This window comes from Paramicrobacterium agarici, assembly GCF_002563955.1.
In the GTDB taxonomy this organism is placed as follows: Bacteria; Actinomycetota; Actinomycetes; order Actinomycetales; family Microbacteriaceae; genus Paramicrobacterium; species Paramicrobacterium agarici.
The window spans coordinates 1,411,872-1,468,272 of the sequence record NZ_PDJE01000001.1; the positions used below are offsets into that span (position 1 = coordinate 1,411,872).

54 protein-coding genes and 1 tRNA gene (2 of these 55 only partly in view) are annotated in these 56,401 nt (G+C 65.0%); 35 read left to right on the plus strand and 20 right to left on the minus strand.

Going from position 1 to position 56,401, the window contains the following annotated elements:
• The 16 genes from folE to ATJ78_RS06980 all read left to right on the plus strand — a co-directional run.
• Window positions 1-334, plus strand: the 3' portion of a protein-coding gene (gene folE / locus ATJ78_RS06910; protein WP_098406923.1) for a GTP cyclohydrolase I FolE. It extends 248 nt beyond the left edge of the window; only the last 334 of its 582 coding nucleotides appear in the window; its start codon lies beyond the left edge, outside the window; its stop codon occupies window positions 332-334.
• The gene (gene folP, locus ATJ78_RS06915; protein ID WP_098406924.1) at window positions 331-1,140 is read left to right on the plus strand and encodes a dihydropteroate synthase; all 810 of its coding nucleotides are present in this window, start codon (window positions 331-333) and stop codon (window positions 1,138-1,140) included. Before folE ends, folP begins: the two co-directional genes overlap by 4 nt.
• A 106-nt stretch (window positions 1,141-1,246) precedes the next feature.
• Complete coding sequence (locus ATJ78_RS06920; protein WP_245836237.1) at window positions 1,247-1,840, plus strand: biotin transporter BioY; 594 nt, start codon at window positions 1,247-1,249, stop codon at window positions 1,838-1,840.
• Between the two features lie 4 nt (window positions 1,841-1,844).
• Window positions 1,845-2,564, plus strand: coding sequence for an energy-coupling factor ABC transporter ATP-binding protein (locus tag ATJ78_RS06925; RefSeq protein ID WP_211288442.1), 720 nt, complete (start codon window positions 1,845-1,847; stop codon window positions 2,562-2,564).
• Between the two features lie 2 nt (window positions 2,565-2,566).
• Entirely contained in the window at window positions 2,567-3,163 is a 597-nt protein-coding gene (locus ATJ78_RS06930; RefSeq protein WP_098406925.1) for an energy-coupling factor transporter transmembrane component T family protein, read from the plus strand.
• Between the two features lie 28 nt (window positions 3,164-3,191).
• Window positions 3,192-3,572, plus strand: a complete 381-nt coding sequence (folB, locus tag ATJ78_RS06935; RefSeq protein ID WP_245836238.1) for a dihydroneopterin aldolase — start codon at window positions 3,192-3,194, stop codon at window positions 3,570-3,572.
• Window positions 3,569-4,078: a 2-amino-4-hydroxy-6-hydroxymethyldihydropteridine diphosphokinase gene (folK, locus tag ATJ78_RS06940; protein WP_098406927.1), complete on the plus strand. Its 510-nt coding sequence runs from the start codon at window positions 3,569-3,571 to the stop codon at window positions 4,076-4,078. The genes folB and folK overlap by 4 nt, the downstream gene beginning before the upstream one ends.
• Window positions 4,075-4,545, plus strand: coding sequence for a DUF3180 domain-containing protein (locus ATJ78_RS06945; protein WP_098406928.1), 471 nt, complete (start codon window positions 4,075-4,077; stop codon window positions 4,543-4,545). The genes folK and ATJ78_RS06945 overlap by 4 nt, the downstream gene beginning before the upstream one ends.
• Window positions 4,517-5,071: a PH domain-containing protein gene (locus ATJ78_RS06950; protein WP_098406929.1), complete on the plus strand. Its 555-nt coding sequence runs from the start codon at window positions 4,517-4,519 to the stop codon at window positions 5,069-5,071. Before ATJ78_RS06945 ends, ATJ78_RS06950 begins: the two co-directional genes overlap by 29 nt.
• Window positions 5,068-6,729: a PH domain-containing protein gene (locus ATJ78_RS06955; RefSeq protein WP_098406930.1), complete on the plus strand. Its 1,662-nt coding sequence runs from the start codon at window positions 5,068-5,070 to the stop codon at window positions 6,727-6,729. Before ATJ78_RS06950 ends, ATJ78_RS06955 begins: the two co-directional genes overlap by 4 nt.
• A complete protein-coding gene (locus tag ATJ78_RS06960; protein ID WP_098406931.1) occupies window positions 6,726-7,412 on the plus strand; it encodes a Rossmann-like and DUF2520 domain-containing protein in 687 nt (228 codons plus the stop codon). The genes ATJ78_RS06955 and ATJ78_RS06960 overlap by 4 nt, the downstream gene beginning before the upstream one ends.
• A 186-nt stretch (window positions 7,413-7,598) precedes the next feature.
• A complete protein-coding gene (gene lysS / locus ATJ78_RS06965; protein ID WP_098406932.1) occupies window positions 7,599-9,107 on the plus strand; it encodes a lysine--tRNA ligase in 1,509 nt (502 codons plus the stop codon).
• A 5-nt stretch (window positions 9,108-9,112) separates the two neighbouring features.
• On the plus strand, window positions 9,113-9,256 hold the full coding sequence (locus tag ATJ78_RS15870) for a hypothetical protein (protein ID WP_156088588.1): 144 nt from the start codon (window positions 9,113-9,115) through the stop codon (window positions 9,254-9,256).
• Between the two features lie 48 nt (window positions 9,257-9,304).
• Window positions 9,305-9,499, plus strand: coding sequence for a hypothetical protein (locus ATJ78_RS06970; RefSeq protein WP_098406933.1), 195 nt, complete (start codon window positions 9,305-9,307; stop codon window positions 9,497-9,499).
• A gap of 89 nt (window positions 9,500-9,588) precedes the next feature.
• Window positions 9,589-11,085 carry a cardiolipin synthase gene (cls, locus tag ATJ78_RS06975; protein WP_098406934.1) on the plus strand — a complete coding sequence of 499 codons (1,497 nt, stop codon included), beginning with the start codon at window positions 9,589-9,591 and terminating at the stop codon, window positions 11,083-11,085.
• A 44-nt stretch (window positions 11,086-11,129) separates the two neighbouring features.
• Window positions 11,130-11,858 carry a ZIP family metal transporter gene (locus ATJ78_RS06980; protein ID WP_098406935.1) on the plus strand — a complete coding sequence of 243 codons (729 nt, stop codon included), beginning with the start codon at window positions 11,130-11,132 and terminating at the stop codon, window positions 11,856-11,858.
• Between the two features lie 11 nt (window positions 11,859-11,869).
• Here ATJ78_RS06980 and ATJ78_RS06985 read toward each other — a convergent pair whose 3' ends face one another.
• Entirely contained in the window at window positions 11,870-12,100 is a 231-nt protein-coding gene (locus ATJ78_RS06985) for a helix-turn-helix domain-containing protein (protein WP_098406936.1), read from the minus strand.
• Window positions 12,100-12,762 carry a hypothetical protein gene (locus ATJ78_RS06990; protein WP_098406937.1) on the minus strand — a complete coding sequence of 221 codons (663 nt, stop codon included), beginning with the start codon at window positions 12,760-12,762 and terminating at the stop codon, window positions 12,100-12,102. Before ATJ78_RS06990 ends, ATJ78_RS06985 begins: the two co-directional genes overlap by 1 nt.
• A gap of 213 nt (window positions 12,763-12,975) precedes the next feature.
• Here ATJ78_RS06990 and ATJ78_RS06995 point away from each other — a divergent pair, with 213 nt between their 5' ends.
• The 3 genes from ATJ78_RS06995 (at window position 12,976) to ATJ78_RS07005 (ending at window position 16,813) form a co-directional block, all read left to right on the plus strand.
• Complete coding sequence (locus tag ATJ78_RS06995) at window positions 12,976-15,513, plus strand: ATP-dependent Clp protease ATP-binding subunit (RefSeq protein ID WP_098409259.1); 2,538 nt, start codon at window positions 12,976-12,978, stop codon at window positions 15,511-15,513.
• A gap of 132 nt (window positions 15,514-15,645) precedes the next feature.
• A complete protein-coding gene (locus ATJ78_RS07000; protein ID WP_098406938.1) occupies window positions 15,646-16,260 on the plus strand; it encodes a VOC family protein in 615 nt (204 codons plus the stop codon).
• 97 nt (window positions 16,261-16,357) lie between these two features.
• Window positions 16,358-16,813 carry an iron chaperone gene (locus tag ATJ78_RS07005; RefSeq protein WP_098406939.1) on the plus strand — a complete coding sequence of 152 codons (456 nt, stop codon included), beginning with the start codon at window positions 16,358-16,360 and terminating at the stop codon, window positions 16,811-16,813.
• 60 nt (window positions 16,814-16,873) lie between these two features.
• Here the strand turns inward: ATJ78_RS07005 and ATJ78_RS07010 are convergent, their stop codons facing one another.
• On the minus strand, window positions 16,874-17,614 hold the full coding sequence (locus tag ATJ78_RS07010) for a PDDEXK family nuclease (protein ID WP_143741388.1): 741 nt from the start codon (window positions 17,612-17,614) through the stop codon (window positions 16,874-16,876).
• A gap of 360 nt (window positions 17,615-17,974) precedes the next feature.
• Window positions 17,975-18,901: a Ppx/GppA family phosphatase gene (locus ATJ78_RS07015; RefSeq protein ID WP_098406941.1), complete on the minus strand. Its 927-nt coding sequence runs from the start codon at window positions 18,899-18,901 to the stop codon at window positions 17,975-17,977.
• Window positions 18,902-19,018: 117 nt separating this feature from the next.
• Here ATJ78_RS07015 and ATJ78_RS07020 point away from each other — a divergent pair, with 117 nt between their 5' ends.
• The 5 genes from ATJ78_RS07020 (at window position 19,019) to ATJ78_RS07040 (ending at window position 26,666) form a co-directional block, all read left to right on the plus strand.
• Entirely contained in the window at window positions 19,019-19,522 is a 504-nt protein-coding gene (locus ATJ78_RS07020) for an amino-acid N-acetyltransferase (RefSeq protein WP_098406942.1), read from the plus strand.
• A gap of 331 nt (window positions 19,523-19,853) precedes the next feature.
• Window positions 19,854-22,895 carry an ExeM/NucH family extracellular endonuclease gene (locus ATJ78_RS07025; protein WP_098406943.1) on the plus strand — a complete coding sequence of 1,014 codons (3,042 nt, stop codon included), beginning with the start codon at window positions 19,854-19,856 and terminating at the stop codon, window positions 22,893-22,895.
• A 72-nt stretch (window positions 22,896-22,967) separates the two neighbouring features.
• On the plus strand, window positions 22,968-25,442 hold the full coding sequence (locus ATJ78_RS07030; protein WP_098406944.1) for a bifunctional metallophosphatase/5'-nucleotidase: 2,475 nt from the start codon (window positions 22,968-22,970) through the stop codon (window positions 25,440-25,442).
• 134 nt (window positions 25,443-25,576) lie between these two features.
• Window positions 25,577-26,215 (plus strand): hypothetical protein, encoded by a 639-nt coding sequence (locus ATJ78_RS07035; protein WP_098406945.1) that lies wholly within the window; start codon window positions 25,577-25,579, stop codon window positions 26,213-26,215.
• Between the two features lie 40 nt (window positions 26,216-26,255).
• A complete protein-coding gene (locus tag ATJ78_RS07040; RefSeq protein WP_098406946.1) occupies window positions 26,256-26,666 on the plus strand; it encodes an SseB family protein in 411 nt (136 codons plus the stop codon).
• 2 nt (window positions 26,667-26,668) lie between these two features.
• Here the strand turns inward: ATJ78_RS07040 and radA are convergent, their stop codons facing one another.
• Window positions 26,669-28,027, minus strand: coding sequence for a DNA repair protein RadA (radA, locus tag ATJ78_RS07045; RefSeq protein WP_098406947.1), 1,359 nt, complete (start codon window positions 28,025-28,027; stop codon window positions 26,669-26,671).
• Between the two features lie 126 nt (window positions 28,028-28,153).
• On the opposite strand from radA, the gene ATJ78_RS07050 reads away from it, so the two are divergent.
• The 4 genes from ATJ78_RS07050 (at window position 28,154) to ATJ78_RS07065 (ending at window position 32,281) form a co-directional block, all read left to right on the plus strand.
• A complete protein-coding gene (locus ATJ78_RS07050; protein WP_098406948.1) occupies window positions 28,154-29,401 on the plus strand; it encodes an aspartate aminotransferase family protein in 1,248 nt (415 codons plus the stop codon).
• 87 nt (window positions 29,402-29,488) lie between these two features.
• Window positions 29,489-30,739, plus strand: coding sequence for an ectoine hydrolase (doeA, locus tag ATJ78_RS07055; protein WP_098406949.1), 1,251 nt, complete (start codon window positions 29,489-29,491; stop codon window positions 30,737-30,739).
• Between the two features lie 11 nt (window positions 30,740-30,750).
• The gene (locus ATJ78_RS07060; protein WP_098406950.1) at window positions 30,751-32,121 is read left to right on the plus strand and encodes an NAD-dependent succinate-semialdehyde dehydrogenase; all 1,371 of its coding nucleotides are present in this window, start codon (window positions 30,751-30,753) and stop codon (window positions 32,119-32,121) included.
• A 69-nt stretch (window positions 32,122-32,190) separates the two neighbouring features.
• Window positions 32,191-32,281: transfer RNA gene (locus tag ATJ78_RS07065), tRNA-Ser, on the plus strand.
• A gap of 126 nt (window positions 32,282-32,407) precedes the next feature.
• Here ATJ78_RS07065 and ATJ78_RS07070 read toward each other — a convergent pair.
• Both ATJ78_RS07070 and ATJ78_RS07075 read right to left on the minus strand, forming a co-directional pair.
• Window positions 32,408-33,337 carry a DUF2510 domain-containing protein gene (locus tag ATJ78_RS07070; protein ID WP_098406951.1) on the minus strand — a complete coding sequence of 310 codons (930 nt, stop codon included), beginning with the start codon at window positions 33,335-33,337 and terminating at the stop codon, window positions 32,408-32,410.
• A 146-nt stretch (window positions 33,338-33,483) separates the two neighbouring features.
• On the minus strand, window positions 33,484-33,840 hold the full coding sequence (locus tag ATJ78_RS07075) for a MerR family transcriptional regulator (protein ID WP_098409260.1): 357 nt from the start codon (window positions 33,838-33,840) through the stop codon (window positions 33,484-33,486).
• Window positions 33,841-34,008: 168 nt separating this feature from the next.
• Here ATJ78_RS07075 and ATJ78_RS07080 point away from each other — a divergent pair, with 168 nt between their 5' ends.
• On the plus strand, window positions 34,009-35,529 hold the full coding sequence (locus ATJ78_RS07080; protein WP_098406952.1) for a SulP family inorganic anion transporter: 1,521 nt from the start codon (window positions 34,009-34,011) through the stop codon (window positions 35,527-35,529).
• A 253-nt stretch (window positions 35,530-35,782) separates the two neighbouring features.
• Here the strand turns inward: ATJ78_RS07080 and ATJ78_RS07085 are convergent, their stop codons facing one another.
• From ATJ78_RS07085 to ATJ78_RS07100, 4 genes are all read right to left on the minus strand, one after another.
• Complete coding sequence (locus tag ATJ78_RS07085) at window positions 35,783-36,226, minus strand: GIY-YIG nuclease family protein (protein WP_245836239.1); 444 nt, start codon at window positions 36,224-36,226, stop codon at window positions 35,783-35,785.
• 70 nt (window positions 36,227-36,296) lie between these two features.
• Window positions 36,297-36,815 (minus strand): hypothetical protein, encoded by a 519-nt coding sequence (locus ATJ78_RS07090; RefSeq protein WP_098406954.1) that lies wholly within the window; start codon window positions 36,813-36,815, stop codon window positions 36,297-36,299.
• Window positions 36,812-37,120, minus strand: coding sequence for a DUF2249 domain-containing protein (locus tag ATJ78_RS07095; RefSeq protein ID WP_098406955.1), 309 nt, complete (start codon window positions 37,118-37,120; stop codon window positions 36,812-36,814). Before ATJ78_RS07095 ends, ATJ78_RS07090 begins: the two co-directional genes overlap by 4 nt.
• Window positions 37,121-37,192: 72 nt before the next feature.
• A complete protein-coding gene (locus tag ATJ78_RS07100; RefSeq protein ID WP_098406956.1) occupies window positions 37,193-37,618 on the minus strand; it encodes a DUF1801 domain-containing protein in 426 nt (141 codons plus the stop codon).
• Between the two features lie 36 nt (window positions 37,619-37,654).
• Between ATJ78_RS07100 and ATJ78_RS07105 the strand changes: the two genes are divergently transcribed.
• Both ATJ78_RS07105 and ATJ78_RS07110 read left to right on the plus strand, forming a co-directional pair.
• A complete protein-coding gene (locus ATJ78_RS07105; protein ID WP_245836240.1) occupies window positions 37,655-38,602 on the plus strand; it encodes a hypothetical protein in 948 nt (315 codons plus the stop codon).
• A 159-nt stretch (window positions 38,603-38,761) separates the two neighbouring features.
• Window positions 38,762-39,634, plus strand: a complete 873-nt coding sequence (locus ATJ78_RS07110; RefSeq protein ID WP_098409262.1) for an alpha/beta fold hydrolase — start codon at window positions 38,762-38,764, stop codon at window positions 39,632-39,634.
• 16 nt (window positions 39,635-39,650) lie between these two features.
• On the opposite strand, the gene ATJ78_RS07115 is transcribed toward ATJ78_RS07110, so the two are convergent.
• Together ATJ78_RS07115 and ATJ78_RS07120 are read right to left on the minus strand one after the other, a co-directional pair.
• Complete coding sequence (locus ATJ78_RS07115) at window positions 39,651-40,619, minus strand: nucleoside hydrolase (protein ID WP_211288443.1); 969 nt, start codon at window positions 40,617-40,619, stop codon at window positions 39,651-39,653.
• A gap of 36 nt (window positions 40,620-40,655) precedes the next feature.
• Complete coding sequence (locus ATJ78_RS07120; RefSeq protein ID WP_098406958.1) at window positions 40,656-41,864, minus strand: MFS transporter; 1,209 nt, start codon at window positions 41,862-41,864, stop codon at window positions 40,656-40,658.
• A gap of 79 nt (window positions 41,865-41,943) precedes the next feature.
• Between ATJ78_RS07120 and ATJ78_RS07125 the strand changes: the two genes are divergently transcribed.
• Window positions 41,944-42,249: an ArsR/SmtB family transcription factor gene (locus ATJ78_RS07125; protein ID WP_098406959.1), complete on the plus strand. Its 306-nt coding sequence runs from the start codon at window positions 41,944-41,946 to the stop codon at window positions 42,247-42,249.
• 81 nt (window positions 42,250-42,330) lie between these two features.
• Window positions 42,331-43,017, plus strand: a complete 687-nt coding sequence (locus tag ATJ78_RS07130; protein ID WP_098406960.1) for a siderophore-interacting protein — start codon at window positions 42,331-42,333, stop codon at window positions 43,015-43,017.
• 13 nt (window positions 43,018-43,030) lie between these two features.
• On the opposite strand, the gene ATJ78_RS07135 is transcribed toward ATJ78_RS07130, so the two are convergent.
• The 4 genes from ATJ78_RS07135 to ATJ78_RS07150 form a co-directional block, all read right to left on the minus strand.
• On the minus strand, window positions 43,031-43,807 hold the full coding sequence (locus tag ATJ78_RS07135; RefSeq protein ID WP_098406961.1) for a DNA-formamidopyrimidine glycosylase family protein: 777 nt from the start codon (window positions 43,805-43,807) through the stop codon (window positions 43,031-43,033).
• A complete protein-coding gene (locus ATJ78_RS07140; protein WP_098406962.1) occupies window positions 43,800-48,578 on the minus strand; it encodes an ATP-dependent helicase in 4,779 nt (1,592 codons plus the stop codon). Before ATJ78_RS07140 ends, ATJ78_RS07135 begins: the two co-directional genes overlap by 8 nt.
• 160 nt (window positions 48,579-48,738) lie before the next feature.
• Window positions 48,739-49,146, minus strand: coding sequence for an arsenate reductase ArsC (locus ATJ78_RS07145; protein WP_098409263.1), 408 nt, complete (start codon window positions 49,144-49,146; stop codon window positions 48,739-48,741).
• A 31-nt stretch (window positions 49,147-49,177) separates the two neighbouring features.
• A complete protein-coding gene (locus tag ATJ78_RS07150) occupies window positions 49,178-49,831 on the minus strand; it encodes an alpha/beta hydrolase (protein ID WP_098406963.1) in 654 nt (217 codons plus the stop codon).
• A gap of 87 nt (window positions 49,832-49,918) precedes the next feature.
• On the opposite strand from ATJ78_RS07150, the gene ATJ78_RS07155 reads away from it, so the two are divergent.
• Both ATJ78_RS07155 and ATJ78_RS07160 read left to right on the plus strand, forming a co-directional pair.
• Window positions 49,919-50,497, plus strand: coding sequence for an NUDIX hydrolase family protein (locus tag ATJ78_RS07155; protein WP_098406964.1), 579 nt, complete (start codon window positions 49,919-49,921; stop codon window positions 50,495-50,497).
• Window positions 50,498-50,533: 36 nt separating this feature from the next.
• Window positions 50,534-51,922, plus strand: a complete 1,389-nt coding sequence (locus ATJ78_RS07160; protein WP_143741389.1) for a hypothetical protein — start codon at window positions 50,534-50,536, stop codon at window positions 51,920-51,922.
• Between the two features lie 60 nt (window positions 51,923-51,982).
• On the opposite strand, the gene ATJ78_RS07165 is transcribed toward ATJ78_RS07160, so the two are convergent.
• From ATJ78_RS07165 to ATJ78_RS07175, 3 genes are all read right to left on the minus strand, one after another.
• Window positions 51,983-54,973: an alpha-mannosidase gene (locus ATJ78_RS07165; RefSeq protein ID WP_098406966.1), complete on the minus strand. Its 2,991-nt coding sequence runs from the start codon at window positions 54,971-54,973 to the stop codon at window positions 51,983-51,985.
• 18 nt (window positions 54,974-54,991) lie between these two features.
• Entirely contained in the window at window positions 54,992-55,507 is a 516-nt protein-coding gene (locus ATJ78_RS07170; protein ID WP_098409264.1) for a GNAT family N-acetyltransferase, read from the minus strand.
• A 163-nt stretch (window positions 55,508-55,670) separates the two neighbouring features.
• Window positions 55,671-56,401, minus strand: the final stretch of a protein-coding gene (locus ATJ78_RS07175; protein WP_098406967.1) for a DEAD/DEAH box helicase. 805 nt of this gene lie beyond the right edge of the window; 731 of the gene's 1,536 nt are visible here — the last part of the coding sequence; its start codon lies beyond the right edge, outside the window; it ends in the stop codon at window positions 55,671-55,673.

The following is a 56,401-nucleotide window of genomic DNA, read 5'->3' on the forward strand; positions in this document are numbered from 1 at the left end:
TCACCTTCTGCCGTTCCTCGGCACGGCGCACGTTGCCTACGCTCCCCACGAGCGAGTCGTCGGCCTCGGCCGCATCCCTCGAGTCGTCGACGTCCTGGCGGCGCGCCCCCAAGTGCAGGAACGCCTCGGTGAGCAGATCGCCGACGCGATCAGCACGGGGCTCGACGCCGCAGGCGTGCTCGTGATCATCGACGCGGCGCACTCCTGCGTCACCGCGCGAGGCACACAGCAAGCGCGATCGACGACCGTGACGCTGGCCAGCAGAGGAACGTTCTCCGATCCGATCCAGCGGGCGGAGGTCGTCGCCCTCATCTCGCGGGGAGACGCGTCATGACGCTCATCATGGGCGTCGTCAACGTGACGCCGGATTCGTTCAGCGACGGTGGCCGCTTCTTCAGCCACGACGACGCGATCGAGCACGCGCTCACGCTGAAGAGTGCCGGTGCCGATCTCATCGACGTCGGTGGCGAATCCACGCGCCCCGGCGCCGAACTCGTCGACCCAGTCGAGGAGCAGAGGCGCGTGATCCCGGTGATTTCGGCACTCGCCGACGAGGGTATTCGCGTGAGCGTCGACACTATGCACGCGTCGACAGCGGCGGCGGCCGTCGAGGCGGGAGCGCAGATCATCAACGACGTGTCCGGTGGTCTGGTCGACGACGACATGCCGCGTGTCGCCGCAGAGAGTGGCCGGGACTTCGTGGCGATGCACTGGCGCGGCTACCTCACAGACCCGCACGAGCGCGTTCACTACGATGACGTGCTCGCTGACGTGCACCGCGAACTCGGGCAGCGGATCGACGCGCTGACGACCGCGGGGGTCGATGCCGAGCGCCTCATCGTCGATCCCGGTCTGGGATTCTCGAAGAACCCCGAGCACAACTGGGCGATTCTCGCTCACCTCGAGCGGTTCGGCACCCTGTCGGACCGCATGCTCATCGGCGCCAGCCGCAAGCGGTTTCTCTCGACCGTCTCGCCGGTGGGCGCCCAGCCTGCGGAGCGTGACCCCGCGACCGCCGCCATCAGCATGCTCTGTGCTCAGGCGCGCATCTGGGCCGTTCGCGTGCACAATGTGTCGGGAACCAGGACGGCGCTGAATGTTCTCGACGCCGTCGATGCGCAGCGCGATGACCACCCATGATCCGCGCGCTCCCGCTGTCGTTGGCGATGTGAGACAACAACCTGCCCGAATCCATGTGCGATATTTCACAATGACAGTGACACGTAGCCTGAGACGCTAGGTAATCGTGAAGACAACACTCAACGACATCACGCGCATCGCGACCTTCGCGGCGATCATCGCCGTGCTCGGCATCCCGGGAGCCGTCAACCCGTTCGGCATGGCGGTGCCCATCACGCTGCAAACGCTCGGCGTCATGCTCGCGGGAGCGATCCTCGGGTGGTGGCGCGGCGCAGCATCCGTCATTGTTCTTCTCGTGCTCACCGCAGCAGGTCTTCCGCTGCTCTCCGGCGGCCGAGGCGGCATCGGCGTCTTCTTCGCGCCATCGTCGGGCTACCTGGTCGGCTGGGTGCTGGGCGCCGCCGTTGTGGGGGCCATCGTGCACATCGGCGCGACGCGTCCGGTCTGGTGGCGGGTCACACTCGGCGTGGTCGTCGGCGGCATGCTCGCGATCTACGCGGTCGGCATCCCGGTCATGGCGGCAACGCTCGGCCTGTCGCTCGGCGAGGCCGCCCTCGCGAACCTCGCCTTCGTTCCCGGCGACGCCATCAAGGCAGGACTCACCGTCGCTTTGACGATGGCCGTCTGGAAGGCCTACCCGCGGGCGTTCGCGATGCCACGGCGTGCTGCCGTTGAGGCGACGCCCGTCGCGGTTCGATAAGCGGATGCTGCCAGAGCACGCCGACAGCGAGATCGCGCTCTCGCACGTCACCGTGCGGCACCCCACGGCATCGGGCGAGGTGACCGCACTCCACGATGTGTCGCTCATGACCCGGGCGCACAACATCGCTGTGATCGGGCTCAACGGGTCGGGCAAGTCGACGTTCGCGCGGCTGCTCAACGGGCTTCGCACGCCGACGAACGGCGTTGCGACGGTCGCGGGGCTCGACACGGTGAAAGAGGCGCGTGCCGTGCGCAAGCACGTTGGATTCGTGTTCACGAACCCGGACGCGCAGATCGTCATGCCAACGGTCGCCGAAGACCTCGCGTTCTCGCTACGAGGGCGCGGACTGAGCAAGGGCCAGATCGCCGAGCGAGTCACGGCTGTGCTTGCCGAGAACGGTCTCGCCGCGCACGCGGATCTGCCCGCCCACGACCTGTCGGGCGGGCAGAAGCAGATGCTCGCGATTCAAGCCGTGCTCGTCGCCGAGCCGTCCATGATCGTCGCCGATGAGCCGACGACGCTGCTCGACGCGCGCAATGCGCGGCGCATTGCGGACCTGCTGCTGAATCTGCCGCAGCAGTGCGTGATCGTGACGCACGATCTTGAACTCGCGGCGCGCTGCGACGACGCACTGCTGTTCGACGAGGCTCGATTGGTGGCGCATGGGGTACCGAGCGCCGTGATCGAGCGCTACCTGAGTGAGATCGTGGCTCGACCGTGACGATGCTCGGGCAGTACCGCGCGCGCGACAGCATCCTGCACCGGCTTCCCGCCGGCGCGAAGCTCGTCGGGCTCATTGTCGTGGTGCTCATCGTCGCCGTTCCACCGCCGTCGCTGTGGAACCTCGGCGGCGGGGCCGCTCTCGTTGTCGCGTGCTTTGTGGGTGCCCGGCTCGGGCTCGGCGAGCTGTGGCGTCAGATTCTGGGCATCCGCTGGCTTATCGTCGTGATCGTCGCGGTCCCGATGCTCTTTCTTCCGATCCCGACAGTGCTGGCCACCGCAGCGCGAGTCGTGATCGTGCTGCTGCTTGCCGCGGGCGTGACCCTCACGACCCGCACAACGGAGATCCTCGACGCCGTGCAGCGGGCACTTCAGCCGCTGCGCCGCTTCGGTGTCAACCCCGATCGCATCGGGCTCATGCTCGCGCTGACGATTCGCACCGTCCCCGTCATCGCGGGCCTGGCCGGCGAACTCCGAGACGCGCAGCGCGCACGTGCGGGCCGGCTGAGCGTTCGAGCGTTCGTCGTGCCGCTTCTTGTGCAGTCCCTTCGGCACGCCGATGACACGGCAGACGCACTCGCCGCCCGCGGGGTCGAGTGACAGCATCCGGCGTGGCAGAGTGGTAGTCGTGAATGACAGCGAATTTGACGCGATCACGGTGACCGGAATTCGCGTGCACGCCCACCACGGTGTCTTCGATGACGAGCGTGAGAACGGGCAGGAGTTCGTCGTCGACATCACCGTCTTCACCGACGTGAGCACCGCTGGCGAGAACGATGACCTTGCGCACACCGTGCACTATGGCGAGCTCGCTGAGGCGGTCGCTGAGGCAGTGTCGACCTCGCCCGTCGACCTCATCGAGACCGTTGCAGAGCGCGTCGCACGCACGGCACTGCGCTTTGCTCGTGTGCAGAAGACGCGGGTGACGCTGCACAAGCCGCACGCGCCGATCTCAGTGCCATTCGATGACGTCTCGGTGACGATCACGCGGCCGGAGCCAGGCGCATGATCGTGCGCGACCCGACCCGGCCGCTGCGCTCGACGAACGTCGTACTTGCCCTCGGCGCGAATCTGGGGGACCGTCGCGCGACTCTCGAAGCCGCCGTCGACGATCTGCGAGTCACTCCCGGCGTCATTGTGGATGCTGTCTCGACGCTGATCGAATCGGTGGCCGTGACGCTCGACGGTGCCGACGAATCCGCGCCCGCGTACCTCAACGGCGTCGTCCTCGCGCGAACCGTGCTCGGGCCGCGTGAGCTTCTCGCCGCGACCAGCCGCATCGAGGACGCCCACGGGCGCATTCGCGCAGAGCGCTGGGGCAGCAGGACGCTCGACATCGACATCATCACGTTCGGAGAGCTGCGCCAGAGCGACCCGCAGCTGACGCTTCCGCATCCGCGTGCCGCCGAACGGCCCTTCGTTCTCGATCCGTGGCTTGAGCTCGACCCCGACGCGGTGCTTCCCGGCCTCGGCAGCGTCGCCGCGCTGCGACGCGAGCGAGCGAGCGACGAATGAAGCGCACAACGGCGACGCCGCTGATCAGCCTCGGAGCCCTCGGCATCGTCGCCGGGTTTCTCATTGAGATGGCGCTCTCGACGAGCGGGAATGCCGTTTTCGTTCCGCCGATCTCACTGCCGCTCACGCTCGTGACCGTCGGCGCGATCGTCGTGGGTTTCGCCATTCCGATCCGGCGAGCGGTCACCGGCGCATCGAAGCGGCGCCTCGATCCGTTTCAGGCCATGCGCGTCGTCTCTCTCGCGAGAGCCTCGAGCTGGTCGGGATCGCTGTTCTTCGGGCTGGCGATCGGCGCCGTCACATTCATGATCACGCGCACGGTCTGGCCCGGGGTAGCATCGGTGTGGCTCACCGCCGCCATGGCTCTGGGCTCGGCTCTGCTCGTGACAGCGGGACTGATCGCCGAGCACCTGTGCCGACTGCCGAAAGACGAGGACGATGACCGAGACTCCGCCGACGAATCCTGACTCTCCGCTGAACCCGCACGACTCCAACCTCGTTGAGCCGCGGGGGAATGGACGCGTGCAGCTCGAGATCAGCGAGTGGAGGCGCGTCTCGCCCAAGTACGTGACCGTGCAGATCGTCGGAACCGTGATCACGTTCGTCGTGCTGCTCGGCGTGTTCGGCTGGCTCGCGTTCACGGGACAGACCTGGGCGTGGATTCCGTTCGGCATCGGCGTGATCGTCGCCATCGTCGACCTCGCAATCACGCCGCGGCAGGCGAAGGCCATCGGCTACCAGCTGCGAGAGGACGACCTCGTGTTTCGCCGCGGCATTATGTGGCAGCGCATCGTCGCGGTGCCGTACGGTCGCATGCAACTCGTCGACATCACCAGGGGACCGCTCGCGCGCTGGCTCGGCCTCGCCGAGGTCAAGCTCGTCACGGCCGCCGCCGCGACAGGCGTCTCGATTCCCGGCATCCCGAATGACGAGGCCGAGCGGCTTCGCGACCACCTCGTGGAGGTTGCCGAGACGCGCAGGGCCGGAATATGAGCGACCAGCACCCGGCACCGCACGACGCGCCGGGGCACGGCGAGCGCCAGGAGCAGGGACCGGCAGGCGCAGGGACCAGCGCAGGCGCGTCGGCTGAACAGCATCCGGATGCCTCGGTGGAAGCCGCGGCCAAGACGCTCACGAGCGACACTCTCGCGGACGGAGAGTGGCACCGTCTGCACCCGGCCACGCCGCTGCTGAGAGGCGGCCTCATTCTCATCGCGGTGCTCGGGTACGTCATCGCCAACATGCGCGAGCGCCTTATCACGCTGTTCGTGGGCAACGACGAGCTGCGCGAGTACGAGGGCGACCCCATCGACTGGATTCTGCGCGAGAACCTCGTGGGCTGGGCGCTCATCGGGCTCGCGGTTCTGCTCGTGCTGCTCGTTGTCGGGTTCTACCTCTCGTGGCGCATGCACACGTTCCGCGTGACGCACGAAGCCGTGGAGGTGCGCAGCGGCATTCTGTTCCGCCGCCATCGAAGGGCGGCGCTCGACCGCATCCAGGGAATCAACATCACGCGATCGTTCATTCCGAGACTCGTCGGTGCCGCAAAGCTCCAGGTCTCGGTGGCGGGCCAGGGCGCGAGCGTCGAGCTGTCATACCTCGGATCGGTGCGCACCGACGACCTGCGGCGCGACATCCTGCGCCTTGCATCGGGTGCGAAGGGCGAAACTCCCGTCTCAGCCCCGCGGCAGACGGGCGTCGACGGCTTCGTCACGGAGCGGGTCAACGAGTTTCTCGCGCCAGAGCTCGACCCTGAGCTCGCTGAGCCCGAATCGGTCGTGCGCATTCCGCCGCTGCGCATCGCCGGCAGCGTCGTCATCAGCGACACGACGGTGTTTCTCATCCTGCTCGTCATCGGGCTGGTCATCGGAGCGATCGTCGGAACGCCGTGGGTGCTGTTCAGCATCATTCCCGCGTTCATCGGTTTTCTCACGTACTACTGGTCGCGCATCACGAAGTCGATGCGGTACTCGATTGCTGCCACGAGGCACGGCATTCGCGTGGGATACGGTCTGCTGTCAACATCGAACGAGACGATTCCGCCCGGGCGCATCCACGGCATCGAGGTGCGGCAGCCGCTGCTGTGGCGGCCTTTCGGATGGTGGGAGATTCGCATCAACACGGCCGTGCAGGACTCACCTGCCTCCAATCAGAGTCAGGCGCAGCAGCGTGCAACGCTCATGCCCGTCGGCACTATCGACGATGTCGAGCGCGTGCTGGCGCTCGTGCTTCCGGGCATCTCACCCGAGGAATCGGCGGACCTTGTCGCGCGAGGGCTGCTCGGGACCGGGCCTGACCGGGACTTCGTGACCGCGCCGAAGGCCTCGTGGATCTTCAACCCGCTCACCTGGCGCCGTGTCGGTTACGCGCTGCTCGGCGACGTGCTCATCACCCGTCAGGGATTCGCGCACAGGCGACTCGTGGTCATTCCGCTCGCGCGCATTCAGTCGGTGAAGATCACGCAGGGACCATGGCAACGTCGCCGCGGACTTGCCTCGAGCCAGGCGCACACGGTTGCCGGTCCGGTCAACGCCTCGGTCGGCCAGCTGTCACGCAACGACGCCCTCGGCTTCTTCTCGAGGGTGAACGACGCAGCGACATACGCGGCGAACGCCGACACGACCCAGCGCTGGGCGGCGACGCCGGAATGAGCGACACACGCGCGGGAAGACTCGGGGTCGGCGTCATCGGAGCCGGACGCGTCGGCACCGTGCTCGCGTCTGCGCTCGCAGGGGCAGGGCATGCTCTTGTCGGCGTCACTGCGGTGTCTGACGAGAGCCGCGAGCGCGCCGAAGCTCTGCTGCCCGGTGTTCCCGTTCTCACGATTCCCGAGGTCGTCGAGCGCAGCGAGCTCGTGCTGATCGCGATTCCGGATGCTGAGCTTCCCGACCTCGTCTCGGGGCTCGCCGCGACCGGAACGTGGCGCCCAGGCCAGATCGTCGCGCACACGGCACCGGGCTACGGCATCGCCGTGCTCGAGCCGGCGCAGCGCGCGGGCAGCATCCCTCTCGCGATTCACCCGGCCATGTCGTTCACCGGAACCTCCCTCGACCTGACACGACTTGCCGAGACCTACTTCGCCGTCACAGCGCCAGCGCCCGTGCTGCCGATCGGTCAGGCCCTCGTCGTCGAGATGGGCGGCGAACCGGTCGTGATCGACGAGGCGGACCGCGCGGCGTATGCGGAGGCCATCGACACGGCGCGCTCATTCTCGCGCTCCATCGTCGAGCAGGCATCCGGCATTCTGCACGGCATCGGCGTCGACCAGCCGGGCGCCTATCTGTCGTCTCTTGTGCGCAGCGCCGTCGACGACGCTCTCTCGGCCGAGCGCTGATTTCTCGCCAGTCCTTCCCCGCTCGCGCGCCACGAACTGATGGGAGCTCCAGACAAGGCTGTGGCGAGAAGCAGACTGTGCCGCGCAGCATCCGGTCAGGGATGCCGCCAAGCATCCAGCATCCCCCGGGTAAACTTGACTCGGCCGATAGCCGCAGCGAAATCCCCGATCCGTAAAGGTTGATGCATGACCGAGAACCGCACCGACGAGCCCACCGCCGAGGAGATCTCCCAGCAGAAGCAGGTGCGACTGGCCAAGCGAGAGCGGCTTATCGCTGAGGCGGCGGATGCTGGAAAGGGCGCGTACCCCGTGGGCGTCCCCGTCACGCACACGATCCCTCAGGTTCGCGAGCAGTGGGGCAATATCGAGACGGACTCCACCACGGGCGTCACCGTCGGCGTCGCGGGACGCATCGTTCACCTGCGCAACACGGGCAAACTGTGTTTCGCGAGTCTGCAGTCCGGCGACGGGTCGCGTCTGCAGGCGATGGTCAGCCTCGCGTCTGTGGGTGACGAGAGCCTCGCGCAGTGGAAGGAACTCGTCGATCTCGGCGACCACGTGTTCGTCTCGGGAGAGGTCATTTCGAGCCGGCGCGGAGAGCTGTCGATCATGGTCGACGCGTGGGAGATCGCGTCGAAGGCCGTGCTTCCGCTGCCGAACCTGCACAACGAGCTGAATGAAGAGACCCGGGTTCGCAGCCGTTACCTCGACCTCATCGTGCGCGAGCAAGCGCGAACGAACGTCGTCATGCGTGCGAAGACCGTCGCGAGCCTACGGCGCACGTTCGACGACGACGGCTTCATCGAGATCGAGACTCCCATGCTGCAGGTGATGCACGGCGGCGCCTCTGCTCGCCCGTTCGTCACGCATTCAAACGCGTTCGACACCGAGCTCTTCCTGCGTATCGCGCCCGAGCTCTACCTCAAGCGCGCCGTCGTCGGCGGCATCGACCACGTGTTCGAGATCAACCGCAACTTCCGCAACGAGGGAGCCGACTCGACGCACAGCCCCGAGTTCGCGATGCTCGAGGCGTACCAGGCGTACGGCGACTACGCCTCGATCGCCGACCTCACCCAGAAGCTCATTCAGAACGCCGCCCGCGACGTCGCGGGATCACACGTTGTCATGTGGGCAGACGGAACGGAGTACGACCTCGGCGGTGAGTGGGACCGCATCTCGATGTTCGAGAGCCTCTCGGATGCCGCGGGACGCTCGATCACGCCCGAGACGCCGATCGCCGAGCTCAAGAAGCTCGCGGATGCTGAGGGAATCGAGGTTCCGCACCCGATCCACGGCAAGTACGTCGAAGAGCTGTGGGAGCACTTCGTCAAGGGCGGTCTCGAGCGTCCGACGTTCGTCATGGACTTTCCCGTCGATACGAGCCCGCTCGTGCGCCACCACCGCTCTCGCGAGGGTGTCGTCGAGAAGTGGGATCTCTACGTGCGCGGATTCGAACTGGCGACAGGCTACTCCGAGCTCGTCGACCCAGTCATTCAGCGCGAGCGCTTCGTCGAGCAGGCAAAGCTCGCCGCGGGCGGAGACCTCGAGGCGATGCAGCTCGACGAGGAGTTCTTGCGCGCGCTTGAATTCGGGATGCCGCCGACGGGCGGTATGGGCATGGGCATCGATCGTCTGCTCATGGCCCTCACCGGCCTCGGCATCCGAGAGACCATCCTCTTCCCGCTGGTCAAGTAGGCGCCGTGAACGACTTCCTGCCGAAGGACGAGCTCGACCCCGAGCGCAAGGACCAGCCCTCGCGCAATCGCGTGGCGCTGTGGATCATCGGCGCGGGGCTCGGCATCTACCTGATCGGCACGGGCGTGTGGGGCATCATCACGGGGTGAGAACAACCGGTGATCCGTCGTCGTGTGGCGCGGTACGATAGAGGCATCATGATTGAGAACTTCTGGCTGAACGCAGTGTGGTCGATCACGCCGACGCTGCTGCTGTTCGGGTTGTTCTACTTCGTTCTGCGCTCGATCTTCCGCGCCGACCGCAACGAACGCCGGGTGTACGCCGACATCGAGTCAGAAGAGCGACTTCGCCGCGGTCTGCCGCCCAAGCCCGAGACGCCCTCGAATCACTGATGGCACGCCGCCGACACGGACGCCTGGCTGACCAGTAGTATCGCCGTTATGGTTGAGCGCTGGCGAGCGCGGGGCACACGGGCCGCGTGATGAACGAGCCGCTCTTCGAGATTTTCGGCGTTGGCGTCGGCTTGTGGGCGATCGTCGTTTTCACGATCGACCTCATCGTGCGCGTGCTCGCCGTCATCTACGTTCCGCGCAACCGGCTGCCGACTGCGGGAATGGCGTGGCTTCTTGCCATCTTTTTCATTCCCTTCCTCGGCGTCCTGCTGTTTCTCATCATCGGAAACCCGAAGCTGCCGAGGCAGCGCCGTAAGCGTCAAGAAGACATCAACTCGTACATCGCCACGGTCGTCGCCGAGCTTCCTCACGATGAGAGCCTTGTCGCGACGCCCGCGTGGCTGCCCTCGCTCGCGTACCTCAACCAGAATCTCGGCGGTTTTCCGATGCTCGGCGGAAACACGGCCGAACTCGACCACGGGTACATGTCGAGCCTGCAGAGCATGATCGACGACATCGAGGCGGCAACTTCGTGGGTGCACGTCGAGTTCTACATTCTGTGCCTCGACGACACGACCCGACCGTTCTTCGATGCGCTCGATCGGGCGGTGAAGCGCGGTGTCCCCGTGCGTGTGCTCTTCGACCACGTCGCATCGCTGCGCATTCCGGGCTATCACGCTATGACGCGGCGGCTGACCGCGATGGGCGCCGACTGGCACCGGATGCTGCCGCTCGACCCCCTGAAATGGAAGTGGCAGCGGCCCGACCTGCGCAACCACCGCAAGCTGCTCGTCGTCGACGGCAGCGTGGCGTGGATCGGCTCGCAGAACATCATCGACCGCAGTTACAACAAGCGCAGGAACATCGAGCGCGGCCTGCAATGGCAAGAGCTTCAGGCGCGCGTGCGCGGCCCCGTCGTGGGGGCGATCAATGCGATCTTCCTCACGGACTGGTACAGCGAGACCGACGATCTGCTCTCAGACAGCACCGACGTCGACGGCGAGACCGACGTGACGCAAGATGAGCGCCCGGGCTCGCTCGCCTGCCAGGTCGTACCCTCGGGCCCCGGCTTTGCGGGCGAGAACAATCTGCGCCTGTTTCTCGGCCTGCTCTGGGCAGCGCAGAAGCGCATTGTCATCACGAGCCCGTACTTCGTGCCAGACGAGTCGCTCCTCTTCGCAGTGACGACCGCCGTTCAGCGGGGTGTGCCTGTCGATCTCTTCGTCTCAGAGATCGGAGACCAGGCTCTCGTGTACCACGCGCAGCGCTCGTACTACGAGGCACTCCTGCGCGCAGGCGTGCGCATCTTCCTGTACCCCAAGCCGTACATTCTGCATGCCAAGCACTTCACGATCGACGATGAGGTCGCCGTTCTGGGATCCAGCAACATGGATATGCGCTCGTTCGGTCTCAACCTCGAGGTTTCGCTTTTGGTGCGGGGCGAGCCCTTCGTGAAAGACATGCGAGCGATCGAAGACCACTACCGTCGAATCAGTCGCGAGCTCACGCTCGATGAGTGGCTCAAGCAGCCTCTCCGCTCGACGATTCTCGATAATCTCGCGCGCCTGACGTCGGCGCTTCAGTGACACGTTTCTGAGCCGCAGAAGCCAGTGCGCGTTATCGTGGGCACATGGATTGGGTGCTGGCGCTGTTCGCGGGTTTCATCTCGGGCATTGCGCTCGTCGTCGGCGCAGCGGTCGCGTGGTTCGTGTCGGTGCCGAAGCACGTGGTCGCGGCCGTCATGGCGTTCGGCTCGGGTGTGCTCATCTCTGCGCTCGCGTTTGATCTCGTCGACGAGGCGGCGGACAACGGCGGCTTCTGGCCGACCATGTTCGGATTTCTCGCGGGGGCGATCGTGTACGTCGGCATCAACATCACGTTGGACTGGCGCAACGCCCGCAATCGCAACAGCAGATCGTCGTCAAAGGGCACCGGAACGGGCATCGTCGTCGGCGCGCTGCTCGACGGCATCCCCGAGACGGCTGTGCTCGGCCTCAGTCTCGTCGGCGGCGGGCAGCTCAGCATCCCGATTCTCGCCGCCGTCGTGATTTCGAACCTCCCCGAAGGCCTGTCGGCGACCGCCGACCTCAAACGAGAGGGCCGATCTCCCGCATACGTCTTCGGCTTATGGGGGATCACGACTGCCGCGTGCGCGTTGTCAGCGCTCGGCGGCTTCGCGCTGCTGCAGGGCGCCCCGGTGCAGGCGACGTCGTTCGTGAGCGCGATCGCCGCGGGCGCGATCCTCGCGATGATCTGCGACACGATGATTCCCGAGGCGTTTGACGACGCGAAGTCGTTCACTGGGCTGGTCGCCGTGATCGGGTTCTTTGCGGCATTCGGCATCCATCAGCTGGGCTAGTGCGCGGGGCCTCAGCCCCGCACGAGTAGGTCGCCGGGGGAGCACCTCAGGGCATCGCAGATGGCGACGAGCGTCGAAAACCGGATCGCCTTCGCCCTGTCGTTCTTGAGCACCGAGAGGTTGACGATGCTCACGCCGACGATGTCGCTCAGTTGCGTGAGTGTCATGTCGCGCTCGGCGAGCAGCTCGTCAAGACGACAGTGGATGCCGCTCGGCTCGGCGTCGGGCTCGCGCGGCGCCATCAGACGAGTCCTTCCGTGTCGCGCTGCATGCGGCGGCCGATCTCAAACGCTGCCGCGATGACCGCAAGGGCAATTGCCCAAACCAGCGGCGACATTGAGATATCCAACGACAGGCTGAAGACGTCGTTCGCCGAGATTCCGGATGCTGCCGAGCCATCGAGATACGAGGCGACTTCGCCGTGCGCGATGGCCTGAAGAACGCCGTGACCCCAGTCGCCGACGAGTGCGAGCGCCGCAAAGGCGACGAGCCCCACGAGCGTCATCGAGCCGAATGGGCGGCCGCGCAGCACGCCGACGACGAAGACGATGATCACCGCAGCGACACCGAGCCCGGTGAGAACGGGCAGGGCATCGGCGGCGACGAGCCACCAGCGCGCTGCCAACGGCAGCCCGGAGACGGTGACGTTGGCGGTGGTGGATGCTGCACCGGTCACGGCCGCGAAGTCAGCAACCAGGTCGGGGCGATCCGTTGCCGCAAACATTCCGTCGACCTGAATCGCGGGGGAGGTGAGCATGTAGATCGCCCGCGAGACGGCGGCCCAGACATTGATGATGCTGAACATCACGGCGCCCGTGGCGATCACCTGAAGAAGGTAGCGCTCGATGCGCTCCGTGCGAGAGCGCGTTGGGCGAGAAGCGCGCTGCGTGTCAGCATCCGTCATTGTCGGTCCTTATCGAAGATCGTTATTAGCGATAAACGATAAGTTATCGATAGTCGTTATCTCTGTCAACCTCACGGTGGCGAAGACGATCGGCACCCGGATCGAGAGGTTTCGCCGTCACGCCGTGGGCGAACAGGGGCTGAGAGGAGCCAAATGCTCGTTACGCTGTCAGTATCGACGCCACTTAAGCCCGAGGTGTCGAAAGGAGTGAAGATGTTCGAGAGATTCACCGACCGCGCCCGCCGCGTCGTCGTCTTGGCCCAAGAAGAGGCCAAGCTGCTGAACCACAACTACATCGGAACCGAGCACATTCTGCTCGGTCTCATCCACGAGGGCGAGGGCGTCGCCGCAAAGGCGCTTGAGTCTATGGGAATCTCGCTCGACGCCGTGCGCGAGCAGGTGACCGACATCATCGGAACCGGCCAGCAGCCGCCGACGGGGCACATCCCGTTCACGCCGCGTGCCAAGAAGGTTCTCGAGCTGAGCCTGCGCGAAGCGCTGCAGCTCGGCCACAACTACATCGGAACCGAGCACATTCTGCTTGGCCTCATTCGCGAGGGCGAGGGAGTCGCTGCACAGGTGCTCGTGAAGCTCGGTGCCGACCTCAATCGCGTCCGCCAGCAGGTCATCCAGCTGCTCTCGGGCTACCAGGGGAAAGAAGCGGCGTCTGTCGGCGCAGGCGCGAACGAGTCGGCCCCGCAAGGCGGCTCGCAGGTGCTCGACCAGTTCGGTCGCAACCTGACTCAGGCGGCTCGCGACAACAAGCTCGACCCCGTGATCGGGCGCGAGAAGGAGATCGAGCGGGTCATGCAGATTCTGTCTCGCCGCTCCAAGAACAACCCCGTACTGATCGGTGAGCCTGGTGTCGGCAAGACGGCCGTCGTCGAGGGACTCGCGCAGTCGATCGTCAAGGGCGAAGTGCCCGAGACGCTCAAAGACAAGCAGGTCTACTCGCTCGACCTCGGGTCGCTCATTGCTGGCAGCCGCTACCGCGGTGACTTCGAAGAGCGCCTCAAGAAGGTGACGAAGGAGATCCGCACGCGCGGCGACATCATCGTCTTCATCGACGAGATCCACACGCTTGTCGGTGCGGGTGCCGCTGAGGGCGCGATTGACGCCGCCAGCATCCTGAAGCCCCTTCTCGCTCGCGGCGAGCTGCAGACCATCGGTGCGACGACCGTCGACGAGTACCGCAAGCACTTCGAGAAGGATGCTGCGCTCGAACGACGCTTCCAGCCGATTCAGGTCGACCAGCCGTCGCTGCCGCACACGATCAACATTCTGAAGGGTCTGCGCGACCGCTACGAAGCGCACCACAAGGTGTCCATCACCGATGGCGCGCTCGTGGCCGCGGCGAACCTCTCGGACCGCTACGTTGCCGACCGCTTCCTTCCGGACAAGGCCATTGACCTGATCGACGAGGCCGGCGCGCGTCTGCGCCTGTCGATTCTGTCGAGCCCGCCCGAGCTGCGCGAGTTCGACGAGAAGATCTCGGGCGTTCGCCACAACAAGGAAGCCGCGATCGAAGACCAGGACTTCGAGAAGGCAGCGAGCCTGCGCGACGAAGAGAAGAACCTGCTCGCCGAGCGTCTGCGCCTCGAGAAGCAGTGGCGAGCCGGAGAGGTCAAGGCGACGGCAACGGTGGATGAGGGACTCATCGCCGAGGTGCTCGCTCAGGCCACCGGCATCCCGGTCTTCAAGCTCACCGAGGAGGAGTCCAGCCGACTCGTCTTCATGGAGAAGGCGCTGCACGAACGTGTCATCGGGCAGGACGAGGCAATTTCGGCACTCGCCCGCACGATCCGCCGCACGCGCGCCGGCCTCAAGGACCCGAAGCGGCCCAGCGGTTCGTTCATCTTCGCCGGCCCGACCGGCGTCGGAAAGACCGAGCTGGCCAAGGCGCTCGCGGAGTTCTTGTTCGACGACGAAGACGCCCTGATCTCGCTCGACATGAGTGAGTACGGCGAGAAGCACACCGTCTCGCGGCTGTTCGGTGCCCCTCCCGGGTTCGTCGGCTTCGAAGAGGGCGGCCAGCTCACCGAGAAGGTGCGTCGCAAGCCGTTCAGCGTTGTACTGTTCGACGAGATCGAGAAGGCTCACCCCGACATCTTCAACTCGCTGCTCCAGGTGCTGGAGGAGGGACGTCTGACCGATGGTCAGGGGCGCATCGTCGACTTCAAGAACACAGTCATCATCATGACGACCAACCTCGGTTCGAAGGGCATCGCGGGCGGACCGGTCGGCTTCCAGGTGGAGGGCGACACGGCGACCAACTACGAGACCATGAAGGCCAAGGTCAACGAAGAGCTCAAGAAGCACTTCAAGCCCGAGTTCCTCAACCGTGTCGACGACACGATCGTGTTCCCGCAGCTGTCGAAGTCGGAGCTTCTGCAGATCGTCGATCTGTTCACGAAGCGCCTGGGCGAGCGGATGTTGGATCGCGACATGACCGTCGAGCTGACGGTTCCGGCCAAGGAGCGCCTCATCGACGTCGGTTTCGACCCCGCGCTCGGTGCACGACCGCTGCGTCGTGCCATGCAGAGCGAGGTGGAGGACGAACTCAGCGAGAAGATTCTCCACGGCGAGCTCAACCCGGGCGACCACGTTCACGTCGACTTCGCCGACGGCGCGTTCGTCTTCACGACGACGCAGCGCAAGGAGTCCGTGGGTGCGGGCATCAACTCGGGAGCATCGCTCGGCACGGGTGGGGCGACGCCCGACCTGGCGATCACCGACAACCCGGGCGAGTAGCCGCATCATCACCACGCAGAGCGGGGCCGTTGACAGTGTCAGCAGCCCCGCTTTGCGTATGGTCGTGGTGCGCGCCGATGATCGATCACGAATCGAGAAGTAGCGCGTACGTCGCGTTTCTAGTGTTGAAGCATGAACACGACGACAGCAGTAAACGCACTCACATCCATCACTCTCGAGGTCACCGACCCGGCGGCCGCCGAGAGCTTCTACGCCGAGCTCGGGCTCGGAGATCGCCTCTCCCTGAGCGAGGCGTCGGAGCCGTCGGAAGGCTTCCGCGGATTCACGATCTCGCTCATCGTCTCGCAGCCGGCCAACGCCGAGGCCATCCTCAACGCCGCGATCGCGGCGGGAGCGTCGGTGATCAAGCCGGCGGCGAAGTCCCTCTGGGGGTTTGGCGGCACGGTGCAGGCACCGGACGGAACCATCGTGAAGGTGGCCACGTCGAAGAAGAAGAACACAGAGCCGCCGAGTCGTCGCATTGACGACGTCGTCGTGCTTCTCGCAGCATCCGATGTTCCCGCGAGCAAGCGCTTCTACGTTGAGCACGGCTTCACGCCGGGAAAGAGCTTCGGCAGCTACGTGGAGTTTGACACCCCGCAGGGCTCGATCAAGCTGGGCCTCTACAAGCGCAACGCTCTCGCGAAAGACGCGGGCGTGCCGGCCGACGGCAGCGGGTCCCACCGCCTCGTGCTCGAGAACGCTCGCGGACAATTCACCGACCCCGACGGCTTTGCCTGGGCCTGACGGGAATATCATCATGTGTCATCCGCTTTGGCAGCAGGCACTCGCCGAAGCACACCGTACCGACCAGACAGCACCACACAATCGAGGGAGAACACTCATGTCGACGAAGACCGAGACAGCAACGTCCGGCGGATTCACCGCTGAAGAGCGCGCCGCCATGAAGACCCGCAGCGCTGAGCTGCGCGCCGAAGGCAAGAAAGGGGCGAAGAAGGCCGACGAACTACAGGCCGCTCTCGACGCAATCGCCGGAATGCCCGAGCACGACCGCGAGCTGGCTGAGCGCGTGCACGCGACGATCACCGCGACAGCCCCCGAGCTCTCGCCGAAGACCTGGTACGGCATGCCCGCCTATGCGAACGACGCGGGCAAGGTCGTCGTCACGTTCAAGCATGCGGGCAAGTTCAAGACGCGATACGCGACGCTTGAATTTCAGGATGCTGCGACACTCGACGACGGCGACATGTGGCCTGTCTCGTGGGCGGTCGCAGCGTGGACACCGACGGTGGAGGCCTCGATCATTGATGCCGTGACGGCGGCAACGCGTTCCAGCTGAGCACTGGTCGAACCAGAGAGCGGGACCTCAGTCTGAGTGAGGTTCCGCTCTCGGTGCATTTCAGGCACTCCATCCGCGTGAGACGAGCGCGTCGCGGACGCGGCGAACGAGCGCCGTGCGATCTTTGAGCAGCTCTGAAGTGACCTGGATGACGATCCACCCCTCAGCGCGCAGGCGCTCAACGCGCTCGATATCGCGCGCATACTGCCGGCCGTGCAGCTGGCCCTGATATTCCACGGCGATCTTCAGCTCGGGGTACGACATGTCGAGACAGCCCAGATGAACGCCAAATCTGTCGTAGGCGTCTCGGTTGAGGTCAGGCTCCGGCAGCCCGCTCGTCACGAGATGGACGCGCGTCAGCGACTCCATGGGAGACCACGAGTCGAGTCTGATGAGGGGCAGGGCCGCCCGAAGTTTAGCGATGCCGCGCCAGCGAATCGCGTTGAGTGCTGAAGCGAGATTGTCCGGTGTTGCAAGCGGCTTCTGTCCCGCATTCGGTCTGTAATACCCGGCGAAACGCCATACGCGACAGAAGAAATCCCCGACAGCGACGAGCCATGCCACGTCGAATGACTCGCCCAGCATGGCCCACGTCAATGCTGGCGTCGCGATGCGCATTCCATCGAGCGTCATTGTTGACGCCGCGCGCTCGTCAATACTGTGCGGTACGACGCCTTTGGCCTGTGCGGCGCGATGTGGTCGGACGGTGGTGACATGTAGCGATGCATCCGCGTGAGGCGGCAGAGGCGCGTCGTGAAATCGTGCCGCCGACTCATGGCTGTAAAAGTCTGAATCGCGCATTCTGGGACTGTACGCTTCGGCGAGATGCCGAACGCGTTCGTTCTCGCTGACGTGGCTGGGCGCAGAGGCCAAAACGCGGATGCCGTGAAACGGGGCTTCGAGTGTGGAGCTTCTCAAACGTCCGCGCTGAAGGCCCTTCTCTTTCGCTGCCGCAACCGTGAATGACGAGCCAAGCTCGTCTGGCAGGGGAACTCGAGGCTGTGGCATGCCTCTCAGCGTGTCAGGAAGCGCTGAGGGGCGAGACGGTTCTCCACAGCAACGACACTGTGCTCGTTTGTTTGAGGCGAAGGGCTGTTCGTGGAGTGCGCGAAAGTGCATTTGGCTCAAAGAAGTCCAGCGGGCGGGGCGACGTCGACCTGGTCAGTCCAGGTGATCGAGGTAGCGCAGCAGCACGCCCTCGCGCATCGCCCACGGCGAAACGTCGAGCTCCTTCACGCCGAACACGCGCATCGTCTCAGAGAGCACGATGCCACCCGCCACGATCTGGAACGTGCGGTCGAGCGTGATGCCGGGAAGCTCGGGGCGGGATGCTGCAGGCAGCCGTGCGAGCCGCGGAACCCAATCGGCGAGCTGACTGCGCCGCAGCAGCATCCGGTCGCTGTCACCCACCCCATCACGTACCGAGCCGGCCAGCCGTGCAAGCGAACGAATCGTCTTTGACGAGCCGACGATGTGCGAGGGAGCCGGCATGTGGGCGAACTCGTCGCGCGCCTGCTCGAGGATGCCGCGCGCATGCAGCCGAAGCGCGTCTTGCTGCTCGGCCGTCGGCGGGTCATCGGGCAGAAACGCGATCGTCGACCGACCGGCACCGAGCGGAACGCTCAGCCCCACGGTCGGGTACTCGTCTTGACCCATGGAGATCTCGAGGGACCCTCCGCCGATGTCGAACAGCAGGATGTTGCCCGCAGACCATCCGTACCACCGACGTACGGCGAGGAACGTGAGCTTGGCCTCCTCTTCGCCCGAGAGCACCTGCAGCTCGACCCCGGTCTGTTCGGTGACGATGCCCAGCACCTCTGGGCCGTTCTTCGCCTCGCGGATGGCCGATGTCGCCATTGGGAGAAACCCGTCGAGCTCGCTGCGATCAGCGAGCTCGACCGCTCCCGTGACCGCCGAGACGATCGCGTCAACGCCCTCATCGGTGATGGAACCGTCTGGCGCGAGGTAGCGCATGAGGCGCAGCACGGACTTGTGGCTTGCCATCGGCTTCGGATGAGCACCGGGGTGGGCGTCGACGATTAGCAGATGGACCGTATTGGAACCGACGTCGAGAACCCCGAGGCGCATACGAGAACGATAGCGTGACTTGACCGGTGGCGCGTGCCGCTCATCCGCCTCGCAGGAATGCGGGGATATGCTCGTGCCCGACCGGGTTCGTGGTCTCCCGGGGAGTGGAGAGCAGTCATGGCCGAGTTCAACGTGCGGTGGGCACGGACGGCCGACGTTCCCATGATCGAGAAGCTCATTGAGCCGCTCGTGCAGGAGCGCATTCTGCTCGGCAAAGACCGCGTTGTCTTCTATGAGGCCGTTCAGGAGTTCCGCATCGCAGAGACACACGACGGCGAGGTCATCGGCTGCGGCGCGCTGCACGTGATGTGGGAAGACCTGGGAGAGGTTCGCACTCTCGCGGTCGCACAGCCGTGGCTGAGCAAGGGCGTCGGGCATGCGCTTCTCGACAGCCTGCAGAACGATGCGCGAGAGCTCGGGCTCAAGAAGCTGTTCTGTCTGACGTTTGAGGTCGACTTCTTCACACGACATGGCTATGCGCCGATTGGCGAGGACATCGTGGACCCCGAGGTCTACGCCGAGCTGGTCCGCTCGACAGACGAGGGCGTCGCGGAGTTTCTCGATCTCGCTCGCGTCAAGCCCAATACGCTCGGCAATACCCGGATGCTGCGCATTCTCTGACGCGAACCGGCGGCGTGGCGCAGGGCCGCGTTGCGCCACGCCCGCGTGACTCGCGGAGCACCCTCCACCCGGTGATGATCGATTCACCTGTTCGGGGCGTGTGCTGCTCATCTGAGCATCACGTATGCGCGCTCGTGCGCATATTTCTGACTTCGACCGCAATGTCGGTGCTGGGCCGTAGCTTGTAGTCAGTTGTTTACCAGCTTGCTGTGAAACGGAAATCCTCGCCTCTTAGCGTGGCACTGGCGCCGCGCGAGAGACGTGGATGACGAGGCGCATTGGCGCGCCCGAATGAGGGTGCGCGACGACACTGTGGCGAGGAGAGCCTTCTGTGACAACCCCGACCGCGCGGCGACGCGCGACTCTGACAGCATCCGCCCTTCTGGGGCTTGCCTGCGCTCCCTTGGCCGCGCTCCCCGCGGCCGCAGCGCCCGACGCGACCGGGGTGGTGATCAACGAGGCGTATCTCTCGGGCGGCAGTGGCGGAGCCGTGTATGAGCACAAGTTCGTCGAGCTCTATAACCCGACGGATGCTGCCATCTCGCTCGACGGCATGACCGTGCAGTACCGCTCGGCCGGCGGCGATGGCGACACGAGCGGCATCGTTGAGCTGGCCGGCGAGATTGGTGCCGGAGGCTACTACCTGGTCTCGGGCGGCAGCAATGGCGACGCCGGCGACAGTCTCGAAGATGTCAACGTGCAGGCGGACGGCTCGCTCAACCCGAGCGGAACAAACGGCACGCTGCTGCTCGTCGACGGCACAGAGACCATCGCGCCGGCTCCGGGCGACGTCGCAGGTGCTGCGGGAATCATCGACGCTCTCGGCTACGGCGCATCGAACACGTTCGAGGGTGAAGCCGCCGAGGGGCCAGACGGCACGAAGGACGTTCGCTCGGTCTCGCGCACCGACGGCATCGACACCGACAACAACAAGAACGACTTCACCCTGACCGAGGCCATTACGCCGCAGGGCACCGGCGACATCACGGTGGGCGTTGACGATGAGGAAGAAGAGCCGCCCGGGCCCGTCGGGCCGGGCGAGAAGCTCACGATCGCCGAGATTCAGGGCGAGGGCTGGAGCACCGAGTACGAGGACAGCACCGTCACAACAACGGGAGTCGTGACAGCCGCGTATCCGGACGGTGGGCTCAGCGGCTTCTACCTGCAGACGGCCGGCACCGGCGGCGACGTTGCCGACCACACCGCGAGCGATGGCATCTTCGTCTACGCGGACGAGATTCCGGTGACCGTCGAGGTCGGCGACGCGGTGACCGTGAACGGCATTGCCGACGAGTACTTCGGACTCACGCAGATTCGCGTCACGAGCGAGAGCGACATCACCATCGACGAGAACGCGGATGCTGTCGCGCCCACTCCCGCGGCGATTGCGTTTCCCGACACGGACGCCGAGCGCGAGCTCTTCGAGGGCATGCTCGTGGCGCCGCAGGGTGACTACACAGTGACCGAGGTGTACGAGGCGAACCGTTACGGCGAGATCGCGCTTGCAGCATCCGATTCACCCCTCGTGAACCCGACGGTGAAGGGACTGCCCGGTACCGATGCCTACACCGCTGAGGTGGAGCGCGCCGAAGCCGAGGCCGTGACGCTCGATGACGGGTCCTCGGTCGACTACACGAATCCCGCGAACTCCGACACTCCGCTGCCGTACCTGTCGCTCACGGCTCCCGTGCGGGTCGGCGCCGCCGTCACGTTCAGCAATCCCGTCGTTCTCGACTACCGGTTCAGCGCGTGGAAGTTTCAGCCGACGCACCGCGTGACAGGGGACACCGAGCAGCCGGCGACATTCGAGAACACGCGTGAGGCTGCGCCGGAAGACGTCGGCGGCGACCTCAAACTCGGCACATTCAACGTGCTCAACTACTTCGCGACGACGGGCGACGAGCGCCCAGGCTGCACGTCGTTCTACACGGATCGTGACGGCAACCCCATCACGGTGCGCGACTCGAGCCCCGAGGGATGCCAGGTGCGCGGCGCGGCGAACGACGAGAACCTCGAGAGGCAGCAGGCAAAGATCGTCGCGGCGATCAACGCGCTCGACGCCGATATCGTGTCGCTCGAAGAGATCGAGAACTCGCTCGCGACCGGCCACGATGACCGCGACTATGCGCTGAGCGTGCTCGTCGACGCGCTCAACGACGCGGCAGGTTCCGACGTGTGGGCATTCGTGCCGTCGCCGGCCGAACTGCCCGAGAACGAAGACGTCATTCGAACGGCGTTCATCTACCAGCCCGCCGCGGTCGAGCTCGTGGGCGAGGCGGAGATCTTGATCGGTTCCCCCGCCTTCGAGAACGCTCGCGAACCCGACGCTCAGGCGTTCAAGCCCGTGGGCGGCGACGCGGATAGCGTGTTCGTCGTCGTCTCGAACCACTTCAAGTCGAAGGGCAGCGCCGATGAGTGCGCCAACGACTCTGCTGATGACAATTGCGACAACGGCGACGGTATCGGCGGGTTCAACGGCGACCGCACACGGCAGGCGGAAGCGCTTATCGACTTCGCCGACGCCTTCGCAGAGGGCCACGACACCGACAAGGTCTTCCTCGTCGGCGACTTCAACTCGTATGCGGCTGAAGACCCGATCACCACGATCACGAGCGCGGGGTACGTCGACCAGGGCGCGAAGACGGGCGAGTACACCTACAACTACGGAGGTGCGGTCGGCTCGCTCGACTACATCTTCGCTTCGCCCGCTGCAGATGCGACGGTGACGGGGCAGGACATCTGGAACATCAACTCGGTCGAGTCGGTGGCTCTGGAGTACTCGCGCTACAACTACAACGTCACGGACTTTTATGCTCCGGACGTCTACCGTGCGAGTGACCACGACCCCATGCTCGTCGGAATCGAAACGGGGACTGAGGGCTCTGACGGCGATGACCAGGGAGAAGACGGTGACGACCAAGGTGAAGACAACCAGGATGCTGGCGCGCCAACCCCTGTCGACGATGCTGATCTGACGGCCGATCTCGAGAGTGACCTCGGTCTGCCCGACACGCTCGTGCGCGGGCAGAACTACTCCGTGACGCCGCCGGACGCGTCGACTGGGCCGTTCGCGGTGTGGCTGCACTCGGAGCCCGTGCTGCTGAGCGACGGATACGTCGAGGTGTCGAGCAACGGAACGGTGTCGGTGATTGTGCCCGACGACGCGCCGCTCGGTGAGCACCGCGTTGCGGTCGTCACGGAGTCGGGCGAGGTCGTCGGATGGCAGGCGGTCACGGTGACAGAAGCGGGAGCGACAGCATCCGGTGCTCTGCCGTGGACCGGAAGCGAAGCATTGCCCGTGCTGGTCGTCGCCCTGCTGCTCATGGCACTCGGCGGAGTGGTGCTTGTCGCACGCCGTCGTCGATCCAACTGACACGTTCATGGCGGGCACGCCCGCCATGACCATGCCCCGCGCGGGCGCAACCCCCAAGAAACCAGGAGAGAAATGCTGTCACATACACGCCGAACGAGGCGTCTGACCGCGATAGGCGCGTTAGCGGGGCTGGCTCTCGCCCCGCTGACCGCTATTTCGGCCAGCGCCGCGGAAGATGGCCCGACCACGATCAACCTCATCAACATCAACGACTTTCACGGTCGCATCGACGACAACACCGTGTCCTTTGCAGGCACGATCGAGAAGCTGCGTGCAAAAGCGGTGAACCCGATCTTCTTGTCTGCTGGCGACAACATCGGCGCTTCCGTTTACGCGTCGAGCGTGCAGAACGACGAGCCGACGATCGACGTGCTGAATGACCTCGACCTGGCGGCATCCGCCGTCGGAAATCACGAGTTCGACAAGGGACTCGACGACCTCTTAGATCGAGCGAATGATCCCGAGAGCTTTCCCTACCTTGGTGCGAACGTCTACGACGACGCGGGTGAACCGGTTCTCGACGAGTATGCTCTCGTGCCAATCGAAGGCACGGACATTACCGTCGGCGTGATCGGCGCCGTGACGCAAGAGGTTCCCTCGCTCGTGTCGAAGAGCGGCATCGAAGGCCTGACCTTCGGTGATCCTGTCGATGCCGTGAATCGGGTTGCCGGGGAGCTGACTGATGGCGACGAGTCGAACGGCGAGGCCGACGTGATCGTGGCCGAGTACCACGAGGGGGCCTCTGACGGCGCGAGCCTCGATGCGCAGCTTAAGGCAGGCGGAGCCTTCGCGAAGATCGTGACAGAGACGTCGGCAGAGGTCGACGCGATCTTCACCGGTCACACGCACAAGCAGTACGCCTGGGAGTACGAGGGCCGTGCCATCGTGCAGACCGGCAGTTACGGCGAGAACATCGGGCAGATCACCCTTAGCGTCGCCGCGGACGGAACGGTCACCACTGAGGCGTTCGGCAACACCGCGCGGCTCTCAGCGGGGGAAGACCCGACGGACGAGCAGAAGCAAGCGCACGACCAGGATCTAATCGACACGTATCCTCGTGTCGCCGCCGTCAACGACACTACGCAGGCGGCGCTCGCATTCGCGAAAGAAGAGGGAAGCAAAGTCCTCGGCACGGCAACCGCCGACATCACCACCGCGTACTACGTGAACGATGAGGGTGAGACCGTGCGCGATGACCGCTCGAGCGAGTCGACCCTGGGCAATTTCGTCGCTGACGCCATGCTCGAGACGCTGAGTGACGAGTCGCTCGGTGGCGCCGAGATCGGGGTGGTCAATCCGGGCGGTCTTCGCGCCGAACTGTTCAAGGGAGAGATCACGGTTGCCGAGGCCAACTCGGTGCTGCCGTTCCTCAACAACCTGTGGACCACGACCCTCACCGGCGAGCAGGTAAAGATCATGCTTGAGCAGCAGTGGCAGCGGGCAGCCAGCCCCGACGCCGAGCAGCCGAGCCGTCCATACCTGCAGCTCGGACTCTCGAACAACGTGACGTACACGTACGACCCGGATGCTGAGATGGACAACCACATCACCTCAGTGACGGTGAACGGCGAGCCTCTCGACATGGATCGCGAGTACCGCATCGGTTCCTTCAGCTTCTTGCTCGACGGCGGAGACAACTTCCACGTCTTCACGGAGGGCACCAACACCAAGGATTCCGGTCTGATCGATCGCGATGCCTGGATGGAATACATCAAGACGAACTCACCCGTGTCGCCCAGCTATGACCGTCGTGCGGTTGCCGTCGAGGGCTTTCCGACCGAGCCCGTTGAAGCGGGAACCTCGTTCGAGCTCGGCCTCTCGAAGCTCAACCTGACGTCGCTCAACGTGCCCCAAGAGACCGGTCTGACGATCGCGCTTGATGGTGAGCAGATCGGAACCGCCGAGGTCGTCGACGGCGCCGCGAACGCGCGCATCACCATTCCCGCCGACGTCGAGGGCGACCACACCCTGACGCTCACGGGCGACGAGAACGGCACAGTCGTGACGTTTCCTGTGACCGTTGTTCCGGGCGATGGCGGAACCGACGAGCCCGGCACCGAGAAGCCGAGCGAGGAGCCAGCTCCCGTCGACGACAGTGACATTCCGGATGCTGCCGAGGGCGGCATTTCCACCGTCGACGAGGCGCAGGCCGGCGACACCATCACGATCGACGTCGGTGCCGACCGCGCAGGTGAATGGGTGTCGGTGTGGCTCTACTCAGAGCCGATCCAGCTGTCGGACGGCTGGGTGCAGGTCAGCGCCGATGGCACTGTCGAGGTGACCATTCCGAGCGACGTTCCCGCCGGAGAACACCGCATCGTCGTGCTCGACGCCAGCGGTGACGTGATCGGCTGGCAGGACATTACGATCGCGGCGGCGGTAGGCGCTGGAGGAGGAACCACGGCGTCGGGCGATCTGCCACGTACCGGTGCCGAGGCTTCCGAGCTTCTGCCTTTCGCGCTGATCGCTCTCGGATTGATGGCCCTTGGAGGTGCGGCGTTTGGCGTGAGCAGGTATCGCGCTCGAAAGGTCGGTGACCGCTCGTAACAGCCAGCACAGCCACGGCGGCGCGCGAAGGGAACCCGATCCTTCGCGCGCCGTCGCGCACGGACCGGCCGAAAGGCTCATCTGCGCGCGCGTGGCGCGACAGCATCCGCGAATAACACGCCTAGCATGAGGGCATGTCGACGAATCAGGGTCCACGCGGTCGTCTGCCCCGCAGCGTCTACATTAAACGGCGCCTCTGGGTGCTCGCCGGGCTGATCGCTGTCATCGCAATCATCGTTCTGCTGATCTGGCGTCCCGGCTCTTCGTCGGGCGCCGAGAAACCGAAGCAGAACGCAGCTCAATCAGAAACGTCGACACCGGCGCCCACAACCTCGGCGGCCGAGAAGGAGGCGTCGGACGAACCTGTCGCGTGCACGAAAGACAACGTCGAGGTCGTCGCGAAGACCGACAAGACGACGTATGCCTCGGGGGAACTGCCGAAACTGTCGCTGACCATCACGAACACGGGCGATGCTGCATGCACGATCGACGCGGGCACGTCGCAGCAGGTGTTCACGATCACGAGCGGCGACGACACGTATTGGACGTCGACAGACTGCCAGGTGGAGCCGACGAATGCCGAAACCACAATCAAGCCGGGAAAGTCGCTGACCTCTGAGCCTGCAATCGAGTGGGACCGAACGCGAAGCAACCCCGACACATGCGATTCCGACGAGCGCGAGCCCGTTCCCGCCGACGGCGCCTCGTACCACTTGACGACATCTATCGCGGGTATCGAATCGAAAGACACAGCGCAGTTCGCACTCTACTGACACGCGCCCGCCGCGGATTCTGACCTGACAGACTGGAACCATGGCCAAGCCCAAGAAGAAGAAACCGCAGCCCGAGTTTCGCTCTGACGTGCTCGCCGATGCCCTTGAGAAGCAGGACATGGCGGCTGTCGCCTTCGCGCTGCGCAACGATCGCATGGTCGTGCCGCTGATGAAGCCGGGCCAGCGCGACAAGCCGACGGATGCTGGTGAAGTGTGGACGTTCCGGCAGCCCGAGACAGGAAAACTCGCTCTTCTGCTGTTCTCAGACGCCAAGAACAAGCCGGAGACGCTTCCGCCGTTCGTCGGTCTGCAAGACGGCCTCTGGCTGCACACCTTTTTGCGCACCCACGGGGAGTCGATTGAGACCGTCTTCTTTGACATCGCCGGGCCGCACCCGCTTCAGGCTGCTCCTGACGAGATCATGAAGGTGCTTGACCTCGAGATCGAGTGACGTCAGAACGCCGTATCGATCTCTCGATCGCGTGGAGAACCCCCGGATCGCTTTGCAAGAGCGAGGGCATTCTGAATACCGCCCGCCTGCGAGTCGAGAAGGTTTGAGTAGCCGAGGCGCGTCGCCTCTGAGCGCCGCTGCTTCGCCGCGACGACCGGGCGGATCTCACCGGCCAGACTGATCTCACCGAACGCGGCAAGGGAGTGCGAGACGGGCCAGTCTCCGCGTGCAGAGGCGATTGCGACGGCGATCGCGAGGTCGGCGGAGGGCTCGGTGAGGCGCACGCCTCCGACGGTCGAGACATAGACATCGCAGTCTGACACCGAGACGCCGGCACGCTTCTCGAGGACCGCGAGCAGCATGGAGACGCGACTGGAATCGACGCCGCTCGTGACGCGGCGGGCGTTCGGCGCAGACGACGATACGACGAGCGCCTGAATCTCGACGGGAAGAGCACGACGCCCCTCCATCGCGACGGTCACACAGGTGCCCGATACCGGAGCGCCGCGACTGAGGAAGAGGCGCGAGGGGTCGGGTACCTCGGCGATGCCGGAGCCCGTCATCTCGAAGCATCCGACCTCGTCTGTCGGGCCGAATCTGTTCTTGAGGGCGCGGATAAAGCGCAAGGCCGTCTGCCGGTCGCCCTCGAACTGGCATACGACGTCTACGAGATGCTCGAGCAGTCGCGGGCCAGCGATCGTGCCGTCTTTGGTGACGTGCCCGACGAGCAGCAGCGGCAGCGAACGCTCCTTGGCAACACGAATGAGCGCTGCAGCGACCTCGCGAACCTGGCTCGGCTGGCCTGGAAGCCCGTCGACGGTGCTGCTGGCCACCGTCTGCACGGAGTCGACGATGAGCAGGTCGGGGTCGACCGATTCGATCTGCCCCAGAACCGTGGAAAGGTCGGTCTCTGCCGCGAGAAATAGATTCTCGTGGAGCGCACCGGTGCGCTCGGCACGCAGGCGAACCTGGCTCACGGACTCTTCGGCGCTCACGTAGAGCACGCGTGACTTTGCTCGAGCGGTGCGCGCTGCCACCTCGAGCAGCAGCGTCGATTTGCCGACCCCCGGCTCGCCAGACACCAGAATCGCCGCCCCCGGAACGAGTCCACCGCCAAGCACCCGATCGAACTCGGAGACTCCGCTCGGCCAGTGCGAGATCGACGACGCGGCGACGTGAGTGATGGGGCGCGCGCGACGCTCTGTCGTGACAGCCGCGGCTGAAACCCGCTTCTGGATTCCGCTCTGCTGGCCGGCTTCGACGACGGTGCCCCACTGCTGGCACTCGCCGCAGCGCCCCACCCATTTCGCTGTCTGCCAGCCGCACTCCGTGCACGCGTACGCCGATACGGTCTTTGCCATGAGACCGAGGCTACCGCGTGGGTCTGACATCGCCGACAGCATCCGCACGATACCCGTCTTGACGGCCGCCGAACAGGGGACATGGGAATCCTTGACACCCCGATCGGGGACAGGTAGAGGTGGGTTATGGAGGCATTCGAGAAGTGGGAATCTGAGATTCGCGGCTACAGCCGCACGTATCCGACGGTCTTTGCTTCGGCATCGAACGCGCGGCAGGTCGACGAGGCTGGTCGCAGCTACGTTGACTTCTTCGGGGGCGCAGGCGTCCTCAATTTCGGCCATAACAACCAGCGCATGAAGCGCGCGATGATCGAGTTTCTCGAGGCAGATGGCATCGCCCACAGCCTCGACATGGCCACGACCACGAAGCGCGACTTCATGGAGCGGTTCGCGAGCACGATTCTCGAGCCGCGCGGCATGAACCACAAGATGCAGTTCATGGGTCCGACGGGATCGAATGCGGTGGAGGCTGCGCTGAAGCTCGCCCGCCGTGTGACGGGGCGGCGAAACATCGTGGCCTTCTCGCACGGGTTCCACGGCATGACCCTCGGCTCGCTCGCGTGCACGGCGAACGACTTCTTTCGTCAGGCGGCCGGTGTGCCTCTCGACTACGTGGAGCGCGAGCCCTTCGACACGGCGCCGGGCGGAGGCCTTCAGGCGATCGATGACTACCGCGCTCAGCTCGACGATCCATCAAGCGGACGCGTTGCACCGGCAGCGTTCATCGTCGAGGTGATTCAGGCGGAGGGCGGCGTCAACGTTGCGAGCGCGGAATGGCTGCAAGCCGTGCAGCAGCTCGCCCGCGACGTCGGCGCACTGTTCATCGTCGACGACATCCAGGTCGGATGCGGTCGAACCGGCAGCTACTTCGGCTTCGACGGACTGGGGCTCGACCCCGACATCGTCTGCCTGGCGAAGGGCATCGGCGGCTACGGGACGCCACTCGCGATGAACCTCGTCAAGCCCGAGCACGACGCACGCTGGGCACCGGGCGAGCACACGGGAACGTTCCGGGGACAGGGGCTGTCGTTCGTCGCCGGGACCGTCGCGCTCGGATACTTCGACGACGACGAGCTCATGAACGACGTTGCACGCAAGGGCGGGCAGATGCGTTCGGCGCTGCAGGGCCTCGCCGACGAGCTGCCCGACAGCGGGTTCGACGTTCGCGGTCGTGGCATGATCCAGGCGCTCGACGTCGGCGATGGGGCGATCGCGAAGAACGCTGTCGCCCACTGCTTCGAGAACGGCATGCTCATCGGCGCCTGCGGCAGCGGCGGGCGCGTTCTGAAGCTCATTCCGCCGCTCACCATTCCGGACGATGACTTGCAGGAGGGTCTCGACACGCTCGCGAGCGCGGTTCGAGCATCCGTCTGAATCTTCACGACCCAACAACTGAACATCGAGAACTGCACCCGATACGAACCAGACATGAGGTGGTCTGACTAACAGAAGGAGCCTGACATGAGGCAGCGCGATGACATGACGTTCCCCTTTGACGAATACGAGCGCCGCCTCAGCGAGCTGCGCGCTCGCGTGGCGGAGCGGCTTCTCGATGCGGTGGTCATTAGTGACCCCGAGAATCTGATGTACCTGACGGACTATCAGACGACGGGGTATTCGTTCTTCCAAGCGCTCGTTGTGCCGATCGACGGTGAGCCGTTCATGATCACGCGCAGCATGGAGGAGTCGAACGTGCACGCGCGCACCTGGGTCGAGCTGACCCGGCCGTATCCCGACACAGGCGATGCCATTCAGAGCCTCGTGCAGGCGCTGCGCGAGTTCGGACTGCACACGAAAGACGTGGGCTACGAGCGAAACAGCTACTATTTTCCCGCGTACCACCAGGACTACATTCACTCCGCGATCACGGAGGGGCGGCTGCTCGACTGCTTCGGCATCGTCGAAGAGGGCCGCATCACCAAGTCAGACGCCGAGATCGAGATCATGCGCAAGGCGGCGCACGCGACCGAGGTGGGCATGAAGGCGGGAATGGATGCTGTCGCGCCCGGCGTCTCCGAGAACGACATCGCCGCTGAGATCAGCTCGGCGATGTTCCGCGCGGGCGGCGAGTTTCCAGCCGTCATGCCGTACGTCACCTCGGGTCCACGCAGCATGATCGGCCACGCCACGTGGGAGGGGCGCGTCGTTCAGCCGGGCGAGCACGTCTTTCTCGAGATCGGTGGATGCTTCCGCCGCTATCACACGGCAATGATGCGCACGATCGTGCTGGGCGACCTGTCGAAGTCGATGTTTCGCGCGCAAGAGCGCATGAAGCTCGCGCTCGCCGAGGTGAAGGCGGCGATTCGCCCGGGACTCACGGTGTCGGACGCCGACAACATCGTGCGCAGCATCATCACAGACAACGCCGTCGGAGGGCGCCTCGTCACACGCTCGGGCTACTCCATAGGAATTGCGTTCCCGCCGAGCTGGGACGAAGGCTACATCGCCAGCCTCAACCAGGGTGACCCCACCGTGCTGCGGGAGGGCATGACTTTCCACATCATTCCGTGGATGTGGGGAGTTGATGGTGACAAGACGGTCGGTATCTCTGACACGATCCGGGTGACGGATCGTGGATGCGAGTCGTTCTACACGCTCGACGAAGACTTCGTCGTCAAGCCAGATGAGGTCGCTGTCGCTCCAGACGAGACGGAGGCCGAGCCCGGCGAACCGGCGCCGGCGCCGACGCCCATTCGGCCCGGCGTGGCTTGAGAGGAGAAGACATGCTTGTAGCAATCGACCCGCGAACGGGGCGTTCGATCCGAGAGGTGCAGACGGCGGATGCTGACGAGGTCGACGCTGCCCTCACCGCGGCAGCCGACGCGCAGCCCGCGTGGAATGACCTCGGATTCGAGGGCCGCGGCCGGGTGCTGCGCGCCGTCGCGGCGTACCTGCGTGAGAACGTCGACGAGCTGGCGCCGCTTATGACCGACGAGATGGGCAAGCCCATGAAGGAGGCGCTCGGCGAGGTCGAGAAGGCGGCATGGTGCGCCGAGCACTACGCTGACAACGCCGAAGACTATCTCGCGCCTCAAACCCTCGAGTCCGACGCGACGCACAGTTATGTTCAGCACCTTCCGCTGGGCACGGTTCTCGGCATCCTCCCGTGGAATGCCCCGTTCTGGCTCGCGCTGCGATTTGCTGCGCCTGCGCTCATGGCGGGCAACACGTGCATCATGAAGCCTGACCCGCACGTGCCCGGCTGCGCCCAGGCGATCGACGAGGTCTTCGCGCGGGCCGGTGCCCCGGTTGGCGTCTTCCTGAGCCTTCTCATCGAGACTCCCGACGTGGCCGATGTCATTCGCGATCCGCGCATTCAGGCCGTCTCGTTCACGGGCTCAGACAAGGGCGGTTCCGCGGTCGCGAGCATCGCGGCGAGTGAGATCAAGCCCGCGGTGCTCGAGCTGGGCGGGTCCGACCCGAGCATTGTGCTGGCCGATGCAGATCTCGATGCCGCAGCCGACACGATTACATTGTCGCGCATCATCAACGCGGGGCAGTCGTGCATTGCTGCGAAGCGCATCATCATCGAGGATGCTGTCTACGACGAGTTCGTTGAGAAGCTGCGCGAGCGCCTCGCCAAGCTGACCGTCGGTGATCCGCGTGAGATGAGCACAGACGTCGGGCCGATCGCGCGCGACGATCTGCGGCAGAATCTGCACCGCCAGGTCACCGAAACTGTCGCCGCCGGCGCGCGCTGTCTGCTCGGAGGGGAACTGCCCGAGGGCGACGGCTTCTTCTATCCCGTAACGCTTCTTGCTGACGTCACGAACGAGATGGTCGCGGGGTGTGAAGAGACGTTCGGCCCGATCATGGTCACCATGAAGGCGTCGGATTCTGAGCACGCGCTCGCACTCGCGAATGACACCGAGTACGGGCTCGCCGCGAGCGTCTGGACGACGAGGGAGCGCGGTGAAGAGCTGGCGGCGCGCATTCAGGCGGGGCAGGTCTCGGTCAATGGCATCGTGAAGACGGATCCGCGGTTGCCGAGTGGTGGCATTAAGCGCTCTGGCTACGGCCGGGAGCTGGGTCCGCACGGCATCCATGAGTTCGTGAATGCGCAGCAAGTCTGGGTCGGGCCTAAGCAGGGGTGACGGTCAGGATGCTGTTGAGGTCATCGCTCGATTAACGCTGTCGGGTGAGAATCCTCTACACTTGTGCGCGGTGACGTGTCCGAGCGGCCGAAGGTGCGACTCTCGAAAAGTCGTGTGGAGTAACCCTCCACCGTGGGTTCAAATCCCACCGTCACCGCCAAATGAAGCCCCCCGGAGATCTGCAGAAACACGCGGAACTTCGGGGGTTTTTATTCCTGGAGGCGATGGCTCCGCGACTTGACTTTGGCTCTGAGCAAGACTGAACGCAGAGCGCTCAGAACGATCGTTAAAGCCCTCCAAGCAGCTTGGTCTTCGCGTTCGCGAACTCTTCGTCCGAGAGAATTCCCTCTTTATGAAGATCAGCCAATTCGCGGAGCCGCTCGGCCAAGGTTGGAGTTGCTGTCACCTGCGTAGCTTCTGCCCTCGTAGCGACCGGCGTCTCGGTTTCTATCGCCTGTTCCAGCATCTTGCTGCCGTCGCCATCAGCTAGGACGGAAAGCCCGGCGGTTTCGAGGGCAATACCGACCTCGTTGTGCCCCTTATTGGCTCTAGATATGAACCCGTTGCTGCTCTCATTGGTAAGTGTATGAATAGCTGCGTCGGTAGCGATCGTCAGGTAGGCTCGGCGACCTTCTGCGTTCGCCAAATGCGCAACGCCAGCAACGGCAATGCCTGGAACGCTCGCCTTCATCAATCCCTTACCTCCTTTGATAAGGGTCGTCATCGCCGAGCCGACAGCACCTTCCAACGCGGAGTTTGCGTTCGCGGACTTCTCTTCTGAAGGTTGCACGTACTTGATTGACCTCAGCTTCTCGTACGGCGTCTTCCGCTTGATCTCAGAGGGAGCCGTAGCGTTCCGGTCGCCAACGGCAACGCGAACGTATCCGCCTTCGTATACCTCGATGGTCGACGTTCCGAAGACCCCACTTGTTACGAGCGCACCAGCTGATTGTGCAGATTCGGAGTGCTTACGTTCCAGTTCTGCTTTCGTCGTCCGTCTCGCCGCTTGCTTGTCCCCAGCGACCTTTTTGAGCTTGGAGAATACGCCTTCCGGGTTCGGGATCGCATCAGTTTGACGTTCGACGCCACGATTCGGTTCTTGAACCATGTCTGTCCACGCAGAGCCGTCCCAATACCGGGAGTCGCCATTCGTGTCCGGGTACCAGCCTGCTGGAGCCTGCGCATTCATGAGTTCATATTGGCACGGTCTCATCATTCGCAGGCACTTTCGCTGCGGGACAGAGCAGAAGTGACCAGAACTGGGGATGTGTGGTGAACGAGGCGGTTCGAAGAGTCGGTGTGATCACAAGACAACGACGAGAGCTGCGCAGTGTGCTCAGGCGATCGAGCGCAGGGTGCCTGTTAGATACTGCGGAGCAGCTCCACGAACTCGTCGGCCATCGCGAGTTGGCGCGCGAGCTTGTCACGGCGCTCGACAGCATCCTCTATGTAAGTGTTTAAGAGGTCTCTCACCGTCGGATCGGGGTTCTTCGCCTCACGTGCATCGACGATCTCGAGGAGCTCCGCCATCTGCTCAAGGCTGAATCCCAGCGGCTTCATCCTCCTGATGACGAGGAGCCGCGCAAGATCATCTTCGGAGTACAGCCGGAACCCGCCCTCAGAACGTCCTGACGCTCTGAGCAGCCCGATCTCGTCGTAGTGGCGGAGCGTTCGCAGCGACAGCTCACTGCGTTCAGCGAGTTCTCCGATGTGCATCATGGTCTCGGTCACATATGAACTCTACCCTCACGTTAGGGTAGAGTCTTTGCAGGAAGCTGGGAACCGCTGTTCCCCTTCACCTCGTCATCTCTGTTCTCGCACTCGTTCGCGAGACCGGCGCACCGTGGCGCCTCAAAGCCCTTCCGACAGTCCTCTCAAGGAGTCCCCATGGCGATCGCGCCCTCATCCATCGATGCCAACCGGTATCGCCCCGAACCGACCGTGCTTCAGGCGTTGCGCAGCCCGAAGCTTCTGACGCGAGAGGTGCTCGCCGGTCTCGTGGTCGGACTCGCTCTGATTCCCGAAGCAATCTCGTTCTCGATCATCGCCGGCGTCGACCCGCGCGTCGGCCTGTTCTCGTCGTTCATCATGGCCGTCACGATCGCCTTCGTCGGGGGACGACCGGCCATGATCTCGGCAGCCACCGGCGCCGTCGCCCTCGTGATCGCTCCGGTGTCGCGCGAGTACGGGTTCGACTACTTCATCGCCACGGTGATTTTGGCCGGAATCTTTCAGATCGTGCTCGGCGTACTGGGCGTTACCAAGCTCATGCGATTTATTCCGCGCAGTGTGATGATCGGATTCGTCAACTCGCTCGCGATCCTGATCTTCATGGCTCAGCTGCCGCATCTCATCGGAGTGCCGTGGCTCGTGTACCCGCTCGTCGCCGTGGGCATTCTCATCATGGTGTTCATGCCGAAGCTCACGAAGGTGGTGCCCGCACCGCTCGTGGCCATTGTGCTCATCACGGCCGTGACGCTCGTGATGGCCCTCAACGTGCCGAACGTCGGAGACGAGGGCGAACTGCCCAAGAGCCTCCCCGAGCTGTTCATTCCGAACGTTCCTCTCACGTGGGAGACGTTCACGATCATCGCGCCGTTCTCGCTCGCGATGGCGGTGGTCGGGCTGCTGGAGTCTCTCATGACGGCGAAGTTCGTCGACGAGATCACCGACACGCATTCACGCAAGACTCGTGAAGCACTCGGGCAGGGCACCGCGAACGTGCTCTCGGGACTGTTCGGCGGAATGGGCGGCTGCGCGATGATCGGGCAGACCATGATCAACGTCAAGGCTTCCGGTGCTCGCACACGCATTTCGACGTTCCTCGCGGGTACCTTCCTGCTGATCCTCGTCGTCGTGCTCGGCGACATCGTCGGGCTGATCCCCATGGCGGCACTCGTCGCCGTGATGATCATGGTGTCGGTGGGAACATTCGACTGGCACAGCATCCGACCCGCCACTCTCAAGCGGATGCCGCTAGGTGAAACTCTCGTGATGCTGGCAACGGTCGCCGTCGTCGTCGCAACGAGCAACCTCGCGATCGGCGTCGTGCTCGGAGTGATCGTTGCAGCGCTGGTATTCGCCCGCCGCGTCGCACACTTCGCCACGGTAGAGCGCAGCATCGACGATGCCGCAAGAGTTCCGACGGCGAATTACCGTGTGAACGGCGAGCTGTTCTTCGCCTCGAGCAACGACCTCACGACGCAGTTCGAGTATGCCGATGACCCTGACCGGGTGGTCATCGATATGTCGGGATCGCACATCTGGGATGCCTCGACCGTCGCTGCTCTTGATTCCATCACGACGAAGTACGAACGCCACGGCAAGCGCGTCGTGATCGAGGGTCTCAACGAGGCAAGCTCGCGCATGCACCAGCGCCTGGCAGGCAAGCTCGGCGGCGGGCACTGAGCGCTGAACGCCCACGTGGTCGAGGCTCCACGCAGGCCCACCCCTCGAATGCGGGGTTGACGAAAGCTCATGTTCTCGGGGAGCGTGGACTCGTGATGAGTTTCCCCCTTCTTGTCACGCAGACGCGTTGCTGAGTTCAGCCGTGGATGCGCTGGCGGAGGTCATGCGACTTCACATCCCGATTCACAGCATCTCTGCAATCGCAGAGCCGTGTCTCCTCCCGCGTCGGCCCGACGCGGGAGGAGACACGGTTTCATCGCGCGCTCAGCGCTTTGCTCACCCAGCGCGCGTAAGCATGCCACGGATCGCCGGCAGCCGAGAGTGCCGCGGCGTGCTCGAGGATCACAGTGTCGGCGCGAAACCACTCGCCACCCTCGCGCAGGTGAGCGAACTGCATGTGACGCCGCCGCTCGACGTCCCGTCCACCGGGCTCGAACGCGAGAAGCTCGTTGTGCCACAGCGCTCTGAGGCGCTGGCGAGGCTTGTGTGACGTGCCGATCTTCACGCGGTCGGCATAGCGAATGTAATAGACGACGTCAACGCGGGGGAGCGGAAGCTCAGGGTCGGGAACGTCGCCAACTCGCCATGAGCAGATGCCGCAATGCCATCCGTTCGACCGGCGCACGCCGACCGCCGATCCACACAGCAGGCACGGACCCGGCATGGCGCCCTGTACGCTGTTTCCCTCTGTCGCCACGAGATCAGACTAACCGGCACCGCTGACAGGGAAGCGCCGGGTGGTCTCGGGCAGGATGCGCAACGAGTAGTCAGCCGTGCCGCAGATGCGAGAGGACAAGTCCGATCGGGATGCTGACGACGATGACGATCAGCACAAAACGGAACGTCCACAGAGGCCAGGTCGCACGCGTTCGTGTTCCCGTGCGCACGGCGAGCGCGAACACGACGAGCGTGAGAACGAGGATGGCGCCGCCCACGTCGACGACCCACGGAGTCTCGACCAGGGTTCCGCCGAGTACGGCGAGGCTTCCCAGCATCCACCCGCTGATCTCAATGGCGGCCGTGCGCCCCGTGACGCGCTCGGTCAGGAGCGACTGCGTGACACCGAAGAAGATCAGCGCGACGCCTACGATGAGCACGATGTATGCGGAAGCCCACGAGCCGTGCTCGAGATTCAGGGGCGAGGTGACCGCGGCGATGAGGCCGCCGACGATGATCGCGATCGTGCCGACCCAGAGAAACGGAATGCTGCTGCGGCGAATGGCGAGGATGCTGTCGCCCGACGCATCCCTCGGCTCGCGACGGTCGCCGCCGCCGGAACTGCTCATTCTGCCGTGGCGCGGCGCACGAACTTGATGCGCCAGCGTTCGGGCCCCTCGTCGAGGTACGTGATCTCGAAAGCTTCGGGATGCTTGCGCTCCAACTGCGCGAGAAGCGGGAATGGGTTGTGCGTGGCCGAGATGATCATGCCGGCGTGCGGCGCGAGGCTCTCGAGGGCGCCGAAGATCGCCGCGTGCCGCACGGCGTGGGGAATCGTCTGAACGTCGAGCTCCGGAAGCGCCTCATCAGCTTCCCCGCACGCGCAGGAGTGGCCGTGAGAATCCGCGGAGTTGAGAGAGATGGGCTGCTTCATACTCTCGAACGTAGCACCGAGACCGCAGGGCTAGGGTCGTGCGACGGTTACTCGCCCGCCCGGCCGCTCATATCAGCATCCGTCATCGTCATCGTCTCTGGACCAGGCGATCGCTATCAGCTCGCGCAGCACCGCCTCATCAATGTCGTCGAGCGTCTTGACATAGACGCAGCCGGCGCCCTCCGTGTACGTTCCGAGCTTCGGCAGCAGCGCGGCTCCTGCGGGGAGGTCCTTCAGGCCGTAGAGCGACAGTGACGCTTTGCGGGGCGAGAACCCCACCTTGGGCCAGTCGCCGTGGGTGCGCGCGTTGGCAGGGGAGACGTAGTGGAAGCTGCCGTACCCGACGATCGACGGGCCCCACAGAACGGGCTCAACGCCCGTGACGTCGCGCATAATCTCGTCGAGGCGGTGGCCGTCGGTTCGACGGCGTGCCGGCGTCGCACTGTCGATGAAATCGGTGACGGATGCGTCGGTGGGGCGGGTCTTCTGCTCAGACATGCTTCAGCATAACTCCCGGCCTCATAGACTGGCGCAGTGACTGACGCTTCTCCTGACTTCGAGACCGACGCTGCTCGTGATTCCGTGACGGATGCCCGACCGCCGCTCGGCCTGCTTCTTGACGTGGATGGCCCGATCGCCAGCCCCGAGACCCGCTCCATCGCGGTTCCGAGCATTGCGCCCGACCTCGCCGCGTTGGCGAACGCGGGCGTTCCCATCGCGTTCAACACCGGCCGTTCCGACGCGTTCCTGCGTGAGCAGGTGGTGCCGCCGCTTCTCGAGGCCGGGCTGTCACGCGACGCCCTCGTCTGGGGTGTGTGTGAGAAGGGTGCTGTCTGGATGCAGATCACCGCGGACGGCGCGGGTGACGTCACGGTCGACGAAGAGCTGGCGATGCCCGACGTCGTCGCGCGCGACGTCGATGACCTCGTCAAGCGTGAGTACTCCGACCTGGTGTTCTTCGACGACACGAAGCGCGCAATGGTCTCGGTTGAGCAGAATACGAACATCTCGAACGAGAGCTACCTCGAACGGCAGGGAGAGTTCGACGAGAAGGTCGCTGAGATTCTGACGCGCCACTGGCTCGGATTCGAGCGCGAGGGCGAGAAGACGCCGGATACTTCCGGCAGCATCCGCTATCGCATCGACCCCACCATCATCTCGACGGACATCGAGTCGATTCGCGTGGGCAAAGATCTGGGCGCAGAACTCGTGATGAAATTTTTGACGGATGCTGGTGTGGCGGTGCCGCGGCGGTGGCGCACGCTTGGCGACTCACGCACCGACTACGCGATGGCGGACTGGCTGCACGAGCGAGGCTTTGACGTCGTACATGTTGACGTGAGGCCGAACGACGGAGTGCTTGACAAGCCCTACCCCGTCAGGCACCACGACTCGCTCATTCACGACGAGGCGGGTGCCGAATATCTCGCGCGCTGGGTGCAGATGGTTCACGGCGAGGCATCGGACGACGCCGACGTCTGAAGCACGCCGCGCATCGTGCGCATCGTGACAACGCGAATGCATGCGTCCGCGCATCGGAAACGGATACGCACTCGCTGCCAGGCTGTCGCCCGCGACGATCCTGGCGCAGCACGCGCGAGGAGCGTAGAGTGGCGGCCAGCTGCAGAGTGAGGTATGACCATGAGCGTCCTCCGATCCGGTGAGCTGCTGATTCCATCGAGCGATGCTCACATCTGTGCCGAGGCATTCGGGCGGCCAGAAGACCCGGCGATTCTGCTCATCGGCGGGGCGGCGTCATCGATGGACTCCTGGGACGACGACTTCTGCGATCGCCTGGCCGCGGCCCAGCGATATGTGGTCCGCTATGACTTGCGCGATACGGGCCGCTCGACGCATTCCCCGGCGGGAAAACCTGGCTACTCCGGCTCGGATCTCGCCTCAGATGTGCTTGCCGTGCTTGACGGATTCGATGTGCGCGCAGCGTGTCTGTTCGGAGTGTCGATGGGCGGCGCCATCGCGCAGGTCGTCGCGGCGGAGCATCCCGAACGGGTCTCCAGTCTGGTGCTGCAATCGACCACGCCGGCCCTTGCTCGCGGCGATGACGCGCTGCCGCTTCCGCCGATGGACTCGAGCCTTGGCGAGTATTTCGCGTCTGAGGACCAGCCAGATTGGTCCAACAGGGATGCCGCGATCGAGGCGCTGGTGAACGGGGAGCGTCCTTTCGCAGGCAGCGCGTATCGTGACGATGAACGGCAGCGGCGCATTGCGGCACGATCGTACGATCGCACCGCCGATATGGCCGCGATGCAGACGAACCACTGGCTTGTGGGCGGTGACGCGGTCTCCGAGAAGAAAATGACCGACATCGTCGCTCCCACGCTCGTGTTTCATGGCACAGCGGATCCGTTGTTTCCGTACGGGCACGGCGAGGCGCTGGCCGAGGAGATTCAGGGAGCGAAGCTCGTGCCGCTGCCGGGTATGGGGCACCAATTTGCGCCCGAGGCGCTCTGGGACCTCGTCATCGCTGAGGTCGTTGCGCACACCGCAGGTTGAGGGTGGGCCTCGTGCACTATCGGTCGCCGGCAGTGCCGAGCAGTGTGCTGACGAAGACGCTCGCGGCGGCGTCGCCGTCGACGGTCAGCGCGACATCACTGCGCACGGTCGGCGTCATGAGATCGTGCTCCTCGGCCTCGCCCCCGCGCAGTCGTCTGTCGACGACCGTCTGACCCCGGCAGAACCCGTGCGACAGCTCAACGTCGACAGGCCACGTTTCGACGCCGAACAGCTCGGGTGCGACGAGGAACACAGCGGCACCCGCGTCACCGAGCTTCGCGCCCGAGGCGATATCGGCGGGAAGGTCGGCAAGCGTGAGCTGGTAGTCGAGGAGCTCGGCCGCAAGGCGCGTGCGTCGGCACGCAGCATCCCGAAGCTCTCTGATCTGGCCCTCAGACGCGACCACCCGGTTGAAGACATCGAGCGGATACAGAGTCGTCTGCACATCAGACGAGAGAACGATCTGCGCTGCTTCGGGGTCGTGCCAGACGTTGAACTCGGCCACAGCGCTTGCGTTGCCGATACCTGCGGTGCCGCCCATCACGACGATGCGCTCGAGTTGTGCCGCGACCTTCGGGTAGAGGCGCAGAAACAGGGCGATGTTCGTCATGGGCGCGAGACTCAGCAGCGTGACCGGGTGGGCGCTTGCCTCGATCTCGCGGCGTAGGAGCTCGACGGCGTGAACCGGCTCTGCCGTACGTTGAGACGCATCGAGCAGCAGATTTCCGACGCCGTTAGCGCCGTGATAGCTGCCCGCGTCGCGCGCCTGCTCGATGAGAGGGCGGTCGGCGCCGGCAGCAACGGGGGCTTCGCTGCCGGCAGCCGCGAGCACGTCAAGAGTGTTCTGCGTGACCTGGCTGAGGCTTGCGTTGCCCGCCACGCACGTCACGGCGCGAAGGTCGATATCGGGATGTGCGGCGAGAAACAGCAGGGCGAGGGCATCGTCCACGCCGGTATCGACGTCGGCGATCACGGAAATGGGCATAGCCTCTATTCTTGTTCATGCATTCGCACGACGGCCTCATTCCCGAGAGCGCACGCGGGCTGTCGTGCTGATCAGAGCCAACGCGATGACAGCGATGCCGTAGGCAAGCGACGTGAACGACACGGACGAGATCGAGGCGAGAAAGCCCGCCGCCACCGTCGGCACCCCGAACGACAGATAAGACGTGACGTAAATCGCCGCAAAGAGGCCGGCGCGGGTATGTGGTTCTGCCTTGGGGGCTAGAGAGCCGATGACGCCCGAGAAACTCGCTCCGAACCCGATTCCGGTGATGATCACGGAGAGCACGTACCCGGCAACGGTGTCTGCCGCGAGAGCGACGAGTGCCATTGTGGTTCCGATGGCAAGAGACACCGTTCCGGTGAGGGCAACGGAACGCGCCGACCTGCGTCGAAGCAACAGCACTGCGGCGGCACCGGCCGCGGGGAGGATCGCCACGATCGCCCCCTGGAGCAGAGGGCTGTCGCTGTGCAGGCGTTCGAGGATGATGCTCGGGCCGAGTGAGAAGAAGAGCCCTCCCGTCGCCCACGTCGCCATGAGGGCCGGCGCGCTGATGAGGAACAGCCGACGGGCCTTCAGCGGCACCGTCACACGCGGGATGAGCGATCGGAGTGCGCCCGGGGTGCGACTCGTGAACTCGGGAACGCGCCAGACCATGACGGCGATTACTGCGTAGAGCACCGCAAGTGCCGCGAACGTGATCGGAAGACCAGGAACGAGGAAGGCGCACGCGATTCCACCGGCAAGTGCACCGATGGCGAGCCCGGTGCCAGGCATGATCGAGTTGAGCAATGAGCCGCGTTGCGGGCGATCGGCCGCGGTCGCGTCCAGGAGAAGAGCGGACAGGGCCGGGGTGAGTAGCCCGCTCGCGGCTCCCTGGAGGGCACGCGCGGCGAAGAGCATGGGCGCTGAATCGACGAATGCGACCATCAGCATACTCACCGCGAGAAGGCTGAACCCGATGCTGATCACCGGGCGGCGTCCGACGTGATCCGAGATCGCACCTGCCGTCACGAGCGCTGCGAGGAGCATGATCGCGTAGACAGCGAAGATCAGCGATACACCGAGGGCCGTGATGTCGAGCTCGTGCTCCAGCCCCGGGTAGAACGGAGTCAGGGCGCTCGCGGCCACGAGCAGCGCCGCGATCGAGCTGGCGGCGAAGACGAACGTCGTCCGTCGACGCGGCGAGGCCGCTGGAGCAACAGGAAGCGGTTTTGTCGTGGTCATGCGGTCTCCATTGGTTCCAAAAAAATCGAACCGTTGAAGCTTAAGCTTCTTCGACCCATAGTTCAAGTATTATCGAACCATGGTTCCTTCAGTAGATCTCGAGCATCCTGATCGCGACGCGATCGTCTTGGAGGATGTGCTGTTTGCCCTCAGCGACCCGGCGCGTCTCGACCTCGTGAGGCAACTCCGCGATGGACCCATGGCCGCGGCCAATTGCACAACGATTGACCCGCGCGTTCCCAAGTCGACGAAATCGCACATGTTCAAGGTGCTCAGAGAGGCGGGAGTGATCGCCAACGAACCCGACGGGCGTAACCGACGACTCTCGTTGCGTCGCGATGACCTTGATCGCCGGTTCCCGGGTCTTCTTGACGCGATTCTCTAAATAAGGGTAGCCTTGCCTTGCTTGGGGGCGGGATGGCGAATTGGCAGCGCGGCGTGATGCGCGCGATGGGTATCGCAAATCGTGACGATCGTGGAGATCGTCGACGTGACCCCGCGGTATCGCCGCATCATCTTCTCGGCGCCGGACCTGGTCGAAGCGCTCGAGATCTTTCCGACCGCATGGCTGCGTTTGTGGATTCCCAACCCGGACCGCGGTGAGAGGCACCTGAGCCAGCGCGGCTACACGTTCGTCGACGTCAACGCTGACAACGGCACCTTCGGTCTCGAGTTCGTGCTCCATGAGACGAAAGGGCCTGCAGGGGATTGGGCGCGCGCGGCGAACGTCGGCGACGTGTCAGAAGTGGCACTGACCCCGGCGAGAATCTCCCTTCCCGAGGGCACGCGCGAGATCGTCCTCGCGGGCGACATCACCGCGCTGCCCGCAATCAACAGCTGGGTCTCCGACCTCGACGCTTCCGTGCAGGCACGTGTGTTCATCGAAGATGACCACCACGACGTGGATCAGCTTCCCGCCGTGACCCGCTCGGGCGACACATGGGCGTGGATTCGTCGCGAGGGTAAGCGCGGAGAAGCGCTTGCCGAACACCTGCGTGCAGCAGTCGCGCCATCCGCGAGGCAATACGCATGGGCGGCGGGAGAGAAGACGCTCGTCAAGCATGTGCGCGCTGTCATGAAGGACCATCTTGGCTTGATCCGCGGTCAGCACTTCTCGCAGTTCTACTGGATCGAGGGGCACTCACCCGCGTAATCCACGTGGCGGGTCAACTCTGACATCGGGGGCACCAGAACGTCACGCGCTCCTGCGTCGCGGTCGGGCCCAGTCTTCCGCGTTCGATGAGCGTTCCGCAGCGCAGGCACGGTTGGCCCGCGCGCCCATAGACCCACACTCGGCGACCACGGCGTGTGTCACCGGTCGTCGTGCGTGAAACACGGTCGCGATTCGCGGTGATGAGTCGGTGAGCGAGGCGCACGAGCTCGCGAGTCGCCGTCTGCGCAATAGGCGAATCCGGCCGGATGCCGCGCAAGAAGCACAGTTCCGCGACGTACTCGTTTCCCAGCCCCGCGAGATTTCTCTGATCGAGCAGAGCGATCGCCGTCGGTCGGTCAGGCGCCGCGTCGAGATTCGCGACAGCCGTGTCTGCAGACCAATCAGCGCCGAGCAGATCGGGGCCGAGGTGCCCCACGATGAATTCTTCGTCGTCGCGGGAAATCAGCTCGACCATCGCCAGATCAAAGCCGACCGTCGTGTGGTCTGACGTCTCGATGACGGCACGGGCGGTGTGCGCAGGCTTCTTCCAGCGAGTTCCACGGGGATAGACGTGCCACGTGCCCTCCATCTTGAGGTGCGTGTGTAAGGTGTGCCCGTCGATCCGGTGAAGAATGTGCTTTCCTCGGCTGACCACCTCGTCGACGGTCAGCCCGGTCAGATCGCTCGTCGCATAGGCAGGGACCCGGAGAGCCCAGCGTTCGATCTCGCGCCCCGCGAGCACGTCATTCAGGTGCCGCGCTGTGCGATAGACGGTGTCGCCCTCAGGCATGGCTCGTCCGGATCCGCAGTCCGCGAGGGGTTTCGGTAAAGCCCGCTCGGCGAAGCGGGTGCTCGAGGGCGCTGCCGTACACGAACTCGCCATTCACCTTTTCGACGGCGACCTTGTCGATGCGCCCCGCTCGCACCAGATCGCCAACGGATGCTGCTGCCGCGTCGAGCGTCGACTCGTCGCCCGAAAATGCGAGCCACGTCTTGCCGCCACGTTCGAGGTAGCAGGTGAGCTCACCGTCAACGAGCACGACGATTCCGCCCGCCTTCCGCCCTGGTCGGTGGCGTGTTCCCGTGAGCTCTGCAGGGGGCCATGGCAGCGCTGCGCCGTAGGGGTTCGCCGGGTCGGTGGCGGCGAGAGCGATGGCGCGCAGCGGGCGCTGATCATCGGTGAAGACATGGCCGCGCAGACGATCGATCGTCGCCGACGTGGAGAACTGCGACGCACCAAGGCCATCGATGACGTAGCCGCGCCGGGCGCGCCCCTTCTCTTCGAAGCTCGAGAGTACGCGATACGCGAGGGCGAATCCGCCCGGATAGTCCTCGGCCATGACGGATCCGCGCGTCACGACCCCGTAGCGATCGAGCAGCGTTTCGACGGTGGCTGCCGCGCGCACTGTCGCGTCTTGCTCGGCCAGAGGCAGCAGCGACCAACGTCCGCCGAGGCGAGGACCCGATGCGCCGCTGGGGCGAGCGTAACCGCGCCGCCCGTAAAGACGAGAACGAGGTGTTGCTCGACGTGTCTTGTGTGCGCCCGTTCCGCTCACCAGCATCCGCAGTGGCGTGAATGTGTCGTTGGTGATGAGTCCGGCCCACACGAGGTTCCACAGTGCCTGCTGGAGGCTCTCATCGTCGGCTGACCCTGTGGCCTGCGCGACCTGTGCGGAGAAGTATGCTCCGCCACTCGATAGGGCGACGAGAATATCGTCTTCAAGCTGACCCATGGGGAGGTCGTCGGCGGGTGCGAGTGTGAGCGGCGCCGATTCGGCGAGGTGCAGTCCGACCCACCCGTCTCGACCGGGCAGAGAGCCGCGTCCCGACCAGATCACTTCACCGAGCGCCGTGAGTTCGTCGAGCATGGCGGGGGAGTAATCGCGCACGCGCTGCGGAAGAATCAGCGTCTCCCAGGCCGAGGCGGGGAGGTGGCATCCCTCAAGCTGCTCGATGACCGCTGCCACACCGTCGACGCCCCGCAGCGAACCGCCCACGTTCTGCCACGCGGGTAAGAACCGGGCGAACGTGGCGGTGTCGACCGGTTCCACCTCGTGGCGTAGCGCGGCGAGAGAGCGCAGCCGCAGTCGGCGCAGCACTTCTTTGTCGCACCATTCGGCCGAGTCGATGGGTGATCCGGCGCCCTCGCCTTCGGGGAGGAACTCACCGCGCACCACGCGCCCCTCGTCGGCGAGTCTGCCCAGCACCTGCGTGACGATCGCGGTTCCGAGTCCGAGGCGTGCCGCAACGTCCCCCGTTCGGATCGGGCCGTGCGTGCGAGCGTATCGGGCGACGAGATCGCCGAGGGGATCGGGAACGGGCTCGATGAAGGCCGATGGCACGCCGATCGGCAGCGGAACGCCGAGTGCATCGCGCACCCGCGGAGCATCTTCAATGGCGATGACTCGTTCGACCCCCGCGACCGGCACCCGAAGCGCACGCTTTGCCGTCACGAGTTCGTCGAGCAGCGCGGCGGCCTCGCCGGGAGTCGCATGCCGCTCAGATTGATGCTCGGCATTTTCGACCTCCCCCGTGCTGTCTCGCGGCTCCGTGTCTTCGAGAGGCTGCAAGCGCGCCGCGACCTCATCGGCATCCAAGGGTCCGAGCATGCGCAGCAGATCGGCGACGCCCTCGAGCCCGCGCATGCGTCTGCTCTCCGTGAGCCGCTGGAGCTCGCGCTCGGTGTCCTCGATAATGCCCGGATCGAGCAGCTCGCGCAGCTCCACCTGCCCGAGCAGCTCTGAGAGCATGCTGGAGTCCAGCGCCAAGGCCGCCGCCTTGCGCTCGGCGAGGGGCGAATCACCCTCGTACATGAACGCGCCGACATATCCGAACAGAAGCGACTTCGCGTAAGGGGAGGGCTCGTCCGTCGTAGTGTCGACGAGGCGGATCTTGCGACTCTCAATGCGGCGGGCGAGATCAAGCAGCGCGGGAACGTCATAGACATCTTGCAGGCACTCGCGCACGGTCTCGAGCAAGATCGGAAACTGCGGAAACTTGCTCGCCACTTCGAGCAGCTGCGCCGAGCGCTGTCTCTGCTGCCACAGCGGTGATCGTCTGCCCGGCTTGTAGTTGGGCAGCAGAAGGGCGCGCGCGGCGCACTCGCGAAAGCGCGAGGCAAAGAGCGCGGAGCCGCCGACTTCGTTTGTGACGATGACCTCGAGCTCATCAGCGTCGAAGACGAACAGCTCTGCGCCAGGCGGATCGTCGGTGGTGTCGGGAATGCGCACGATGATGCCGTCATCGCTCGCGATGCTGGCGCCATCGATGCCGAGGCGCTCCTGCACCCGCGCGTTCACGGCGAGGGCCCACGGGGCGTGCACTTGCATGCCGAACGGGGAATGAAGGATGACACGCCAATCGCCGAGCTCGTCGCGGGAGCGTTCGACGACGAGCGTTCTGTCGGTTGGCAGGTGCCCGGTGGCCTGGCGCTGCTCGGTCAGGTACGCGCGAAGATTCCGGATGCTGCGCTCATCGAGTCCCGCAGCAGACAGCCTCGTGGCGGCATCCGTCTCGCTTGCCTTGTCGATCGTGCGCGTGAATCGGCCGAGCGCCTCGCCCAGCTCGAATGGGCGACCGAGAGCGTCACCTGACCAGAACGGCAGCCGGCCGGGCATGCCGAACTCGGGGGTGACGAGCACTCGGTCGAACGTGATCTCTTGAATGCGCCAGCTCGTTGTGCCGAGGGCGAAGACGTCGCCGACGCGCGACTCGTACACCATCTCTTCGTCGAGTTCACCGACGCGTGCTCCCGGCTTTCCTTCTTCGCCGCCCACCATGTACACCGCGAACATGCCGCGGTCGGGGATCGTGCCTCCGCTCGTGACCGCGAGGCGCTGAGCCCCCGGGCGGCCTTCGATCGTGCCCGCGTCACGATCCCAGACGATGCGCGGCCGCAGCTCCGCGAACTCGTCTGACGGGTAGCGCCCTGCCAGCAGGTCAAGTGTCGCTTCGTATGCCGATCGAGGAAGCGATGAGAACGGGGCGGTCCGACGGAGCTGTTCGAACCACTGCTCGACGTCGATGACGTCGAGTGCCGTGGCCGCAACCGTCTGCTGGGCGAGAATGTCGAGCGGGTTGGCGGGAACCTGCATCGATTCGATCGCGCCCTGCAGCATCCTCTCGCTCGTGACGGCCGTATTGACGAGATCTGCGCGGTGCTTGGGAAAGAGTACGCCGTGCGAGATCTCGCCCACCTGGTGGCCGGCGCGGCCGACGCGCTGCAAGGCGCTGGCGACGGAGGGCGGTGCTTCGACCTGGATCACGAGATCGACTTCGCCCATGTCGATGCCAAGCTCGAGGCTCGAGGTCGCGACGACGCATCGCAACCGCCCGGACTTGAGGTCGTCTTCGACCTGGGCACGCTGCTCTTTCGAGACGGATCCGTGGTGGGCGCGGGCGAGGATGGCCGATTCGTCGTTCAGGCCGTGCGTCTGACCGCTGCCGCCCATTAGGGCCGCTGGTGCGCGCGTGGGCGTCGTCGATTGCGACGCGATGTGAGCGGGCTCACTCGTGCTTGCGGGCTCTCGGCCGGGTTGACCGGGCCAGTTGTCGGGCAGAGGATCGTTGACCAGAACATCTGCGTCGAGGCGTGCTTCATGAATCTCGTTCAGTCTCGCGGTGAGCCTTTCGGCCAAGCGGCGCGAGTTGGCAAAGACGATCGTTGATTTGTGGGCGAGGATGCGGTCGACGATGGCTTCTTCGACGTGCGGCCAGATGGAACCCGCCCGTTCGCCGTCGTCACGCACGGGGCCGGCGGCGGAACCGCCCTCAGTCGGCTCCGCCCGCGGTGGCTGCCCGACCGTGAGATCGGTCATATCGTCGACGGGAACAACAACGTCGAGCTCGAACGTCTTCTCTGCCGGTGGAGCGACGATCTCGACGGGTGAGGTGCCGCCGAGGAAGCGGGCGATCTCTTCGCGGGGTCGAACCGTTGCCGAGAGCCCGATCCGCTGAGCCGGATTCTCGAGCAGAGCGTCGAGGCGTTCAAGTGAAACGGCTAGGTGGGCCCCGCGTTTGGTGGCGGCTACAGCGTGGACTTCATCGATGATCACGGTGTCGACGGTGCGAAGGGTCTCTCGCGCTTGAGATGTGAGCATGAGAAAAAGTGATTCGGGCGTCGTGATCAAGATGTCGGGCGGCTTTGAGATCAATGTCCGCCGGTCTTTGGCCGGTGTATCGCCTGAACGAACTCCGACGGTCACTTCCGGCGGTTCGACGCCGAGACGCTTCGCCGTCTGCGTAATGCCGACAAGGGGAGCGCGCAGGTTGCGTTCAACATCGACGCCGAGGGCCTTGAGGGGCGAGATGTACAGCACCCGGGTGCCGCGGCGAAGCTTGCTGGCGGGCTCGGGCGAGTGCGCGGCAGCATCCATGAGTCTGTCAATTGACCAGAGGAACGCCGACAGGGTCTTTCCGGAGCCGGTCGGAGCGACGACGAGCGTGTGTTTGCCGTGGGAGATCGAGTTCCAGGCGCCCTCTTGAGCGCGTGTGGGCGCGGTGAATGCGCCGGCGAACCAGTCGCGGGTCGCGGGAGAGAATTTGTCGAGCACGCCGCTCATGACTTCAGCTAATCACAGGCACCTGACACTGCCGGGTGCTCGAAGAGGTGCCACCCGCGTCGGCGTAGTGCTGGAACCATCTGCGTAGCGCTCGCGATTGAGAAATCTATGTTCTTCGCTTGATCCGCCACCACGGGCACGCCGATCGCCACCGCTGCTCTCAGGGGATCCCGATTTCGGTCATGAGCGAGAGGACGCGGTTGCGGATCTCATCGCGTATCGGTCGCACCGCGTCAATATCCTGACCCGCCGGGTCGTCGAGCTGCCAATCTTCATAACGCTTGCCGGGGAAGATGGGACAGGCATCGCCGCAACCCATCGTGATGACAGCATCCGCTTGCTTGACAGCATCCACTGTCAGAATCTTCGGTACCTGGGACGATATGTCGATTCCGACTTCCGCCATCGCCTGCACTGCTACCGGGTTGATCTGTTCCGCCGGCATCGAGCCGGCAGAACGAACATCAACGGCTTCGCTGCCCAGCGCGGAGAGGAAGCCCGCGGCCATCTGGGAGCGTCCGGCATTGTGCACACAGACGAAGAGGACGGTTGGCGCTGAATCAGTCACGATCTGCTCCTTGAGTGTGATGGGTGACGACTCAGAGCTGACGTTCGATGAAACCCCGAATGTCGGCAACCCCCTGTTGATTGATGCCGTGCCCAAGGCCCTCGTAGATACGCCCGGACAGGGTCGAGTGCTCGGGGAGCCAGTCCGTCGTGCGCAGAATGGCCGAGTCGTGAATCACATCATCGGCCGTGCCGCGTCCCCAGAACACGGGAGGCCTGCTCTCGGCCAATTCGGTGTCGCCGGGCTCCTCGCCGGGAGTGACGAAACCGGCGAGCACGATTCCGTACGCGAAGCGCGAAGGCGCGCGGCGCATGAGCTGCAAGACCATGGCACCGCCCTGCGAGAAGCCGAGGAGCCCAACGGATGTGGGGGCGACGGTGAGGCTGTCAAGCCATGCGATGACAGCATCCGCTGATTCGTTCACCTCATCGCGGTCGGGCCCCGCGTCGGTGCCCGCGGTGAACCACGACCATCCGTCAAGTGGCCACGGCGCGGCATGCGGCGCGCGCAGCGATGCGATCACGGGCTCCAGCGGAAGCGATGGCGCGAGGCCGAACAGGTCACCCTCGTGCGAACCGTGCCCGTGCATGAGGACGAGCAGCGGTCGTCCCTCGCGATCGGATTCTGATGCAGACCAGATGACGGCGTCAGGGTCGATCTGCGGGCTCGTCGACTCGGTGCTCATGGTGCGGCATCCTCCTCTGATCGCTGTGAAACTCAGCTTACCGGCGCGCTCTGACGTCGCTGTCGCTCGCCCTTGCAACAATGAAGCATGGACGTTCGCACACCAGATCCCGACCAGCCAGACGACCCAGAGGAACCACAGGGCGTTTCGGCTCCGGGGTGGCTGACTGACATCGAGCTCGAACAGATTCGCCATCGACTGCCGCTTCTCTACGTCGAAGCGGTGCCGGTGCGCGTCGACGGCATGGGCGTCGTCACCGAGGTTGGCGTGCTGCTGCGAGCCACTGCGACCGGTCAGATGACGAGAACGCTCGTCTCAGGGCGCGTGATGTACGGCGAGACCCTGCGCGACGCACTGTTCCGCCACCTTGAGAAGGACCTCGGTCCCATGGCATTTCCGCTGCTGCCGGCGTCTCCCGCACCATTCACGGTCGCCGAGTACTTTCCGATGCCCGGGCTCACCCCGTTCAGCGACGAACGCCAGCACGCCGTCTCACTCGTCTACGTCGTACCGGTCACCGGAACATGCGATCCGAGACAGGATGCTCTCGAGCTCACGTGGATGCCACCGGAAGAAGCTCAGTCAGACGCCGTCGCCGCCGAGATGGAGGGCGGTCGCGGCACTCTTCTGCGAATGGCGCTCGCGAGCGTCGGACGCATCGTCTGAGCACGCCGTCAGCGCACTTGAATACACTTGGTCTTCGTGAGATCAGCTGCTCGTCGACGCCCTCGTGCCGTTCCTTCGGCGAACAGGCGCGACCGGCAGCGCGGCATCAAGATCGAGGTCGAAGCTCTCCTCGCGGGAATCGCCGCTGCGCTGATCGCCGTGGGCTTCGCCTTTATCGTGTTCGGCGGCATGTCCGTGCCCATCTGGACAGACTGGGAGTGGGGCCACTGGTCGATCGGCATGGTCTCTGTGTGCGCCGTCGTCGTGCTCGGAACCATTGCCGCGGGAGTCGGATACTGGCGCTCACGCCGACTTGACGGCCAGGAGTGGCGTCTCGAGCTGCCGTCGTGGAAGTTCACGCTCGACGCTCTCGTTGTCGCCATCGTGCACACAGCGCTCGGAGCGCTCGCCACCGCCGTGCTCCTGTTCGTCGTGCAACTCGCATTCCGCCGTCTCACCATCGACCCCGTGAGCGCGTCAATCGGCTGCGGAGCCGTCACGGGTCTCGCGGCGTACATGCTGTACCTCGCCGTCTCGCGCCTCAACACCGTCAGCCTCTCGCAGCGCATGTTTCTCTTCGTCGGCGTTGGCCTGCTCACCGCGATGGCGACGTCGACGGACCCCGTCTGGTGGCGATACCAGATCAGCGCCCTCGGCGCGTACGGCAACCGGCCTAGCATCAGCTTCAACGCGATCCTCATCATCGCCGGCATCCTCGTCACCACCTTCGCCCTCTACGTCGACCGTGACATTCGCAACCTGCACACCGCTCGCGTGATTCGCTACCCGTTCGCGGCGCCCCTGGTTTCGACGCTGTTCATCGCGATGGGGGTGGCGCTGGCCGGAATCGGCTTCGTTCCCGTGAACGTGAGTGTAGACGTGCACAACGTCTTCGCGATCGGGCTCTCGGCGCTCTTCGGCGTGCTCATGCTGGTCTCTCCGATCGCGCTGCGCGGAATGCCGCTGCCGTTCTTTGCGGCGACGTTGGGCAGCCTCCTTCTGCTCAGCGGCGCGACTTGGCTGTTCTACGGTCCCGGCCTGCTCCCTCTCACCAACTACGAACTCATCGCCTTTGGCGTTCTCTTCGCCTGGATCACGATGTTCGTCCGGTTTCTCGCAGCGATGCTGGCGGCAAAAGGGGCGGATGCTGTCGGGCAGACGCGCACCGGCGGCGGGCAGGGAGCTGTCGCGGCGCATCCCGCGACAGCATCCGCCGAGACCGTCGCCAGCGGTGCCGAACAGGCGAGCGGCGCCCCGGCTGAAACTGCACACGTTCCGGATAGCACCGCCGCGACAGAGAGTGTGCACGAGCGAGAATCTTCGGCGAATCAGGGGAGTCCTGCGGCTCAAACCATGCCGCTTCCCGACGACGCACCGCCGAGGCCGCCGCTGCCTGATCCGAACGACACGGGGCTCAGCCGCTAGCGTTCTCACCTCGACTGCTTGACTCGCTCAGCGGTTAACACCGAGGAAGCGCCCTCGCGGTCAGCGCGTGATTCGCAGCGTGCGCACCTCAAACGGCGTGAGCGAGAGATCCTCGCCGGTGCGTGCATCGTCGACGTCGTCTTCGATGAGCGAAACCTCGCGAATTCCGCCGTTCTCGAAGCCCACGTCGAGTCTGCCCGAGACGCGACGTCCGAGCGATTCGTAGACCCTCACGATAACGTCGCCCGAGCGGTCGTCTGCGAGCTTCACGCTCGAGATGACGATGCCATCGCCCGTCACCGAAACAACCGGTTGCACCTCGTGCGCGCCCGTCACCGCCGTTGCCGGGGCGTTCATCTCGATGCCCGCCGCCGTCGCGCTCTGCGGGTCCGCGCCGATCACGAGCCCCGTCGTGATCACGTGCGTTCCATGGTCGGTCTCGGGATCGGGGAACCGCGGCGCGCGCAGCAGCGACAGTCGCACGGTCGTGGTCACACCGGCATCCGTCGAATCTCTCGCTGTGTCGTAGCCATACACCGAGTCATTCACGAGGGCGACGCCGAAATCGGGCTCGCGCACCAGGACGAACCGGTGCATCGACGTTTCGAACTTCGCCGCCTCCCAGCTCGTGTTGACGTGCGTGGGCCGCGCGTGGAAACCGAATTGCGTCTCCGCCTCGGTGTGCGCCGCGTGCACGTGGAGCGGAAACGCGAGTTTGAGCAGCTTCTCGGTCTCGTGCCAGTCGATTTCTGAACGCAGCACGACGGTCTTCGCTCCCGGCGCCAGCGAGATCGTCTGCCGCACCGATGACTGCGAGAATGTGCGCTCGACCGTGACGTGAGCGACGCCGTCGGTGACCGTCGCGCTGAGAGATTCCACGCCGCGCAAGTCGTCAACGCGATTGCGGTAGAAGCGGTCGATGTCCCACGCGTCCCACATGTTGGGAAAGTCCTGGTGCAGCTGGAGCAGATTCGCGGCCATGCCCTGCGGGATCGCGTCGCGTCCCGTGGCGGCGTCGATCGCCGAGGTGATGAGGCCCTCCCGCGACACCACGATACTGACCTGCTCATTGGCGAGCACGAAACCTCCGTCGCGTTCTGTCAGAGAGACAGCGGGGGCGGATGCTGCGGCAGGCGCCGCGCCGAGCGGCACAGGTCCGGCGACCGAACTCGGGCTGAACACGAGCTCGCGGTTGCCCTCGCCGACAAGCGTGCGACGAGCATCGGCCGCGATCGCTTGCGCGTCGGAGACCACGCCTGCAAGTGCCGCCGCGGCCTCGCGGTGCACCCAGGCGATAGATGTTCCGGGCAGAATGTCGTGAAACTGGTGCAGCAGAAGCAGCTTCCACAACCGATCGATCTCGTCATACGGGTACGCAAAGCCCTCGCGCACCGCCGCCGTGGCGGCCCACAGTTCGGCCTCGATGAGCGCCTGCTCCGCACGGCGGTTGCCGGCCTTCGTCGCGTGCTGGCTCGTGAGGGTTCCGCGGTGCAGCTCGAGGTACAGTTCGCCCACCCACACGGCCGGGTCTGTGAGCTCGGCTCGCGCTTCGTCGAAGAAGTCATCCGGATGCTGCCAAGCAACGCGCGCGCTGCCTTCAAGGTTCGCCAGCCGGCGCGCCTTGCCGGTCATCTCGCGCGTTGTTCCGCCGCCACCGTCGCCCCAGCCCACAGGCGCGATCGACCGCGAGGCGACGCGGTTCTCCCGAAACTGCCGGCTCGACTTCGCGACCTCTGCGCCCGACAGCTCCGAGCTGTACGTGTCCATCGGAGGAAAATGCGTGAATACGCGCGAACCGTCGATGCCCTCCCAGAGAAACGAGTGGTGCGGAAAGACGTTGCGCTGGTTCCACGAGATCTTCTGCGTGAAGAACCACTCGAATCCCGCGCGGCGCATCAGCTGCGGCAGTGCGGGGGAGTAGCCGAAGCTGTCGGGCAGCCACACGCCCTTGGAGCGCACGCCGAACTCCCGCTCGAAGAAGCGCTGCCCATAGGCGAACTGACGTGCGAGCGACTCGCCGGTCGGCATGACCGTGTCGGATTCGACCCACATGCCGCCGAGTGGCAGAAAACGGCCGTGCTCGACAGCATCCTTCACCCTCGCGTAGACCTCGGGGCGGTGCTGTTTGATCCACTCGTACTGCTGCGCGCTCGACATGCCGTACAGAAAGTCGGGGTCTCGGTCGATGAGCTCGGTCATCGACGACGCGGTGCGGGCGACCTTGCGGATCGTCTCGCGCAGAGGCCACAGCCATGCCGAGTCAATGTGCGCGTGGCCGATCGCGGCGATGCGATGGCTGCTGGCTTCGGCAGGGGAGTCGAGCACGTCGCGAAGCTGAGCGCGGGCCTCGGATGCTGTCTCGACGATGCGCTGCAGATCGAGGCTGTCGAGCGCATTGTCGAGGGCCTGCAGAATGCGCATGCGGCGTGGCTCGGAGGCCGGAAGCTCTGCCTGAAGCCCGAGAAGCACCTCGAGGTCGAGTGAGAGCTCGAAGACCTCGGGTTCGAAGACGGCAAGCTCCATGCGACGCGCGCGGTACAGCGGCTTGGGTGACGAGGTTTCGATGTCGCCCTCTTGCGTGGGCAAGAAGGGGTGGTAGTCGAGAAGAACCGGGTTGGATGCTGCTTCGAGGTACAGCTCGATCGGCTCGCCGCCTTCGGCAGCATCCGCGATCGGAATCCACTGATTGCGCGGGTTGATGCTCTTCACGGGTGTTCCATCGGCGCGGTAGGCGAGTGCTTCGCACTGAAACCCGGTCATGTTCGTGTCGAAGCCGAGGTCGACGCGTGCCTCGACGCGACGCCCCGCCCACTCGGCCGGCACCGAGCCAGTGAGCTTGAACCACGTCGTTCCCCATGCCGGCCCCCACGCGCTGTCCACCTCGAACGGCGTGAACTCCAGCGCGAGCCCCACTTCTGGGGTGATCGGTTTGCCCGCGAGGGCGTGCGCGCTCACCGAGAGCGGAACGGCGCTCGAATAGATCGCGGCCGAGACGCGCTCGTTCAGAACGCGCGTCGCGCGACCGACGGTGAGATTCGTGTCGTCGTGCATGCCTGAGGCCGCCGCGCGCTACCGAACGAGCCTCACCTCGAGAATCTCTTCACCGAGGAACGGCTGCACCTGCTGCGCGCCATCGCGCTTAAGACCGTTGCGCTTGTAGAAGCCGTGCGCTCGCGGGTTGTCATCCGCGACCCACAGGTAGCCGGGGCGGTCGCCGCACGCGGCGTCGAACAGCTTCTGCCCAATGCCGGTGCCGTGGAACGCGGCAAGCAGGTAGAGGTAGTACAGCTCGCGGTCGCGCGGCGCGTCTTCATCGCGAGCCGGGCCAGAACCGACGAAGCCCACGATCTCGCCGTCGACGAGCGCGACGTGCTGGTGGTACTCGTCGCCCTGCTGCGTCCAGTGCGTCCAGAGCTCGGCGAGGCGCAGCGGCGATACGCGCTCGAGCGCGGCCGTGCTGATCAGGTGATCGTAGGTCTCGTGCCAGCACTTCGCATGCACGCGACCGAGTGACTCGGCGTCAACATCGCGCACCGGGCGAATGACCACATCGAGTGTGGGAGTGACAGCATCCGTGGTGTCCATATCGAGACGGTACATCGACTTCTCGCCGGTTCATAATCGACGGATGCTGTGACGCACTCGCCCGCCACGGATTGCGCCAAAAACGTATCGGCGGAGAGGTAACGTTACCTCTCCGCCGATACGTTCTTGGCGCCTTCAGGTGAGTGCGCGCTCGGAGTTGCGGTTAGCGTGACGAGACGCGGCGGTGCGTGCGCTCGCCACGGGGAGCTGATGCGCCCGGCGAGGACGTGCTGTACACGCCCTGCGAGCCCGATCGCCCCTGAGCAGAACGGCCTTGACCCGAGCGCGCTCCCGAGCGCCCCTGGCCAGAGCGGCTAGCGCCCGACTTCACGGCAGCAGGGCGGCCGGAACGGTCGCGCCGCGGAGCATCGTCGCGCTCTCCGCGACCAGAACTGCGCTGGCCGGAGCCGCGCCCACCGGCATCCTGACGCCCCTCGCGTGCCGCTCGCTTGCGTCGCGCGTTCGCACCCTGCGACTTACCGCCGCCCTGCTGCTGCACGGGCTTCGGCTGCGGCTTCACGTACGGCGCTTCCTCGCCCACAAGCTCGACGACGACGCGCGACTCGGCGGTCACCGTCTGCGGGGTCACCGTGATCGCCGCCTTGCGCAGAATCTTCTTGAGGTCGTCGCGCTGCACGGGGAGGCACACGGTCACAACAGTGCCCTCGCTGCCGGCACGCGCCGTACGGCCGGAGCGGTGCAGGTACGCCTTGTGCTCGACGGGCGGGTCAACGTGCACAACAAGCTCGACGTTGTCGACGTGCACGCCGCGCGCGGCGACATCTGTTGCCACGAGTACGCGCGCACTGCCGTCGCTGAAGGCCGCAAGGTTGCGGTCGCGCTGCGGCTGCGAGAGGTTGCCGTGCAGGTCGACGGCGGGAATTCCGGATGCCG

Bases quoted from the DNA above. Each gene is read 5' to 3' on its own strand.
- folP (WP_098406924.1), top strand. From the start codon at position 331: ATGACGCTCATCATGGGCGTCGTCAACGTGACGCCGGATTCGTTCAGC.
- ATJ78_RS06925 (WP_211288442.1), top strand. From the start codon at position 1,845: ATGCTGCCAGAGCACGCCGACAGCGAGATCGCGCTCTCGCACGTCACC.
- ATJ78_RS06930 (WP_098406925.1), top strand. From the start codon at position 2,567: ATGCTCGGGCAGTACCGCGCGCGCGACAGCATCCTGCACCGGCTTCCC.
- folK (WP_098406927.1), top strand. From the start codon at position 3,569: ATGATCGTGCGCGACCCGACCCGGCCGCTGCGCTCGACGAACGTCGTA.
- ATJ78_RS06945 (WP_098406928.1), top strand. From the start codon at position 4,075: ATGAAGCGCACAACGGCGACGCCGCTGATCAGCCTCGGAGCCCTCGGC.
- ATJ78_RS06950 (WP_098406929.1), top strand. From the start codon at position 4,517: ATGACCGAGACTCCGCCGACGAATCCTGACTCTCCGCTGAACCCGCAC.
- ATJ78_RS06955 (WP_098406930.1), top strand. From the start codon at position 5,068: ATGAGCGACCAGCACCCGGCACCGCACGACGCGCCGGGGCACGGCGAG.
- ATJ78_RS06960 (WP_098406931.1), top strand. From the start codon at position 6,726: ATGAGCGACACACGCGCGGGAAGACTCGGGGTCGGCGTCATCGGAGCC.
- lysS (WP_098406932.1), top strand. From the start codon at position 7,599: ATGACCGAGAACCGCACCGACGAGCCCACCGCCGAGGAGATCTCCCAG.
- ATJ78_RS06970 (WP_098406933.1), top strand. From the start codon at position 9,305: ATGATTGAGAACTTCTGGCTGAACGCAGTGTGGTCGATCACGCCGACG.
- cls (WP_098406934.1), top strand. From the start codon at position 9,589: ATGAACGAGCCGCTCTTCGAGATTTTCGGCGTTGGCGTCGGCTTGTGG.
- ATJ78_RS06980 (WP_098406935.1), top strand. From the start codon at position 11,130: ATGGATTGGGTGCTGGCGCTGTTCGCGGGTTTCATCTCGGGCATTGCG.
- ATJ78_RS06985 (WP_098406936.1), bottom strand. From the start codon at position 12,100: ATGGCGCCGCGCGAGCCCGACGCCGAGCCGAGCGGCATCCACTGTCGT.
- ATJ78_RS06990 (WP_098406937.1), bottom strand. From the start codon at position 12,762: ATGACGGATGCTGACACGCAGCGCGCTTCTCGCCCAACGCGCTCTCGC.
- ATJ78_RS06995 (WP_098409259.1), top strand. From the start codon at position 12,976: ATGTTCGAGAGATTCACCGACCGCGCCCGCCGCGTCGTCGTCTTGGCC.
- ATJ78_RS07000 (WP_098406938.1), top strand. From the start codon at position 15,646: ATGAACACGACGACAGCAGTAAACGCACTCACATCCATCACTCTCGAG.
- ATJ78_RS07005 (WP_098406939.1), top strand. From the start codon at position 16,358: ATGTCGACGAAGACCGAGACAGCAACGTCCGGCGGATTCACCGCTGAA.
- ATJ78_RS07010 (WP_143741388.1), bottom strand. From the start codon at position 17,614: ATGCGCGATTCAGACTTTTACAGCCATGAGTCGGCGGCACGATTTCAC.
- ATJ78_RS07015 (WP_098406941.1), bottom strand. From the start codon at position 18,901: ATGCGCCTCGGGGTTCTCGACGTCGGTTCCAATACGGTCCATCTGCTA.
- ATJ78_RS07020 (WP_098406942.1), top strand. From the start codon at position 19,019: ATGGCCGAGTTCAACGTGCGGTGGGCACGGACGGCCGACGTTCCCATG.
- ATJ78_RS07030 (WP_098406944.1), top strand. From the start codon at position 22,968: ATGCTGTCACATACACGCCGAACGAGGCGTCTGACCGCGATAGGCGCG.
- ATJ78_RS07035 (WP_098406945.1), top strand. From the start codon at position 25,577: ATGTCGACGAATCAGGGTCCACGCGGTCGTCTGCCCCGCAGCGTCTAC.
- ATJ78_RS07040 (WP_098406946.1), top strand. From the start codon at position 26,256: ATGGCCAAGCCCAAGAAGAAGAAACCGCAGCCCGAGTTTCGCTCTGAC.
- radA (WP_098406947.1), bottom strand. From the start codon at position 28,027: ATGGCAAAGACCGTATCGGCGTACGCGTGCACGGAGTGCGGCTGGCAG.
- ATJ78_RS07050 (WP_098406948.1), top strand. From the start codon at position 28,154: ATGGAGGCATTCGAGAAGTGGGAATCTGAGATTCGCGGCTACAGCCGC.
- doeA (WP_098406949.1), top strand. From the start codon at position 29,489: ATGAGGCAGCGCGATGACATGACGTTCCCCTTTGACGAATACGAGCGC.
- ATJ78_RS07060 (WP_098406950.1), top strand. From the start codon at position 30,751: ATGCTTGTAGCAATCGACCCGCGAACGGGGCGTTCGATCCGAGAGGTG.
- ATJ78_RS07070 (WP_098406951.1), bottom strand. From the start codon at position 33,337: ATGATGAGACCGTGCCAATATGAACTCATGAATGCGCAGGCTCCAGCA.
- ATJ78_RS07075 (WP_098409260.1), bottom strand. From the start codon at position 33,840: ATGATGCACATCGGAGAACTCGCTGAACGCAGTGAGCTGTCGCTGCGA.
- ATJ78_RS07080 (WP_098406952.1), top strand. From the start codon at position 34,009: ATGGCGATCGCGCCCTCATCCATCGATGCCAACCGGTATCGCCCCGAA.
- ATJ78_RS07090 (WP_098406954.1), bottom strand. From the start codon at position 36,815: ATGAGCAGTTCCGGCGGCGGCGACCGTCGCGAGCCGAGGGATGCGTCG.
- ATJ78_RS07095 (WP_098406955.1), bottom strand. From the start codon at position 37,120: ATGAAGCAGCCCATCTCTCTCAACTCCGCGGATTCTCACGGCCACTCC.
- ATJ78_RS07100 (WP_098406956.1), bottom strand. From the start codon at position 37,618: ATGTCTGAGCAGAAGACCCGCCCCACCGACGCATCCGTCACCGATTTC.
- ATJ78_RS07110 (WP_098409262.1), top strand. From the start codon at position 38,762: ATGAGCGTCCTCCGATCCGGTGAGCTGCTGATTCCATCGAGCGATGCT.
- ATJ78_RS07115 (WP_211288443.1), bottom strand. From the start codon at position 40,619: ATGCCCATTTCCGTGATCGCCGACGTCGATACCGGCGTGGACGATGCC.
- ATJ78_RS07120 (WP_098406958.1), bottom strand. From the start codon at position 41,864: ATGACCACGACAAAACCGCTTCCTGTTGCTCCAGCGGCCTCGCCGCGT.
- ATJ78_RS07125 (WP_098406959.1), top strand. From the start codon at position 41,944: ATGGTTCCTTCAGTAGATCTCGAGCATCCTGATCGCGACGCGATCGTC.
- ATJ78_RS07135 (WP_098406961.1), bottom strand. From the start codon at position 43,807: ATGCCTGAGGGCGACACCGTCTATCGCACAGCGCGGCACCTGAATGAC.
- ATJ78_RS07140 (WP_098406962.1), bottom strand. From the start codon at position 48,578: ATGAGCGGCGTGCTCGACAAATTCTCTCCCGCGACCCGCGACTGGTTC.
- ATJ78_RS07150 (WP_098406963.1), bottom strand. From the start codon at position 49,831: ATGAGCACCGAGTCGACGAGCCCGCAGATCGACCCTGACGCCGTCATC.
- ATJ78_RS07155 (WP_098406964.1), top strand. From the start codon at position 49,919: ATGGACGTTCGCACACCAGATCCCGACCAGCCAGACGACCCAGAGGAA.
- ATJ78_RS07165 (WP_098406966.1), bottom strand. From the start codon at position 54,973: ATGCACGACGACACGAATCTCACCGTCGGTCGCGCGACGCGCGTTCTG.
- ATJ78_RS07170 (WP_098409264.1), bottom strand. From the start codon at position 55,507: ATGGACACCACGGATGCTGTCACTCCCACACTCGATGTGGTCATTCGC.